At 74.1% G+C, this 57,128-nt stretch carries 49 protein-coding genes (1 of these 49 running past the window's edge); 16 read left to right on the top strand and 33 right to left on the bottom strand.

Annotated features, from left to right (window positions below; all coding sequences use genetic code 11):
- Positions 1–218: the final stretch of an alpha/beta hydrolase family protein gene (locus ABD361_RS17415; RefSeq protein WP_344436265.1), read on the top strand. It extends 526 nt beyond the left edge of the window; only the last 218 of its 744 coding nucleotides appear in the window; the start codon falls outside the window, past its left edge; the stop codon is at positions 216–218.
- A 28-nt stretch (positions 219–246) separates the two neighbouring features.
- Here the strand turns inward: ABD361_RS17415 and panD are convergent, their stop codons facing one another.
- The 4 genes from panD to ABD361_RS17395 form a co-directional block, all read right to left on the bottom strand.
- The gene (gene panD / locus ABD361_RS17410; protein WP_344436263.1) at positions 247–663 is read right to left on the bottom strand and encodes an aspartate 1-decarboxylase; all 417 of its coding nucleotides are present in this window, start codon (positions 661–663) and stop codon (positions 247–249) included.
- A gap of 100 nt (positions 664–763) precedes the next feature.
- Entirely contained in the window at positions 764–2,833 is a 2,070-nt protein-coding gene (locus ABD361_RS17405) for a SpoIIE family protein phosphatase (protein WP_344436262.1), read from the bottom strand.
- 147 nt (positions 2,834–2,980) lie between these two features.
- Entirely contained in the window at positions 2,981–3,487 is a 507-nt protein-coding gene (locus ABD361_RS17400; RefSeq protein WP_344436260.1) for an ATP-binding protein, read from the bottom strand.
- Positions 3,488–3,705: 218 nt separating this feature from the next.
- The gene (locus ABD361_RS17395; RefSeq protein WP_344436259.1) at positions 3,706–4,362 is read right to left on the bottom strand and encodes a DUF4360 domain-containing protein; all 657 of its coding nucleotides are present in this window, start codon (positions 4,360–4,362) and stop codon (positions 3,706–3,708) included.
- Between the two features lie 507 nt (positions 4,363–4,869).
- Here ABD361_RS17395 and ABD361_RS17390 point away from each other — a divergent pair.
- A complete protein-coding gene (locus ABD361_RS17390) occupies positions 4,870–5,289 on the top strand; it encodes a helix-turn-helix domain-containing protein (RefSeq protein WP_344436258.1) in 420 nt (139 codons plus the stop codon).
- A 90-nt stretch (positions 5,290–5,379) separates the two neighbouring features.
- Here ABD361_RS17390 and ABD361_RS17385 read toward each other — a convergent pair whose 3' ends face one another.
- Together ABD361_RS17385 and ABD361_RS17380 are read right to left on the bottom strand one after the other, a co-directional pair.
- The gene (locus tag ABD361_RS17385; protein ID WP_344436257.1) at positions 5,380–6,243 is read right to left on the bottom strand and encodes a hypothetical protein; all 864 of its coding nucleotides are present in this window, start codon (positions 6,241–6,243) and stop codon (positions 5,380–5,382) included.
- Positions 6,244–6,458: 215 nt separating this feature from the next.
- Positions 6,459–7,031, bottom strand: coding sequence for an NADPH-dependent FMN reductase (locus ABD361_RS17380; RefSeq protein ID WP_344436256.1), 573 nt, complete (start codon positions 7,029–7,031; stop codon positions 6,459–6,461).
- A gap of 152 nt (positions 7,032–7,183) precedes the next feature.
- Here ABD361_RS17380 and ABD361_RS17375 point away from each other — a divergent pair, with 152 nt between their 5' ends.
- Positions 7,184–8,071: an alpha/beta hydrolase family protein gene (locus tag ABD361_RS17375; protein WP_344436255.1), complete on the top strand. Its 888-nt coding sequence runs from the start codon at positions 7,184–7,186 to the stop codon at positions 8,069–8,071.
- Here ABD361_RS17375 and ABD361_RS17370 read toward each other — a convergent pair.
- Positions 8,057–9,013: a LysR family transcriptional regulator gene (locus ABD361_RS17370; RefSeq protein WP_344436253.1), complete on the bottom strand. Its 957-nt coding sequence runs from the start codon at positions 9,011–9,013 to the stop codon at positions 8,057–8,059. The genes ABD361_RS17375 and ABD361_RS17370 overlap by 15 nt on opposite strands.
- Positions 9,014–9,124: 111 nt before the next feature.
- Here ABD361_RS17370 and ABD361_RS17365 point away from each other — a divergent pair, with 111 nt between their 5' ends.
- Both ABD361_RS17365 and ABD361_RS17360 read left to right on the top strand, forming a co-directional pair.
- A complete protein-coding gene (locus ABD361_RS17365; RefSeq protein WP_344436252.1) occupies positions 9,125–10,096 on the top strand; it encodes an L-tyrosine/L-tryptophan isonitrile synthase family protein in 972 nt (323 codons plus the stop codon).
- Between the two features lie 37 nt (positions 10,097–10,133).
- Entirely contained in the window at positions 10,134–10,997 is an 864-nt protein-coding gene (locus ABD361_RS17360; RefSeq protein WP_344436251.1) for a TauD/TfdA dioxygenase family protein, read from the top strand.
- 21 nt (positions 10,998–11,018) lie between these two features.
- Here the strand turns inward: ABD361_RS17360 and ABD361_RS17355 are convergent, their stop codons facing one another.
- Complete coding sequence (locus tag ABD361_RS17355; RefSeq protein ID WP_425583238.1) at positions 11,019–13,733, bottom strand: SpoIIE family protein phosphatase; 2,715 nt, start codon at positions 13,731–13,733, stop codon at positions 11,019–11,021.
- Between the two features lie 622 nt (positions 13,734–14,355).
- A complete protein-coding gene (locus ABD361_RS17350) occupies positions 14,356–14,886 on the bottom strand; it encodes an SDR family oxidoreductase (protein ID WP_344436249.1) in 531 nt (176 codons plus the stop codon).
- A 60-nt stretch (positions 14,887–14,946) separates the two neighbouring features.
- On the opposite strand from ABD361_RS17350, the gene ABD361_RS17345 reads away from it, so the two are divergent.
- The gene (locus tag ABD361_RS17345; protein ID WP_344436248.1) at positions 14,947–15,588 is read left to right on the top strand and encodes a maleylpyruvate isomerase N-terminal domain-containing protein; all 642 of its coding nucleotides are present in this window, start codon (positions 14,947–14,949) and stop codon (positions 15,586–15,588) included.
- 99 nt (positions 15,589–15,687) lie between these two features.
- Here the strand turns inward: ABD361_RS17345 and ABD361_RS17340 are convergent, their stop codons facing one another.
- The 3 genes from ABD361_RS17340 to ABD361_RS17330 all read right to left on the bottom strand — a co-directional run bounded on the left by ABD361_RS17340 (position 15,688) and on the right by ABD361_RS17330 (position 21,740).
- On the bottom strand, positions 15,688–17,910 hold the full coding sequence (locus tag ABD361_RS17340) for an NADP-dependent isocitrate dehydrogenase (protein ID WP_344436247.1): 2,223 nt from the start codon (positions 17,908–17,910) through the stop codon (positions 15,688–15,690).
- A 122-nt stretch (positions 17,911–18,032) separates the two neighbouring features.
- Positions 18,033–19,691 (bottom strand): APC family permease, encoded by a 1,659-nt coding sequence (locus ABD361_RS17335; RefSeq protein WP_344436245.1) that lies wholly within the window; start codon positions 19,689–19,691, stop codon positions 18,033–18,035.
- Between the two features lie 195 nt (positions 19,692–19,886).
- The gene (locus ABD361_RS17330; protein WP_344436244.1) at positions 19,887–21,740 is read right to left on the bottom strand and encodes an ABC transporter ATP-binding protein; all 1,854 of its coding nucleotides are present in this window, start codon (positions 21,738–21,740) and stop codon (positions 19,887–19,889) included.
- Between the two features lie 266 nt (positions 21,741–22,006).
- On the opposite strand from ABD361_RS17330, the gene ABD361_RS17325 reads away from it, so the two are divergent.
- A complete protein-coding gene (locus tag ABD361_RS17325) occupies positions 22,007–22,426 on the top strand; it encodes a hypothetical protein (RefSeq protein WP_344436243.1) in 420 nt (139 codons plus the stop codon).
- Positions 22,423–24,186 carry a caspase family protein gene (locus ABD361_RS17320; RefSeq protein ID WP_344436242.1) on the top strand — a complete coding sequence of 588 codons (1,764 nt, stop codon included), beginning with the start codon at positions 22,423–22,425 and terminating at the stop codon, positions 24,184–24,186. The genes ABD361_RS17325 and ABD361_RS17320 overlap by 4 nt, the downstream gene beginning before the upstream one ends.
- Before the next feature lie 62 nt (positions 24,187–24,248).
- Here ABD361_RS17320 and ABD361_RS17315 read toward each other — a convergent pair whose 3' ends face one another.
- Genes ABD361_RS17315 through ABD361_RS17305 form a run of 3 tightly spaced genes read right to left on the bottom strand, consistent with a single transcriptional unit; the run spans position 24,249 to position 26,936 of the window.
- A complete protein-coding gene (locus ABD361_RS17315; RefSeq protein ID WP_344436241.1) occupies positions 24,249–24,683 on the bottom strand; it encodes an enediyne antibiotic chromoprotein in 435 nt (144 codons plus the stop codon).
- 45 nt (positions 24,684–24,728) lie between these two features.
- Positions 24,729–26,075 (bottom strand): cytochrome P450, encoded by a 1,347-nt coding sequence (locus tag ABD361_RS17310; protein WP_344436240.1) that lies wholly within the window; start codon positions 26,073–26,075, stop codon positions 24,729–24,731.
- A gap of 6 nt (positions 26,076–26,081) precedes the next feature.
- A complete protein-coding gene (locus ABD361_RS17305; RefSeq protein ID WP_344436239.1) occupies positions 26,082–26,936 on the bottom strand; it encodes a class I SAM-dependent methyltransferase in 855 nt (284 codons plus the stop codon).
- 204 nt (positions 26,937–27,140) lie between these two features.
- On the opposite strand from ABD361_RS17305, the gene ABD361_RS17300 reads away from it, so the two are divergent.
- On the top strand, positions 27,141–27,836 hold the full coding sequence (locus tag ABD361_RS17300; RefSeq protein ID WP_344436238.1) for a hypothetical protein: 696 nt from the start codon (positions 27,141–27,143) through the stop codon (positions 27,834–27,836).
- A gap of 102 nt (positions 27,837–27,938) precedes the next feature.
- On the top strand, positions 27,939–28,340 hold the full coding sequence (locus ABD361_RS17295; RefSeq protein ID WP_344436236.1) for a VOC family protein: 402 nt from the start codon (positions 27,939–27,941) through the stop codon (positions 28,338–28,340).
- Positions 28,341–28,401: 61 nt separating this feature from the next.
- On the opposite strand, the gene ABD361_RS17290 is transcribed toward ABD361_RS17295, so the two are convergent.
- The 17 genes from ABD361_RS17290 to ABD361_RS17210 all read right to left on the bottom strand — a co-directional run bounded on the left by ABD361_RS17290 (position 28,402) and on the right by ABD361_RS17210 (position 49,936).
- A complete protein-coding gene (locus ABD361_RS17290) occupies positions 28,402–29,715 on the bottom strand; it encodes an alkyl sulfatase dimerization domain-containing protein (RefSeq protein ID WP_344436235.1) in 1,314 nt (437 codons plus the stop codon).
- 62 nt (positions 29,716–29,777) lie between these two features.
- Positions 29,778–30,494: a sulfotransferase family protein gene (locus tag ABD361_RS17285; RefSeq protein ID WP_344436234.1), complete on the bottom strand. Its 717-nt coding sequence runs from the start codon at positions 30,492–30,494 to the stop codon at positions 29,778–29,780.
- A gap of 21 nt (positions 30,495–30,515) precedes the next feature.
- Entirely contained in the window at positions 30,516–31,316 is an 801-nt protein-coding gene (locus ABD361_RS17280) for an ABC transporter permease (RefSeq protein ID WP_344436232.1), read from the bottom strand.
- The gene (locus ABD361_RS17275; RefSeq protein WP_344436231.1) at positions 31,316–32,383 is read right to left on the bottom strand and encodes an ATP-binding cassette domain-containing protein; all 1,068 of its coding nucleotides are present in this window, start codon (positions 32,381–32,383) and stop codon (positions 31,316–31,318) included. Before ABD361_RS17275 ends, ABD361_RS17280 begins: the two co-directional genes overlap by 1 nt.
- Positions 32,384–32,399: 16 nt before the next feature.
- Complete coding sequence (locus ABD361_RS17270) at positions 32,400–33,674, bottom strand: cytochrome P450 (protein ID WP_344436230.1); 1,275 nt, start codon at positions 33,672–33,674, stop codon at positions 32,400–32,402.
- 5 nt (positions 33,675–33,679) lie between these two features.
- On the bottom strand, positions 33,680–34,720 hold the full coding sequence (locus ABD361_RS17265) for an SRPBCC family protein (RefSeq protein WP_344436229.1): 1,041 nt from the start codon (positions 34,718–34,720) through the stop codon (positions 33,680–33,682).
- 154 nt (positions 34,721–34,874) lie between these two features.
- Entirely contained in the window at positions 34,875–36,239 is a 1,365-nt protein-coding gene (locus ABD361_RS17260; RefSeq protein WP_344436228.1) for a glutamine synthetase family protein, read from the bottom strand.
- Positions 36,236–38,038: an IucA/IucC family protein gene (locus ABD361_RS17255; RefSeq protein WP_344436227.1), complete on the bottom strand. Its 1,803-nt coding sequence runs from the start codon at positions 38,036–38,038 to the stop codon at positions 36,236–36,238. The genes ABD361_RS17260 and ABD361_RS17255 overlap by 4 nt, the downstream gene beginning before the upstream one ends.
- Before the next feature lie 7 nt (positions 38,039–38,045).
- Positions 38,046–39,368 carry an MFS transporter gene (locus tag ABD361_RS17250; protein WP_344436226.1) on the bottom strand — a complete coding sequence of 441 codons (1,323 nt, stop codon included), beginning with the start codon at positions 39,366–39,368 and terminating at the stop codon, positions 38,046–38,048.
- On the bottom strand, positions 39,365–40,741 hold the full coding sequence (locus tag ABD361_RS17245; protein WP_344436225.1) for a lysine N(6)-hydroxylase/L-ornithine N(5)-oxygenase family protein: 1,377 nt from the start codon (positions 40,739–40,741) through the stop codon (positions 39,365–39,367). The genes ABD361_RS17250 and ABD361_RS17245 overlap by 4 nt, the downstream gene beginning before the upstream one ends.
- On the bottom strand, positions 40,738–42,537 hold the full coding sequence (locus ABD361_RS17240; RefSeq protein WP_344436224.1) for an IucA/IucC family protein: 1,800 nt from the start codon (positions 42,535–42,537) through the stop codon (positions 40,738–40,740). The genes ABD361_RS17245 and ABD361_RS17240 overlap by 4 nt, the downstream gene beginning before the upstream one ends.
- Before the next feature lie 27 nt (positions 42,538–42,564).
- Positions 42,565–43,821, bottom strand: coding sequence for an alanine racemase (locus ABD361_RS17235; protein WP_344436223.1), 1,257 nt, complete (start codon positions 43,819–43,821; stop codon positions 42,565–42,567).
- Positions 43,822–44,099: 278 nt separating this feature from the next.
- The gene (locus ABD361_RS17230) at positions 44,100–45,560 is read right to left on the bottom strand and encodes a pyridoxal phosphate-dependent decarboxylase family protein (protein WP_344436222.1); all 1,461 of its coding nucleotides are present in this window, start codon (positions 45,558–45,560) and stop codon (positions 44,100–44,102) included.
- The gene (locus ABD361_RS17225; protein WP_344436221.1) at positions 45,557–46,909 is read right to left on the bottom strand and encodes a diaminobutyrate--2-oxoglutarate transaminase family protein; all 1,353 of its coding nucleotides are present in this window, start codon (positions 46,907–46,909) and stop codon (positions 45,557–45,559) included. The genes ABD361_RS17230 and ABD361_RS17225 overlap by 4 nt, the downstream gene beginning before the upstream one ends.
- Before the next feature lie 134 nt (positions 46,910–47,043).
- Positions 47,044–47,907 carry an ABC transporter ATP-binding protein gene (locus tag ABD361_RS17220; protein WP_344436220.1) on the bottom strand — a complete coding sequence of 288 codons (864 nt, stop codon included), beginning with the start codon at positions 47,905–47,907 and terminating at the stop codon, positions 47,044–47,046.
- Positions 47,904–49,001, bottom strand: coding sequence for a FecCD family ABC transporter permease (locus ABD361_RS17215; RefSeq protein ID WP_344436219.1), 1,098 nt, complete (start codon positions 48,999–49,001; stop codon positions 47,904–47,906). Before ABD361_RS17215 ends, ABD361_RS17220 begins: the two co-directional genes overlap by 4 nt.
- Entirely contained in the window at positions 48,998–49,936 is a 939-nt protein-coding gene (locus ABD361_RS17210; RefSeq protein WP_344436218.1) for a FecCD family ABC transporter permease, read from the bottom strand. The genes ABD361_RS17215 and ABD361_RS17210 overlap by 4 nt, the downstream gene beginning before the upstream one ends.
- A gap of 199 nt (positions 49,937–50,135) precedes the next feature.
- Between ABD361_RS17210 and ABD361_RS17205 the strand changes: the two genes are divergently transcribed.
- Positions 50,136–51,149, top strand: coding sequence for an ABC transporter substrate-binding protein (locus tag ABD361_RS17205; protein WP_344436439.1), 1,014 nt, complete (start codon positions 50,136–50,138; stop codon positions 51,147–51,149).
- Positions 51,150–51,226: 77 nt separating this feature from the next.
- Here the strand turns inward: ABD361_RS17205 and ABD361_RS17200 are convergent, their stop codons facing one another.
- On the bottom strand, positions 51,227–52,060 hold the full coding sequence (locus tag ABD361_RS17200; protein WP_344436217.1) for a (2Fe-2S)-binding protein: 834 nt from the start codon (positions 52,058–52,060) through the stop codon (positions 51,227–51,229).
- A gap of 288 nt (positions 52,061–52,348) precedes the next feature.
- On the opposite strand from ABD361_RS17200, the gene ABD361_RS17195 reads away from it, so the two are divergent.
- The 5 genes from ABD361_RS17195 to ABD361_RS17175 all read left to right on the top strand — a co-directional run bounded on the left by ABD361_RS17195 (position 52,349) and on the right by ABD361_RS17175 (position 56,923).
- Positions 52,349–52,459, top strand: coding sequence for a keywimysin-related RiPP (locus tag ABD361_RS17195; protein ID WP_344436216.1), 111 nt, complete (start codon positions 52,349–52,351; stop codon positions 52,457–52,459).
- A gap of 23 nt (positions 52,460–52,482) precedes the next feature.
- Positions 52,483–54,366: a lasso peptide isopeptide bond-forming cyclase gene (locus tag ABD361_RS17190; RefSeq protein ID WP_344436215.1), complete on the top strand. Its 1,884-nt coding sequence runs from the start codon at positions 52,483–52,485 to the stop codon at positions 54,364–54,366.
- 36 nt (positions 54,367–54,402) lie between these two features.
- Positions 54,403–54,657, top strand: coding sequence for a lasso peptide biosynthesis PqqD family chaperone (locus ABD361_RS17185; RefSeq protein ID WP_344436214.1), 255 nt, complete (start codon positions 54,403–54,405; stop codon positions 54,655–54,657).
- Complete coding sequence (locus ABD361_RS17180) at positions 54,654–55,088, top strand: lasso peptide biosynthesis B2 protein (protein ID WP_344436213.1); 435 nt, start codon at positions 54,654–54,656, stop codon at positions 55,086–55,088. The genes ABD361_RS17185 and ABD361_RS17180 overlap by 4 nt, the downstream gene beginning before the upstream one ends.
- Before the next feature lie 107 nt (positions 55,089–55,195).
- Positions 55,196–56,923 carry an ABC transporter ATP-binding protein gene (locus ABD361_RS17175; protein WP_344436438.1) on the top strand — a complete coding sequence of 576 codons (1,728 nt, stop codon included), beginning with the start codon at positions 55,196–55,198 and terminating at the stop codon, positions 56,921–56,923.
- The last annotated feature ends 205 nt before the right edge of the window (positions 56,924–57,128 follow it).

The following is a 57,128-nucleotide window of genomic DNA, read 5'->3' as shown; positions in this document are numbered from 1 at the left end:
TGATGGACGTGGCCTGCTCCCGGCAGCTGCGCGACGCGCTGTCGGTGGGTCGCTGGCCGGCCTCGCTGGAGGAGGTGGACGCCGACCACGCGGGTCCGGTCATGGCCGCGTACGACCCGGCGACGGACCGCTGCCTGCCGAGCACGGACCCGCGGGTGCTGGCGGCCGGCGCGCTGACCGCCCGGGCGATCGCCCGGGCGGCGGGTGTGGCCGTCTGACGGGCGGCCGCGGCGGCGGGGCGGGCGGTCAGCCCGCCACGCGGTCGCCGCGCAGCAGCCCGGAGCCCTCGGGTACGGCGGCGGGGTCGCCGCCGAGGTCGGCGACGGCGTTGTGCTCGTCGACGAAGACGACCCGCGGGGTGAAGGTGCGGGCCTCGGCGTCGTCCATGGTGCCGTAGGCGATGAGGATGACCAGGTCGCCGGGGCTGATCAGGCGGGCGGCGGCGCCGTTGATGCCGATGACGCCGGAACCGCGCGGACCGGCGATGACGTAGGTCGACAGGCGCGCCCCGTTGTTGATGTCGACGATGTCGACCTTCTCGCCGGGCAGCAGGTCGGCGGCGTCCATCAGGTCGGCGTCGACGGTCACCGATCCCACGTAGTGCAGGTCGGCCTGCGTCACCGTGGCGCGGTGGATCTTGGACTTCATCATGGTGCGGTACATCGGCACTCCGGGATTCTCGGCTCCCTGCCTGCGTTGGTGCAGGTCAAGGGCGCTTCCCACTATACGGCCCGCCCACCGGACGGCCCGGACCGCGCGGAGCTCAGCTCTCCGCGGGGCGCACCCGGGCGACGAGGAGGGCGACGTCGTCCTGGGCGTCGTCCTCGCGGAGCTCGGTGAGCAGCAGGTCGCAGGTGGCCTCCAGGTCCCCGGGGGCGTCGGCGAGGAGGTCGGCCAGGACCTGCAGGCGGTCGTCGATGGCCTCGTCGCGGGTCTCCACCAGGCCGTCGGTGTAGAGGACCAGGCGGTCACCGGGGGCGAGGGGGACCTCGACGGTCTCGAAGGGCACGCCGCCCACGCCCAGCGGGGCGCCGGTGGGCAGCTCCAGCAGCTGGGGGTGCCGGCCGGGGCGGACGATCACCGGGGGCAGGTGGCCGGCGTTGGCGACGCGGAAGCAGGAGCGGCCGAGGTTGAAGACGGCGTAGACACAGGTGGCGATCGTCTGGTCGAGACCACTGGCGGTGCGGTCGAGGTGGTGCAGCACCTGGGCGGGGTCCAGGCCCAGCCCGGTGAGGGTGCGGGCCGCGGTGCGCAGCTGCCCCATGGCCGCGGCGGCGGTGATGCCGCTGCCCATGACGTCGCCCACGACCAGCGCGCTCTCGGTGCCGCCCTGGGCGATCACGTCGAACCAGTCGCCGCCGACCTGGCCGGCCGACCCGGCGGGCTGGTAGCGGTAGGCGACCTCCAGGCCCACCAGGTCCGTCGGCCGCTGGGGCAGCAGGCTGCGCTGGAGGGTCAGGGCGGTGGCGCGCTCGCGCTGGTACCAGCGGGCGTTGTCGATGCACACCGCCGCCCGGGCGGCGAGCTCGCCGGCGAGCACCACGTCGTCCTCGTCGAAGGGCTCGGGGTTGCTGGTGCGCTTGAGGTCCAGGGCGCCGAGCACCTCGCCGCGGGCGATGAGCGGCACGGCCATGTACGAGTGCAGCCCGGCGCGGCCCAGCAGCTCGGCGGCCTGCTCGTCGCGGGCGATGCGGGGCAGGTCCTCGGCGGTGACGCGGGGCAGGTGCACGGGCCGGGCGGTGCGCACGCACCGGGTGACCAGTCGGTCGGCGTCGTACTGGGCGATGTCCCCCGGCGGGTCGGCGGCGCGTACGGCGTCGTCCGAGTCGGCGGAGGCGACGGCCAGGGCCCGGAAGACGGCCGTGCCGGGGTCGTCGGCGTGTGCGGTGCCCAGGTGCAGGGCGGTGTCGAGGACGTCGACGGCGGCGACGTCGGCCAGGCTCGGCACGACGACCTCGGCGAGTTCGCGGGCGGTCTGGTCGAGGTCCAAGGTGGTGCCGATCAGGACGGAGGCGTCGGCGATCAGGGCGAGCCGGCGCCGCGCCTCGTCGGCGGCCCGCTGGCGGTCGGTGACGTCGACGACGGAGGCCGCGACGCCCAGCGGGCGGCCGGCGGGGTCGTCCAGCCGGTAGAAGGAGACCAGGCGGGTGCGGATGCCGAGGGCGGGGTCGGCGACGGGCCCCTGGTGGAACATGTCCAGCATCGGGGTGCCCGTCGCCAGGACCCTGCGCATGTTCGCCTCGACCTCCTGCGTGTTGAGGAAGGGCATGGCCTCGGTCACGGTCCGGCCGATGTGCGACCGGGCGGGCAGGCCCTGCATCTGTTCGAGGGCCGGGTTGACCAGGACGAAGCGCAGCTCGGTGTCGAGGACCGCCAGGCCGATCGGGGACTGGTCCACCAGCCGCAGCGACAGGGCCAGGTCGCGCTCGACGTCGCGCAGGACGGCGCGGTCGGTGGCGATGCCCAGGGCGTAGACGCCGCCGTCCTTGTCCTCCAGGCGCATGTTGCGGAACTCCAGCAGGCGCCTGCTGCCGTCCTTGCACCGCACGGGGAAGGTGCCCGCCCAGATGCCGCCGCCGCTCATCACCTTCACGAAGAGGTCGAGCACCTCGTCGACGTGCTCCTCGTCGACCATGAGCCGGGCCGCGTACTGCCCCAGCGCCTCGGCCGGCGTCCAGCCGAAGAGGTCTTCCGCCTGCGGGCTCCACAGGGTGATCCGGCCGTCCTGGTCGAGGACCACCGCGGCCACGCCGAGCACGTCGAGCAGGCCGCCGGGCTCGTACGGGCTGGCCGCCCGGCCCGTGTCCCGCCGGAATGCGTCGGTGGTGCCCATGCGAGGTCTTCCTTCCGCCCGCTCGGGGTGGTGCGGCGGCCTCGTGCCGGTCCGCCCGGCCGGCTCCTCGGATTCCCTTCCTCGCCGTCGTGCCGCAACGCCTTCCATGTTCTCTCCGAAACCGCCCGGCGCGCAGCCTGCGGGCGGCTAGCCGGTGGGTGCGGTGCCCGGGAGGGGAAGGGTGAACCAGACGGTCTTGCCGCCGGCGCTGGCGTGGTGGCCCCACGCGGCGGCGATCTGCTCGACGAGCCACATGCCGCGCCCGCCCTCGCTGTCGGGGCCGGCCTCGGAGCAGATCGGCAGGCAGCCGCCGGCGTCGGTGACCTGGGCGAGCAGGTGGCGGGGGGTGCGGCCGATGACCAGCCGGACGTCGCCGCAGCCGGGGGGCACGTGCACGATGGCGTTGGTGACCAGCTCGGACAGCAGCAGTGCGGCGTCGGCGGCCAGCTCGGCCAGGCCCCATTCGGCCAGCAGGCGGTTGCTGAAGCGGCGGGCGGCCGCCACGGAGCCGGGGACGGGGGGCAGGGCGAGGGCCGCGGAGGGCGGGGTGCGGTGGACGGGCCAGGAGGCGGCGGGGTCGTGCAGGCACCAGGGGGCTGCGCGGTCCGGCCGGCCGACGAGTCCCCGAGGGGCGGGCACCGGCTCGGGACTCACGGTGTCGCGGCTGAAAGCAGGCATCGGGCTCTGGGGCGGTCGAGGGGTGGAATCCCCCAACAGTCGCTCGGTTTCCGCCACAGGTCTATACCCTATGGGTGACATTATGGTCACAGAGAGCGATAGGGGCAGGTGGGGCGGGTGGTTTCCGCCACAAAGTCGCTGTGAGCGAGGCCACGTGCCCGGGCGCGGGGCCGGCCCCGCGCCCGGGCGGGCCCTCAGGAGGATCTGGGGCATTCCTTCCAGGCCAGGTGGTAGATCGTGTTGATGCTGCCGTCCGTGGAGTCCATGGTCATGAAGCTGGTGGTCTTCGAGGGGTCGGAGGTGCCGGCGTTGACCCGCAGCTCGGTGTTGATGTTGAAGTTGCGCAGCTCGCCGCAGGGCGCCCAGACCAGCGAGGCGATGGGCACGGAGTCGGTGGCCTGCCAGTTGTCGGAGTAGGAGCCGCGGAAGGTGTGGCTGCTCGGGGTCGTCACGGGAGACCCCTGGAAGTAGTACGAGGCCTTCTCCGTGCCGTAGGCGCCGCCCTGGAGCTGGGCGTAGCCGCGGTAGTCGGCGCTGGCGATGGCGTAGGTGAAGCCCTGGGGGACGTGCACGTTCAGGCTGAGCTGGCAGTTCTTGCGGAAGTCGGTGGGCTTGGAGCCCACGCCGACCTGGGCGAGGTAGTCGCTGTAGGTCACGGTGAAGGCCGTGTTGTCGGGCGAGACCGCGACGGCGGCGGTCCCGGCCGGGCAGCCCGAGCCGTTGACGGTGGCGACCTCGATGACGATCTTGTCCGGCGGCGGGTTGGTGATGACCGAGGAGGGGGCGTTCGTCGACAGCGGCGTCGCCAGTAACGCGGCGATCGCGCCGGCGGTGAGCAGGCCGGTGGGCATGGTGCTCCAATCGGTTGTCCACGGGGCCGCGCGGGACCCGTGGGAGGGACGAATTCCGGTCTGCCGCCCGTGAAGTGCGCACGGCGTCCCCCGAGCGGTGGGGGCGGGCGGCGGGACCTGGTGCGATGCGGGCGGCGGGAGGAAGCGGCGGCCGGTGGGCGCCCTGCGTGCGGCAGGCCCGGGCGGACGGCGCGTCACACCCAAACGAAGCCATGCGCATGACAATCCACCGGGCCCTCCCGGGCCCGTGGGACTCGGAGCGCTCCGCATGGTAGGGGCGGGGCCGGGGGTTGAGAAGACTCCTCGTCACCGGCGCGTGCGCCCCGGCGCGACGCCGCCGCCGGGGTGAATTCCCGGGATCTGGCCGAAAGTTGCCGTCAACCTCTTATGCCCAGGTCACCGGCCGAGGAAGGGGATCCTCCTCATGAGGAGGGCCGGTTCTTCGTCCCCCATCCGGCTTTTAGTCAGGGCTAAAGGTGGCATGCTGCACCCAGGGACATCCCAAGGGTGCGCGCCCACCGGCCCGTCAGGGGCGCGCACGACGGCAACGGCGGACGGGTGGGGGCGGTCATGGCCTGGCGGAAGAGCACCGAGAGCGGTCACGCGGCACAGGAGGCCGGAGCCCGGCTGGCCCGCCGCACCACGGCGTCGCTGGCCGGGCTGCTGGCCGAACGCGAGATGACCCGCAAGGACCTGGCCGACCGCATGGGCGTCTCGCCCGGCCGCGTCAGCCAGATCCTCTCCGGCGACGAGAACCTCACCCTGCGCTCGCTCGCCGCCGTCGCCGAATCCCTGGACGCGAGAGTCGAGATCACCTTCCTGGACGCCGCCCCGCGGCCGGCCGAGGGCCCGGCCGGGGAATCCCCGGCGCGGCATACTCCGCAGTCGTCCCCGGCACTCCCCTACGCCCGCTCCCCCCACCGCTGAGTGCCCCGCGGGTGCGCCCCGTAGGGGCGCGGGGAACTGCGCGACAAGCCACGACGCGCTCGCAGACGGGATCCAGGGGTGGCACCGCCTCTACGGGGCGCGCCCGCCGGCTCCCGGTGCCGGGGTCGCCTCCCGGGGAGCGCTTGCCGCTGCGGGCGGCTGCGGGCCGATCCGGCGCTCCGGCTCCTGCTCCCCCTCCGGCTCCGGCAGGTAGCGCTGCTTGAGCGCCTCCAGCCGGGCGGCTCCGTCGCGCTTGCCGTGCGCGTGCTCGAGCTCCAGCAGGTACCACAGGTACTGCTCGGCCTCGCCGAACGCCCGCCGCACCTGGCGCAGCTCCTCGCGGTGCGGCCCGCGCCCCTGCTGCTGGCAGGCCTTCTCCACCTTCGTCTCCAGGGTGATCCACTTCTGGGCCGCGCCCCGCACGTCCTGGTACCGCTGGTTGATCTCCCGCCTGAGGTGGGTGCGGCCACGACCGGTGCGTCCGGGCACGTCCACCCTCAGCAGCAGGTGCCGGCGGACGTCGCCGGCGAAGGCGTCGAGGTCCCAGCAGTCGCGGAAGCCGCCGGCCAGGCGCTCGCACCAGGCGGCGCGGTCGGCGCGCAGCCGCAGCGCGAGCTGGTGCAGCAGCAGGGAGTTGCCGAGGGTCAGCACGGCCAGGGCGGCGCGGCTGCCGTTCTGCTCGCCGCGGCCGCGCGGCAGGACGCCCCAGCCGGTGACGGCGCCGACGGCCAGCGGCGGCACGCTGGAGGCGTGCGGCAGCAGCAGGCCGCTGGCCAGGGCGGCCATGCCGGAGGTCCACAGCACCACGCACAGGGCCAGCGCGGACGAGCGGGCGGTGCCCAGCAGCCGTCCCTCCTCGCGGAAGCGGGAGACCAGACACACCCAGGTGACGGGGGCGCAGACGGCGGCGGGCAGCAGCCACTCGGAGATGACGGTCGCCCGGTCCAGTGTCACTTCGACTCCCCGTACACTCGCGCATGCCGCCGGATCGCGCCGCGCGCACGGCTCGTGCTCCGGCGCGACGACCGGACGATGGTCCCACCGCGCCGGTTACGGCGTGCGACGAACCGGTCAAGCTCTGGGGCCGACCGAAAGGATCGCGCCATCGCGCACGACGGCCGGCCCGCACCCCCGGGGCACGGACCGGCCGGTCACGGGTGGGTGCGGCGTCACGCGGCCCGGTCGGCGCGCACCTTCTCGACAAGGGCGGTGACGACGCCGGTGAGCGCGGCGCGCAGCTCCTCGTCCACGGGCAGGCCGTCCTCGCCGAGGGCCTCGTGGGCCCGGGCGACGCACAGCTCCTCGCCGACGACCTCGACACCGGAGTTGGTGAGGACCTTGCGCAGCTCGGCCTGGGACCACTTGGCACCGAAGGCGCTGGGGCTCGCGCCGATGACGGCCGCCGTGCGGCCGCCCAGGACGGAGGCGCCGTAGGGGCGGGAGGCCCAGTCGAGGGCGTTCTTCAGCTGGCCCGGCAGGGAGGAGTTGTATTCGGGGGTGGCGAACAGCAGGGCGTCGGCGGCCTCGACGGCCGCGCGCAGCTCCCGTACGCCGGAACCGGGTTCGGCCTCGTGGTCCTCGTTGAACGGCTGGACGGCGGCCAGGCCGTCCCAGATCTCCACCTTGGCGTCGGTGCCGGCCAGCGCGGCGGCGGCGCGCAGAACAGCGGTGTTCACGGACGCCGCACGCAGGCTCCCGGATATCGCGAGGATGCGGACGGGTTCGGTGGCAGGGGCGCTCATGCGGGCATGTCTCCTGAAAGGAAGAAGGAACAAGCGAACAAAAAGCCGTGCAACTCCGGAAGGTAGCACCTGGGCCACTCGCACCACTTCTCCAATTGCCCGCGGTTTCCTCCGGCTTGCGGGGCTTACCGTCGCGCCGGGCCGGTGCGACGATGGCCGGGTCGGTGCCGGACTCGCTGCCGTACGACGGGGGATGGTGCGCCATGGGCCGGGACGTGCTCACCAGGCCGGCACTGCCGCCGCCGTGCACCGAGCGCTACGGGAGGCACGGGGAACACGTGGTGGAGGTGTGGCCGGCGCCGCGGGCGCGCGCCCCGGTGGTCCTGGTGGTGCACGGCGGGTTCTGGCGGGCCGCGTACGACCGCCGGCACCTGCGGCCCATGGCGCACGCGCTGGCCTCGCGCGGCTACATGGTGGTGGTGCCGGAGTACCGCCGCACCGGCGCGGGCGGCGGCTGGCCCGGCACGTTCGACGACATCGCGGCCGCCACGGACGCGGTGGGGCCCCTGGCCCTGCGGTACGGCGCCGATCCCGCCCGGCAGGTGTGGGCCGGGCACTCGGCGGGCGGCCACCTGGTGCTGTGGGCCGCCGCCCGGCACCGGCTGCCCGTCCGCTCGCGCTGGCACCGGCCCCCGGCCGGCGCCGGCGTGCTGTGCCTGGCGGGCTGTACGTCGCTGGGGCTGGCCGCCCTGTGGGACCTCGACGGCGGCGCGGTGCGGGCCCTGCTGGGCGGTGCGCCCGCGCGGGTGCCGCAGCGCTACGCCCTGGCCGATCCCGGGTGGCTGCTGCCGGCCGGGGTGCGCGCGCGGCTGCTGCACGGCACCGCGGACGCGCAGGTGCCGCTGGCGATGAGCCGGGCGTACGCGGCCCGGGCGCGGCGGCTGGGCGACGCGGTGACGCTGGAGGAGCTGCCCGGCGCCGGCCACTTCGCGCCGATCGACCCGCGCTCGCCGGCCTGGCCGAGGGTGCTGGCCGCCGTGGCGGACCTCGCCGACACCGGGGCCCCGGCCGGGCCCGGCGTACGGTCAGCGGACCACTGAGGGGTTCTCGGCCAGCCAGTCGAGGTAGTGCGGGCTGCGCCGCACGGCGGCGGCGTAGACCCGGTCGGCCCGGGCGGCGACGGCGGGCGCGTGGTCGCCGAGGGCGCCGCGCCGGTGCCACAGCAGGAGGTGGCGGATGCGCAGGGGTGTGCCGGCGAGCGGCCGGGGCACGACGCCGGGCGTACCGCGGAAGGTGGCCTGTCCCAGGCCCACGGCCTGGCCGTCGGCGATGAGTTCGCGGGCGGCGCCGGCCTCGGCGTCGTGCCGGACGGCCGGGGTGAAGCCCGCCCGGGCGCAGGCCTCGCTGAAGACCTCGAAGAGCCCGTTGCCCTGGTTGGCGGGCAGCGTCCAGTCGGCGTCGGCGAGGTCGGCGAGGTCGACGACGGGGCGGGCGGCCAGCGGGTGGGTGGCGGGCAGCAGGACGAAGGCGGGTTCGACGGCGACGGTCACCCGGCCGAGGTCGGCGGGGAGTTCGGCGCCGGGGCGCAGGAACTCGGTGCCGGTGGCGAGGTCCTGCTGGCCGCTGGCGACCAGCGCGGCCGCGGTGGCCAGGCTCGCCTCGGTGCGCAGGGTGGGCCGGGAGCCGGGGAAGAGATCCTGCAACTCGCGCACCAGGCCGACCGCGAGCGGGCCGGGCGTGGCGACGTACCGCAGGGGCCGGCGGCCGCTGGTGGAACCGGCGTGCAGCGCGGACTCGCGCTGGATCGCCTCGATGCCGGGCAGCACCGAGCGGGCCCGGGCGAGCACGAACTCCCCCAGCGCGGTGGGGGCGGCGCCCTGCCGCGAGCGGACGAACAGCGCGCCGCCCAGGAGGCGTTCGATGCGCCGGATCTGTGCGGCCAGGCTCGGCTGGGAGACGCCCAGCGCGGCGGCCGCCCGGGTGATGCTGCCGGCCTCGGCTATCGCGCAGACCACTTTGAGATGGCGAACTTCCAGGTCCATAACCGCATCCTATGGATCGATGGGATTACTTGAAAGTTCCAGCTCTTGCCAGGATGGCAGGTCATTGCACCGAACCGGAAGACCGCACCGAACCGGAAGGACGACGACACGATGGACGACACCGACGTCAGACGCACCGCACAGCGCGTCATGGAGCTGGTGCTGCGGCACCAGCGCACGGCGTCGGCGCACGACGCCCGCCCGCCGGCCGGCGGCCCCTGCCCCGCCTGCCGCGACGCCCACCTGCCGCAGGTGGAGCGGTACGTGGCCGCCGGCGAGCCCGTACTCCTCGTGCTGCCCGCCTTCCCCGGCAAGTCCCCGAACACCGCCAAGGTGCTCGGCGTGCTGCCGGACACGGCCGAGCGCCTCGCCCTGGAGTTCCTCGCCGGGCTGACCCGCCGCATCCGCGAGGTGTACGCGCCGGGTGCACGGATCCTCATCTGCTCCGACGGCCGGGTCTTCGGCGACGTGGTCGGCATCCCCGACTCGGACATCACCGCCTACCAGCAGGAGATGCGCCACCTGATCGACGCCCTGCCGCAGCCCGCCGGGATCGACCTGTTCAACCTGGAGGACATCCCCGAGCTGGCCGGGCTCGGCCACGACCGGATGCGCGAGGTGCTGTGCGAGCAGTACGCCGAGCCGCTGGAGCAGCTGCGCGAGCGGGTGCGCGCCGGCGAGGAGGTCGCCCTGTACCGGGCGATGACCCGCTTCCTGTTCGAGGACGGCAACACCCCCGAGTACACCGGCAGCCGCGCCGCCCTCCAGCGCGACGCCCGCACCCGGGCGTACGCGGTCATGCAGCGCAGCAAGGCGTGGGGCGACCTGCTCGGCGACCGCTTCCCCGGCGCCGTGCGGCTGTCGATCCACCCGCAGCCGTGCGGCGCGGAGAAACTCGGCATCCACCTGGTGGACACCCCCGACAACTGGCTCACCCCTTGGCACAGCGTGGCGCTGCGCACGGCCGGCGGCGACTATGTCCTGATGAAGCGTCAGGAAGCCGAGGAGCTGGGCGCCGAACCGGTGCTCGTGGACGGCCGGCCCGCCCACTACGCGCTGCCCGCCGCCGTCGCCGCCGCCTGAGCGGACCGCACCCCCGCCCCCGACCCGAGGACATCCCATGACCACTGCCGCAGCCGGCGAACGGATCGCCGGCCACCCGCTCGTCCCCCTGGAGCCGTTCGGCGTCCGCATCGACGCCACGACGCCGGACGCCCGCGTCACCGACCTGCCCGTGGAGCGGCTGCGCGAACTGGCCCGCGCCCACCACCTGCTGCTCCTGCGCGGCTTCGCCGGCCCGCGCGACGCCGAGGAGCTCACCGAGTACTGCACCCGGTGGGGCGAGATCGGCATGTGGCCCTACGGGCCGGTGCTCGAACTGGTCGAGCACGAGCAGCCCGTCGACCACATATTCGACCACCGGTACGTACCGCTGCACTGGGACGGCATGTACCGCGAGGAGATCGCCGAGTTCCAGATCTTCCACTGCGTCGCCGCCCCCGGCGAGCACGAGGGCGGGCGCACCACCTTCTGCCAGACCGAGGCCGTCCTGCGCACGGCCGACCCGGCGCACCGCCGGCTGTGGGAGCAGGTCACCGGCCGCTACAGCCGGGACGCCTCGCAGTACGCCGGCGAGTGCCTCTCCCCCGTTGTCACCACCTCCCCCGCCGGCCACGCGGTCATCCGCTACAACGAGCCCGTGCCGCCGGGCGAGACGTTCCTGAACCGCCCCGAGCTGCAGTTCTCCGGCGTGCCCGAGGAGCAGCTGGCGGAGTTCCACCGCACCCTGCAGGCCGCCCTGCACGATGCGCGCCACCTGTACGCGCACGCCTGGCGCACCGGCGACGTCGTGGTCGCCGACAACTACACGCTGCTGCACGGCCGCGAGGCCTTCGCCAGCCGCTCGCCGCGCCACCTGCGGCGCGTGCACGTGCTCGGCGACCCGCCGCTGCGCAACGACGCCCTGGTGACCTCGCGGGGCTGAGCGCCCCCTCTCCCCCGCCGGTCAGAACACGTCCATCAGGTCGAGACCCGCCAGGCCGGCGCCGGTCAGGGACTGCTCCGACCAGATGACCTTGCCGCCCGGCACGTAACGGGTGCCCCACCTGTCGGCCAGCTGGGCGACCAGGAACAGGCCGCGGCCGCCCTCGTCCTCCTCGGCGGCGTAGCGCAGGTGGGGCGAGGTGCTGCTGGTGTCGGAGACCTCGCAGATCAGGGTGCGGTCGCGCAGCAGCCGCACCCTGATCGGCCCCGAGGCGTGCCGGATCGCGTTGGTGATCAGCTCGCTGAGGATCAGCTCGGTGGTGAAGGACAGCTCCTCCAGGTCCCACTGCGCCAACTGCCGGGTGACGTCGCCGCGGGCACGGCCGACGACCGCCGGGTCGGCCGGCAGCTCCCACTCGGCGATGTCCTCGGAGGGGATCAGGCACGTGCGGGCCACCAGCAGGGCGATGTCGTCGGTCTGCCGGTCCGGCAGCAGGGCCCCCAGGACGGCCTCGCAGGTGTCCTGCGGGCTGCGGTCCGCCACGGCCAGGGTGCTGGTGAGGATGCGCAGGCCCGTGTCGATGTCGCGGCGGCGGTCCTCGATCAGGCCGTCCGTGTACAGCACCAGGCTGCTGCCCGGCGGCAGCCGCATCTCGGCCGCCTCGAACGGCAGGCCGCCCAGTCCCAGCGGGGGCCCCGCCGGCATCTCGGGGAACTCCACCGTGCCGTCGGGGTGCACCAGCGCGGGCAGCGGGTGGCCGGCCCGGGCCAGGGAACACATGCCGGTCGAGGGGTCGTAGATGGCCACCAGGCAGGTGGCACCGGCCACCGCGGAGTCGCCGTCGCCCTCGTCGGCCTCCTGGTCCATCCGGGTGACCAGCTCGTCGAGGTGGCCCAGCAGCTCGTCCGGCGGGATGTCCAGGGCGGAGAAGTTCTGCACGGCCGTACGCAGCCGGCCCATCGTCGCCGCCGCGTGCAGGCCGTGGCCGACCACGTCCCCGACGACCAGGGCCACCCGGGCGCCCGGCAGGGGAATGACGTCGAACCAGTCGCCGCCCACCCCCGCCTGGGCCGGCAGGTAGCGGTAGGCGACGTCGAGGGCGTTCTGCTCGGGCAGGGCGCGCGGCAGCAGGCTGTGCTGCAAGGTGACGGCCATGGCGTGCTCGCGCGTGTAGCGGCGGGCGTTGTCGATGCACACGGCGGCCCGGGCCGCCAGCTCCTCCGCCAGCGACAGATCGTCCTCCTCGAAGGGCCCGCTGTCGCGGCCCCGCCAGAAATTGGCGATGCCCATCAGCACACCGCGGGCCTTGAGCGGCACGGTGATCAGCGACTGCAGACCGAAGTCCAGGACGGCCTGCGTACGCTCCTGGTCCTGCGTGCGCCAGCCCTCCGAGGACTGCAGATCCCCCACCAGGACGGGACTGCCGCTGACGAACCCCGTCGCCTGCGGGGTCGGCCCGGCGAAGGTGACGAGCTGGCCCGCCTTGTACAGCGGCGGGTTCCTGGTGACCCCGCCCAGCGCCACCCGACGCACCACCGCCTCCTCCCCGCGCACCGCCCCGCTCGGCTCCTCGCCCCGCAGGACCGGCTCGGCGAGATCGACGGTGACGTAATCGGCGAAGCCCGGCACGGACACCTCCGTCAGCTCCTCCGCCGTGCGCTGCACGTCCAGCGTGGTACCGATGCCCACACTCGCGTCGTACAGCAGCCGCAACCGGCTGCGCGCCACCTCCGCGCGCCCGGCCAGCGCCCGCAGCTCCGTGGAGTCCCGCAGGGTCGCCACACTGCCGGGCGGGCCGCCGCCGCGGTCCGTGGGCCGGTTGTTGACCGCCAGCAGCCGGTCCCCGACCGGCAGCACCTCGTCGCTGGCCACGCGGCGCGACTGCAGCAGTTCCGCCATCCGGGGGTCGAGCCCCAGCGAGGCCACGGCGCGGCCCTCGACGTCCTCGGGCAGGTCCAGCAGGCGCCGCGCCTCGTCATTGGCCAGCACCACCCGGCCGTCGCCGCCGACGATGACCACGCCCTCCCGCACGGCGTGCAGAACGGCGTCGTGGTGGTCGTACATCCGGGTCATCTCGGCCGGCCCCAGACCCCGCGTCTGACGCCGCAACCGCCGCGAGACCAGGGCCGTACCGGCCGTCGCCAGCACCAGGGCGGCGGCGCCCGCCCCGATGACGAGCGGCAACTGCTGATCGACGGCACTGCTGACGGAGGCGACCTTCAGCCCCGACGAGACCATGCCGACAACCCGGCCACTGTCCGTGACCGGGACCACGACCTGCAGCTCCTCGCCCAGCGGCCCGTTGACCTCCTCGATCGTCGTGTGGCCGCTCAGCGACGGGGCGATCGTGCCGACGAAATGCTTGCCGATCAGCTTGGGATCCGGATGGGTGTAGCGGATGCCCTGCCGGTTCATCACCACGATGAAGTCCACGCCACCCTGCCGGGCCGCGTCCAGCGACAACGGCTGCAGCACGGCACTCGGATCCGGCCCGCGCAACGTCTGCACCATGCCGGGGCCGTGGGCGAACGCCTCGGCAGCGGCGAGCGAGCGGTCGCGCGCCGCCTGGAATCTGTCGCTCCGCGCCTGGAGCAGCAAGGTGACCGCCGCGGCGACGACGAGCAGCAGCACGATCAGCACCTGCAGCACGAACATCTGACCAGCGACACTGCGGGTGCCCGCCACGGCGAACCAGCGGCCCGAGGGCCTCCAGGTGCGGCCCCGGATTCGGGCCATACCCCATGTCTACCCCGGCCACCGACGCCACGCGAACGATACGAGCCACGCCGGGGCCTCCGGCCCACCGGCAGCGACGGCGCCCCGGCCCGGGCGGGCGCCGGGCCGCCGGCCCGGCCGCCCTGGGGCCCGGACGGGCCCGGCAAGCCCGCGGGGTGCGGGGCCAGGGGCCTGTCGGGGCGCGGGCAGCACAGCCTCGGGCCGGGCAGGGCACGGGCCCCTGCGGGGGCGTCGAGGCGGGCGGCCCTGTCCCTGGTCGAGGCGGCTTGCCCCGACCTGGGCGGGCGCCCGGCCGCCCTCGGGGGCCCGGACAGGCCCCCGCAAGCCCGCCGGGCGCGGGACCAGGGCCCTGTCGGGGCGCCGGCAGCAGCCTCGGGCCGGGCAAGGCACGGGCCCCTGCGGGGGCGTCGAGGCGGCTCGGCCGCCGGGCCGGCGGCCAGGACGGTGCTGGGTCCGGGCCCACCCGGCCGGGGATCCGGGCCAGCAGGCCCGGTCAGGCGGCTGGGGGCGGCAGGTCCGGGCGGCGGGGGGATCCCCTCGGCGGAGGGGGGGACGGGCCGCCTCGGACGGGTGGGAGCCCCGGCCGGGAGGGCCTCCGCTCGGCCGGGGGCCGAGGCGGCGGTTACGCGTGCGGGTGGGCGCTCAGGGGGAGGGTTGCTCCTGTGGCCAGGTCGAATTCCGGGCCCGCCAGGGCGACGACGGCGCGGGCGATGTCGTCCATCGGCGCCGTCAGGGGGCCGAGGGCCGCCACTCGGGTGGTGATGTGCGCGGGCGCGTACTCCGTGGCGAAACGGCGGGCCAGGGCCTCCACGGCCGCCATGGCCCTGTCGTGGGCGGCGTCGCCACCCGCCGAGGTGAAGAAGGTCAGACAGGCCGGGACGCCCAGGGTGCGGGCGGTCTCCGCGAAGGCGTGCGCCGCCGCGTGGGTGACGGGCACGACGCGGCGGTCCGCGGCCGTGAAGCCCGCGGCGTGGTAGAGCTCCGCCCGGGTGGCGGTGGCCAGGAAGTGTTCGAGGCGCGCGCGGAACGCCTCCTCGCCGGCGTCCGCGTCCTCCACGTCCGTGCGCAGCAGGCGGCCCTCCGTCCGCCGCAGCCGGCGGCTGACGGCCGAGCCGAGGGGGCCTGCGGCGCCGGTCACCACACGGTGGATCACCCACCCAGGATCCCGGCCGGGGGTGGTGTCCGCCAGCCGGGTGGGCGGTAGCGTCCGCTCATGACAGGTGCCGGAGAGGAATTCCTGGCCGCGGCCCGTTCGGCCGTGGGGTTGTTGCGTGCGCCCGAGGTCGCCGCGGCGTGGCGGCGGCCGAGTGCCCTGGAGGAGTTCGGCGTCGGGGCTCTGGCGGGCCACTTGGCCTACCAGGTGCTGTGCGTCCCCGCGGCTCTGGAGGAGCCGGAGCCGGCGGAGGAGAAGGTGTCGCTGGCGGAGCACTACCGCAGGGTGGAGTGGATCGGCGCCGGGCCCGGGGCGGATGTGAACGTGCGCATCCGGCAGGGCGGCGAGCGTCTCGCGGCCGAGGGTGCGGTGGTGCTGGCGGAGCGGGTCGAGGCGGCTCTGGCCGGGTTGCCGGCCGCGCTGGGGGCGGCGGATGCGGGCCGGGCGGTGCGGCTGCCGTTGTGGGGGCCGTGGTCGCTCGGGCTGGCGGACCTGCTGGTCACGCGGACGATGGAGCTGGTGGTCCACTGCGACGACCTGGCGGTCGGGGTGGGCCTGGAGACGCCGGACTTCGCGCCGGAGGTCGTCGACGGCGTCGTGGCCCTCCTCGCCCGGCTGGCGGTGCACCGTCACGGCGCGGTTCCGGTTCTGCGCGCCCTGAGCCGCGCGGAACGCGCCCCGTCCACGATCGCAGCGTTCTGACAGCGCCCCGTCAGGGGCGCGCCGGTGGCCGCTGGCACGTACCGCACCGCCCCGGCCGGCCGGTGCCGGTCGGGGCGGTGGTCACGTCGTACGAAAACGTCAGGCCAGCGTGGCCAGGGCCTCGTTGAACGTGGTCGACGGGCGCATGACGGCGGACGCCTTGGCCGGGTCGGGCTGGTAGTAGCCGCCGATGTCGGCCGGCTTGCCCTGGACGGCGTTCAGCTCGTCGACGATCGTCGTCTCGTTGGCCGTCAGCGTCTCGGCGAGCGGGGCGAACGCCTTGGCGAGGTCGGCGTCGTCGGTCTGCTTGGCCAGCTCCTGGGCCCAGTACATGGCCAGGTAGAAGTGGCTGCCGCGGTTGTCGATGCCGCCGACGCGGCGGGTCGGGGACTTGTCCTCGTTGAGGAAGGTCGCCGTGGCACGGTCGAGGGCGTCGGCGAGGACCTGGGCGCGGGCGTTGCCGGTGGTCTTGGCGTACTGCTCCAGGGAGGGCACCAGGGCGAAGAACTCGCCGAGGGAGTCCCAGCGCAGGTAGTTCTCCTTGACCAGCTGCTGGACGTGCTTGGGGGCGGAGCCGCCGGCGCCGGTCTCGAAGAGGCCGCCGCCCGCCATGAGCGGGACGACCGAGAGCATCTTGGCGCTGGTGCCCAGCTCCAGGATGGGGAAGAGGTCGGTCAGGTAGTCGCGCAGCACGTTGCCGGTGACGGAGATGGTGTTCTCGCCGCGGCGGATGCGCTCGACGGACAGCTTGGTGGCCTCGACGGGGGCGAGGATGCGGATGTCCAGGCCCTCGGTGTCGTGCTCCTGCAGGTACGCCTCGACCTTCTTGATGAGCTGCGCGTCGTGGGCGCGGTTCTCGTCGAGCCAGAAGACGGCCGGGTCGCCGGTGGCGCGGGCGCGGGTGACGGCGAGCTTGACCCAGTCGCGGATCGGGGCGTCCTTGGTCTGGCAGGCGCGGAAGATGTCGCCGGCGGAGACGGGCTGCTCGATCAGGACGGTGCCGGAGGCGTCGACGAGGCGGACGGTGCCGGCGACCGGGATCTCGAAGGTCTTGTCGTGGCTGCCGTACTCCTCGGCCTTCTGCGCCATGAGGCCGACGTTGGGGACGGAGCCCATGGTGGCGGGGTCGTAGGCGCCGTGGGCGCGGCAGTCGTCGATGACGGCCTGGTAGACGCCGGCGTAGCTGCTGTCGGGGATGACGGCGAGGGTGTCGTGCTCCTGGCCGTCGGGGCCCCACATGTGGCCGGAGGTGCGGATCATGGCCGGCATGGAGGCGTCGACGATGACGTCCGAGGGGACGTGCAGGTTGGTGATGCCCTTGTCGGAGTCGACCATGGCCAGGGCCGGGCCCTCGGCGAGCTCGGCGTCGAAGGACGCCTTGATCTCCTCGCCCATGTGGGGCAGGGTCTGCAGGCCCTTGAAGATGCCGCCCAGGCCGTCGTTGGGGCTCAGGCCGGCGGCGACGAGGACCTCGCCGTACTTCGCGAAGGTCTTGGGGAAGAAGGCGCGCACGACGTGGCCGAAGACGATGGGGTCGGAGACCTTCATCATCGTGGCCTTCAGGTGCACGGAGAACAGGACGTCCTCCTGCTGCGCGCGGGCGACCTGCGCGGTGAGGAACTCGCGCAGCGCGGCGACGCGCATGACCGAGGCGTCCACGACCTCGTCCGTCTGGACCGGCACGGACTCGCGCAGGACGGTGGTGGTGCCGTCCTCGGCGACGAGCTCGATGCGCAGCGCGCCCGCCTCGGAGATCACCACGGACTTCTCGGTGGAGCGGAAGTCGTTCTCGCCCATGGTGGCGACGTTGGTCTTCGACTCCGGCGTCCAGGCGCCCATGCGGTGGGGGTGGGTCTTGGCGTAGTTCTTGACCGACGCGGGGGCGCGGCGGTCGGAGTTGCCCTCGCGCAGGACGGGGTTGACGGCGCTGCCCTTGACCTTGTCGTAGCGGGCGCGGATCTCGCGCTCCTCGTCGGTCTTCGGGTCGTCCGGGTAGTCCGGCAGGGCGTAACCCTGCTGCTGCAGCTCGGCGACGGCGGCCTTCAGCTGCGGGATGGAGGCCGAGATGTTCGGCAGCTTGATGATGTTCGCGGCCGGCGTCTTGGCCAGCTCGCCGAGCTCGGCGAGGGCGTCGTCGATGCGCTGGCCCTCTTCGAGGTACTCGGGGAAGTGGGCGATGATGCGCCCGGCCAGCGAGATGTCGCGGGTCTCCACAGTGACCCCGGCCGCCGCGGCGTAGGCCCGGACCACCGGCAGGAACGAATACGTCGCCAGGGCCGGGGCCTCGTCGGTGTGTGTGTAGATGATGGTCGAGTCAGTCACCGTGTGCTCCGCTTCACGTCTGTAACATTGCTCGACATCAAGATATCTCGTGTCGGGACCCCGTTCGACATGGGCCTGCCCTCCGCGGTGCGCAGGGCAGGGACCAGGAGGTCAGGGGGGCGTCAGGAGACGGTGGCGCCGGCGGGCTCGGGCTCGGCCTGCGGGGCGGCGGGGGCCGTGGCCGTGACGGGATCGGGGGCGGGCAGCCCGGCGCGGTGGGCGTCGACCCCGGCACGTACGGCCCAGAAGTAGAACCCGAGGGCGGACAGGCCGACGAGGGCGATGTCCACGCCGCCCGGGATCACCCCGTGGCCGCCGAAGCGGGTGCTGCCGAGGGCGGAGAGGCCGGCGAGCCACAGCAGGAAGGCGGCCATCCACCAGGCGGGGGCGAACTGCCGCAGCAGGCTCCGCTCGCCCCGGCGGCGCAGCACGACGGCGGCGATGGGCAGGGAGAGCAGGGTCAGCAGGGCGACCTTGCCGGTGTTGGGCCACTTGGACCAGTACAGGGCGCAGGCGGCGAAGGCGAAGGTGACCGGGCACAGCACCCGGGCGGCGGGCAGCCGGAAGGGCCGGGGCAGGTCGGGCCTGGTGCGCCGGAAGACGCCGACGGCGATGGGGCCCATGAGGTAGGAGACGACCATGGCGGCGGAGACGACGCCGGCCAGCGCCTCCCAGCTGTGGCCGACGGTGACCAGCAGCAGGACGGAGAAGCCGAGGTTGAGCCACATGGCCGGGCGGGCGACGCCGTAGCGGGGGTGGACCTCGGCGATCTTCTTGGGGAAGAAGCCGGTCTCGGCGAGGTTCTGGGCGAGGTACGCGGAGGAGGCGACGTTGCCGATGTTGGCGCCGTTGGGCGAGATGAACGCGCCGAACTGCAGCATGGTGACGACCCAGTGCAGCATCAGGAGCTTGGCGAGGTCGGCGAAGGGCGAGGCGAAGTTGATGCCGCTCCAGCCGCCGGCCTCGGCGAGCCGCTCGGGCGGCACGGCGCCGAGGAAGGCGACCTGCAGGGCGAGGTAGATGACCAGGCCGAGGCTGAGGGCGCCGACGAGGGCGAGGGGGATGGCGCGGCCGGGATTGCGGGCGGCGCCGCCGAGGTTGACCACGGCCTGGAAGCCGTTGAAGGCGAAGACCACGCCGGAGGCGCTGACGGCGGTCAGCACGGCGGACCAGCCGTTGGGCGCGAAGCCGCCCTGGGCGGTGAAGTTGCCGGTGTGGAAGCCGGAGGCGATCAGGGCGCCGACGGCGAGCACGGGGATGGCGAACTTCACCAGGGTCAGCAGGTTGTTGGCGCGGGCCAGCAGCGAGACCGACCAGTAGCAGGCGAGCCACAGGGCGAACGTCAGGGCCAGGGCGGTGAGCATGCCGGTGCCGCTGAGGCTGCCGTCGGTGACCAGGCCGCGGGCCCAGCCGAAGCTCCACGAGGACATGTACTGGGTGCCGGCGATGGCCTCGATGGGGATCAGCGAGGCGGTGGCGATCCACACGGCCCAGCCGGTGACGAAGCCGAGGACGGGGCCGTGGGAGAGGGAGCCGAAGCGGGCCATGGCGCCCGGCAGCGGGTAGGCGGCCCCGACCTCGGCGTACGTCATGGCGATCATGCCGATGAAGACGGCGCCGATGACCCAGGCGACCAGGGCGGCGGGGCCGGCGACCTGGGCCGCCTGTCCGGCTCCGAAGAGCCAGCCGGAGCCGAAGATGGAGCCCAGACCGATCATGATCAGGGCGAAGAGGCTCAGGCCTTGCTGACCGGCCGGCCGATTGGCCGCGCTGAGATCCACGTGGTGCTTTCCGTTCTGTACGACAGACGCGGGGCGCCCGTGCGTCTCCTCGCGAAAAGCAACACCCGCCGTGCGTGGCGTCCCGCCGGCACCGGCCGGGGACACGAAAACGACGCCGGACATATTACGTCAACCGCAGGAAACAACTCCAACCGGGCCCCGGCCGCGGGCGGGCCGCGACCGGGGCCCGCCGCCTCAGCGGTCCTGGCTGAGCCGGTACAGCTCCTGGAACAGCCCGCCGGCCCTGACCAAGGTCTCGAACGTACCCTGCTCGATGATCCGGCCCCGCTCCAGGACCACGATCCGGTCGGCGATGCGGGTGTTGTCCAGGCGGTGGGTGACCACGACGGTGACCCGCTCGGCCGCCGTCTTCTTCAGCTCGGTGAAGATCTGGTGCTCGCCGCGCGCGTCCATCTCCGAGGTCGGCTCGTCCAGCACCAGGACGGACGGGCGGCGGTAGAGCGCGCGGGCGCAGGCGATGCGCTGCCACTGCCCGCCGGAGAGGTCGACCCCGCCCCACAGCTCCCGGGCCAGCAGGGTGTCCAGGCCCTCGGGGAGCTCCTCGACGGCCTCGCGCATGCCGACCTGCTCCAGCGCCCGCCACACCGGGCCGTCGTCCAGGGTGTGGGGCTGGCCGAGGGTGACGTTCTCGCGCACCGACAGCGGCCAGTGCGCGAAGTTCTGCGGCACCAGGCCGGTGCGGGCCCACACGGTGTCGGGGTCGGCGCCGGCGAGGTCCACCCCGTCCCAGGTCACGCTGCCCTTGTCGGCGACGGTCAGCCCGGTGAGCAGCTGGACGAGGGTGGACTTGCCCGATCCGTTCTCGCCGACGACCGCGACCACCTCGCCCTGCCGCAGGGTCAGCGTCACCTCGTCGACGGCCGGGCGGGGACGGCCGGGGTAGGCGTAGGAGACCCGGTCGGCGCGGATCGTGCCCGGTGCGGGCGGCGCCTGGAGCTCCCCGCGGCGGGCCTCGAGGCCCCGGGCGTCGTCCACGAACCGCTTCCAGTCGCCGAGGAAGAGGGTGGAGTGGAACAGCGAAGTGCAGTAGTGCACCACGTTGGTGAGGTTGGCCAGGGCCGTGCGCACCGCCACGACGGCCGTCGCCGAGACGGCGAGGGAGACCCGCCCGGTCAGCGTCAGCCACAGCAGCACGCCCCACGCGCCGGTCAGGCACACCCCGCCGCCCGCGGCCGAGACCAGGTTCACGCGCAGTTGCCGGCCGGCGGCGCCCACGCTGCGCGCATCGAGCCGGTCGGAGAGGGTGCGGTACCAGAAGGCCAGGTACCAGCGCATGCGGTTGCCGCGCACCTCCGGGGCCAGCACGGAGGTGGTCACGTGCCAGCGCATCATGCCTTTGACGTTGCGGCCGGCGGCGTTCGCGTAGTGGGTGCGGTGCTCGATGCGCGCCTCCATCACCGCGCCGGTGCCGGAGGGGACGACGGCGAGGACGAGCACCGGCAGCATCAGCGGGTGCAGCACGGTGAGCACGCCGAAGGCGGCGACGAGGCGGATGAGGGCGGCCATGAACGCCTGCGCGTCGTAGAGCATGCGGTCGCAGCGCACCACGCCGGTCTCCGCGGCGTCCTGCTCGTCGGAGAAGCGCGGCTGGTTGAAGGCCACCAGCTCCACCGCCATCAGCGCCTCGACCATCTCCAGGTCCGCCGCGGTCAGCAGGCGGGGCTTGAGCCGGGCCACGGCCCACGAGGCCAGCCCGTAGGCCACCCGGCCCACCCCGGCCGCCACCGCCACCACGACCAGCGCCGGGACGGCCTCGCCCACCCGGTCGGCCACCGGGCCGGCGCCCAGCAGCGGCACCATGGCCTGCGCGGTGGCGGCGAGCACGACGGCCGCGGCGAAGCCGGAGGCGAGCTGGCAGCCGAACAGCACGACCACGTCGCGCCGGTCGATGCGCCAGGCCATGCGCCAGATCTGGGCGAGCAGTGCCGGGATCTTGGCGCACAGTCCGAAGAACGACGCGCCCTCGAACGCCGTTCTGCTCACCGAGGCCCGTGCGTTGCGGATCTCCTTGGGCTCGGGAAAGGGCACCCCCCCCCGCCCCGTGCGTCTGTTTGCTCTTGGTTCCGTCCGCCATCGACCGTTCCCTTCGTGTGTGCGGTTCGGTGTCCGTTTCAGGACACCCGGTGCTCAACAGGGCCGTACGGAGCGAGGACACGGGCATATGACCGCTGGAACGTTCAACCTCCGCCGGGCGCCGCACCGCCCGCCGCGCCTTGCACACCGACCGCACGGATCACAGACTGGAACGTGAGGAGGCGCGCGCCGGCCCCCAGGAGCGGGAAGGGGCGATTGCCGTGGAAGCCGAGACCGCGGGCAACCGGCTGCACATCCTGCTGTCCGAGGACAGCGCCGATGCCGAGCGCCTGGAGCAGCTCGCCCGCTACCTGCGCGACGATCTGCTGGAGCTCGACGTCGAGGACGTCACCGCCGTACCGGCCCAGGAGCAGGCGCCGCCCGGCGCCCGGGCCGTGGACGTCACGCAGGTGGGCGCCCTGCTGGTGAGCCTGGGCAGCTCGGCGGCGGCCCTGCGCCAGGTGGTCGCCACCGTGCAGGAGTGGTGGGGCCGCTGCCGGGAGGACCGCCCCTCGCTGCGGCTGTCCATGGACGACGACGTGCTGGAGCTCTCCGACGCCTCGCCGGAACACGTCACCCAGGCCTTCGACCTGTTCGTGCAGCGGCACACGCCGCAGGGCACCTCGGGGGCGCCGCCGTGACCGGGGACCGGCACGCACTGATCGTCGCCAACGACACCTACGCCGACGAGGGCCTGAGCCGGCTGCGGGCCCCGGCGCAGGACGCCGTGGCGCTCGCGGAGGTGCTCGCCGACCCCGCCATCGGCGGCTTCGACGTGCAGGTGGTGCGCAACGAGCCCGCGCACGTCGTCGCCCTGCGCATCGAGGACTTCTTCTGCGACCGCCGCCGCGACGACACGCTGCTGCTGCACCTGTCCTGCCACGGGCTCAAGAGCGTCTCCGGTGAGCTGTACTTCGCCGCCACCGACACCCGGCCCGAGCGGCTGACCTCCACGGCCGTGTCGGCCGGCGACGTGCGCCGCCTGATGTCCGGCACCCTGGCGCGCAGCATCGTCCTGTTCCTGGACTGCTGCTACGGCGGCGCCTTCCCCAAGGGGATGGCCGCGCGCGCCGCGGGCGACGTGGGCGTGCTCGACCGCTTCGAGGGCGGGCGGTCCGACGGGGGGCGCGGCTGGGCCGTGATCACCGCGGCGACCGGGATGCAGTTCGCGTTCGAGGACAACGAGCTGACCGAGGCCCGCACCCCGCGGCCCTCGCTGTTCACCGGCGCGCTGGTGCGCGGCCTGTCCACCGGCGAGGCGGACCGCGACGAGGACGGCCGGATCTCCCTGGACGAGCTGTACGACTACGTCTCCGCCCGGGTGCGGCGGGAGAACCCCCACCAGACGCCGACGCGCAGCGTGGACATGCAGGGCGACCTGTACATCGCCCGCAGCGGGCACCGCCGGGTGGTCCCCGCGCCGGTGCCGGACCCCGTGCGCGCCGCGATGACCAGCGACGACATCTTCACCCGCCGCGGGGCCATCGCCGAGCTGCGCTCCTGCTTGGAGAGCACCGACCTGCCCGTGGCCGCGGGCGCCCGCGACGCCCTGGCGGAGATGGCGCGCAAGGACATCCGCTCGGTGGCGACGGAGGCGGGCCGGGTGCTGGACGAGATGGCCCTGCGGGCCCGGCCGGACCGGCTGGAGTTCGCCGCGGTGCCCCGCGGCACCCCCGCGCCGCACGGGACGGTGCAGCTCCTGGGCCCGCCGCTGGCCCGCGCCGCCGTCGTCAGGCCGACGGAGGACTGGCTGCGGGTGATGGACTCCCCCGAGGGCCTGGACGTCAGCGTCGACACCTCGCGTACGGGGCGTTTCAGCGGTGACGTGGTGCTGAAGGGGGCCGGCGGCGAGGCGGTGGTGCACGTGGACGCGGAAGTGGTGGCGGCTCCCCCGCCGCCACCGGACGTACCACCGGGGCGGACCCCGCAGCCGAGCCCGCAGCCGGCGCCGGAGCGCCGGCGGGAGGCGGAGCACCCGCAAGGGCAGGAGCCACCGCGCGCACCCCGGCCGGCGCACCGCGCCCAGCGCGCGACCGGGCTCGCGGCGGCGGCCGCCGTGCTGGGCCTCACCTCGGTGATCACGTTCGTCGTGGCGGCCGTGGCCGCCTCCGACGCGGTCCGCAACCGCGTGGTGGAAGGCGGGACACAGTTGGAGGACCAGGTGGCCGCGGCCGGGATGTTGACGCCGCTCAACTGGAGCATCACCACCGCGATGCTCGCCCTGATCGCCGTCCCCCTGGCCCGCCGGGCCCTCACCCCGCCGGGTGGCACTGTCCCGTCCGGCCGCCCGGCGCGCCTGACCTCGTTCCTGTGCCGGACGGCCAAGGCGTTCGCGATCCCGGCCCTGGTGCTGGCGGTCACTGTCCTGGTCGCGTTCCTCGTCGCGGCCCACTACGCCTGACGGCGACCGCCCGGGCCGCCCCGGTCACCGGGACGACGCGCCGATCACCGGAAGGAAGCCGATCACCGGAAGGAAATGGGCACCGCGGCCGGGCCGTTGCCGGTCGCATCGCCCATGCCGACCAGGCACTGGGTCACCGCGCAGTCGATGACGCCCCAGCGAGCGCCTCCGTAGGAGACGCCGTTGAACTTCTTGTGCACCTTCACGGAAGTGTGCAGCGAGCCGTCGGCGCCTGCGGAAACATGGGTGAACACCGCCATGTTGCAGGCCAGCGCTCCGGACGCCACCCAGGCGCACTGGCCGACGTCGTAGCCGTTGCCGGCCTTGAGTCCCGTTGCGGCGACGCGCACGACGCCGCCGTCGCCCAGCCCGGACGACGGGGTGACGGTGGCCTTGGGCGGTTCCGCGGAAGCGGAGGTTCCCAGGCCCACGGCCAGCGTCAGTGCAGCGGCTCCGGCGGCCGCGACCGCAGCGGTCCGTTTCGTCCTCACGAACATGTCGAGCACTCCTTTCCTCTCCTCGTGCGGGCTCCCCCGTTTCTTTCAGCGGTGCCGGGCCCCGGCCGGGGCCCGGTATGCGATCGGGCAGGCCCCCGCCGGACGCGAGGGACCCACCCTGCGCTCGGGCGCGGGATGCGGGTCGACGAGCCGCATCTCGTACCGGCGCAGCAGGAGGGCGAGGACCAGGCGCATCTCGAGGTCGGCCAGGTGCCGGCCGAGACAGGCGTGGCCGCCGCCGCTGAAGTTGAGCAGTCCGGCCACCGCCCGCCCCTCGGGGTCCCGTGCGGACGAGAAGCGGTCCGGGTCGAAGGTGCCGGGGTCCGGGTACAGCTCGGGATCGCGGTGGGTGACCGGCGGGCACAGCAGGGTCTTCCAGCCGCTCGGCACGCTGTGGCCGCCCACCTCGTAGGTCTCCTCGACGGACCGGGTCAGCACGGTGGTGACCGGCCGCAGGCGCTGGACCTCCCACAGGCACCGGCCCAGCAGTTCCAGCTTCCGCAGCGCGCCGACGGGCACCGGGTCCTCGCCCGCGGGCAGGACGGCGCGGACCTCCTCGGCCACCGGTGCCAGCTGCCGTGGGTGCTGGAGCAGCAGGACCAGTGCCCAGGCGAGCTGGGCGGCCGTCGTCTCGTACGACGCGTAGCACAGGATGAGGGCGAGCCCCACGGCCGTGTCCTCGTCGAAGGGCGCACCGTCGCCGTCGTGGGCGGCGGCGATCGTGGCCAGGTAGCCCCGGCGGGCGGGGTCCTGGCCGGCGCGGGCGGCCCGCAGTTCGGGCAGGAGCATGGTGAACAGCCGCCGCCGGGCGCGGTTGCGGCGGACCAGCCGGGGCAGCGGGAAGTTCTCGGGCAGCAGGAACTCCATGCCGGCTGCCACGTCGAGGAAGAGCCTGCGGAACTCCGCGCCGTGCCGCGCGCGGAAGTCCTCGCCCAGCACCAGCCGTACGGCGATGTCCAGGGTGAGCCGCTGCATGGCGGGGTTGGCGTCGAAGCGGCCCGAGGTGCCGAGAGAGGCCACCCAGGCGTGGATGTCGCGGGCCACGGGAGCGGTCCTGTCCTCGACGTGCCGTCCGCGGAAGGCGGGCAGCAGTGCGGCGCGCTGCGCCAGGTAGTCCCGGTGGGCCGCGGCCTGCATCACGTCGCCGAACATGGGCCTGAGCCATTGGTAGACGGGTCGTACGGCGAGTGTGCTCTCGGGCAGCGCGAGCACCTGACGGCTCTCGTGGGGGCCGGTGACGACGGCGGCACGGTCGGGGCCCAGGCGCACCGAGAAGACCGGGCCGTGCGCCCGCCGTCCGGCGTCGATCAGGGCGACGGGGTCCTTGAAGAAGGACGGTGCGTGCCCGGCGAGGGGCAGTGCGCCCGGTGCGAGCGGCGGGGGTGTCGGCACGCCGGGTCACCTCGCCCGGCTGGTGGCACGGGTGAACCACACGTTCCACCGGACGGTGAGTTCTCCGTGCTCGTCGCGGACCTCTTCCATGCGGCGGTAGGCGGCGGCGCGGGCGTCCGGCAGGCGCTCCGGCGGCACGGCCTCCAGCACCACGCGCCCGCCGGTCTGCCAGAGCCAGTCCCACCACTGGCCGGGTCCCGAGAAGCGGAGGTCGAGGTTGACGTCCTGGATGTCGACGCCGGTGAATCCCGCACCGGCGACCAGCCGCGCCAGGGACTCCTTGCTGCCGAAGGGCGACTGCCCCCGGCCGGGGATGTCGGGCAGCCCGTCCGGAAGGAATGCCGGCAGGGCGTCCGTGACGTGCAGGAAGCGGGGGTCGACGGGACCGAAGGAACTCATGGCCAGCCGGCCGCCGGGGCGCAGCAGGTGCGCGTAGCGGCCGAGGGCGGCCGCCGGGTCGGGCAGCAGGAAGACCACGAGGCCGGCGAGCACGAGGTCGAAGGAGTGCGGCGGGAAGGCGGGCCGCATCGCGTCGCCGCTCTGCACGACGACGTGGTGCAGGCCGCGTGCGGCGGCGAGTTCCGCCGTCCGGCGGACCATCGCCGGTGCGGCGTCGATGGCGGTGACCCGGCCCTGCGGTCCCACCGCCTCGGCGGCGGGGAGCGTGCACGCGCCGTGACCGCAGCCGACGTCGAGCACGTGGTGTCCGGGGTCCGGCCGGGCGCTGTCCACGAGGCGGCGGCCGAGCGGGGCGAAGAACTCCACCCCGGTGCGGTCGTACGTGGCCGCGGCGCGTTCGTAGACCCCGGCGACCTCGGCCACGTCGTCGGGGGCGGTGCTGCGCGGGGATCCGGACTCCATGGAGCAGCACGTTCCTTTCGGGTCGGGAAGGCCTCTCGTCGCATCGTCCCGTACGGAAGGCGTCCGGTGTTCTCCTGCCTTGCTCGATCGCGCGGCCGGTCGGCACAGGGGCCGGACGGGCCGGGCAAGCTCGAAGTAGTGCGTCTGCGAGGGGCGTTCCTACGATCGAAGCGTCCTCGGCACGTCTGGCGACGGGAGAAGGCAGTGGGCGTACTGGGTCTGCACAACGAATGTCCTCCGACCAACTATGCGACCGGCGAGGCGGCTGAGATCTCCGAAGGGCTGGTCGCCGACGCCGTGGCGACCGCGGCGACCCTCAGGGCCGTACGGGACACGCTCGACGCCCTGGCCGCGCTCGACGACACGGTGCGGTACGTGGTGGAAGCCTCCGGCACGGCCGTCTCGCGGTCCGGTGAGGTGGACTCCGGCGCGGTGACGTCCGCCATGAAGCACGTCACCACGACGTACGACGCGTGCTTCCGCGCGCTCGACGGCACGGTGGCGCAGATCGACCTGGCGGTCGGCAAGTACCAGTTCCTGCAGTCCTACGCCGCGGCGGCGCTGGCCAAGGGGCGGGACGAGTGCTACGAGCAGACGCTGCGCACGCTGGGCGAGGGCGGGTTCACCGGCATGGCCCAGGGCCGTATCGCGCGGTTGCGCAAGCTGCGGGTCCGCGTGCAGCTGCTGCAGGACATGGAGGAGAACGGCCGGCGGATTCTGGCCGGGTACGACTTCAACGCCTTCTTCATGAAGTTCATGCAGCCGATGCGCGATCTGGCCCTGGCGTCGCAGGACCTGTACGACGAGGTGGTGCGCGGGGCCCTGGTCGCCTACGACACTCTGGTGCGGGTGTGCGACCTCAATCCGTCCGAGGCGGCCGCCGCGGGATACGCCGAATAAACGCGGCCGGTTCTTCCGGTACGGCCTCGTGGTCGGCGCATTTCGGCTAGCCTGGGTGGGCAACAGGAGATCGATCTTCCGAATGTCGTGGGGAGTTCAGGAATGGGCGTCACCCAGATCACCTTGCTTTCCGTTCCGGTGACCGATCAGGAGGCGGCGAAGAGTTTCTACGAAAAGCTCGGGTTCGAGGTCGTCAGCGACCACGAGATGCGGCCCGAGGAAATGCCGCCGGAGCCCGGTCTGCGGTGGCTGCAGCTCGGCACTCCGCAGGGCGGTTGTTCCATCGTGCTGGTCACCTGGGACGTGGGCGGGATGAAGCCCGGCATGCAGCAGTTCTCCCTGGCCGCCGACGACGTCGCGGCGCTGCACGCCGAGCTCGCCGGCCAGGGCGTGCAGTCCAACGGCGGTCTGATGGAGGCGCCGTGGGGTGCCTTCTTCTCCGTCAACGACCCTGACGGCAACCACCTGCTCGTCGTCGAGCACCCCGCGGAAGCCAAGGACTGACAAGGACTGACCGGGTCGCGGATCGCCGGAGGTGCGGGTGCACCTCCGGCGATCCGCCGCGTCAGGGGGCCCAGCCGCCGCCCATCTGCTGCCAGGGGTCCTCGCCCTCGGCGCGTGCCCGGGACTCCGCGGCCGCCCAGCCGTAGACGGAGCGCGCCATGAAGGAGCCGGCACCGGCCTCCAGCGCCGAGAAGACCTCCGCGCGGATGCGGTGCACCTCGGCGTGGTCCGGGTCGCCCTCGTCCGTGCACAGCGCGGCCAGTTCGGCGAGGTGCCCGGCGAGCCGGGTGCGCCCGCTGCCGGAGAGCTCCCGAGCCCTGCGGGCCAGGCGCACGGCACCGCCGGCCAGGGCGGCGACCTCGGCGGCCAGTTCCGTGCGGGGTGCGGGGCGCAGGGCCGACGGGTCGCCGTCGTACCACCCTCCGTACTGCCGCCACAGGTTGCGGACGATGAACTCCGGCTCGTCGTAGCTGGGGCGCAGATAGGGCCGTTCCAGCAGTCCGGGCGGCACCGTCACGGAGTGCAGCACCCGGTCCAGGGTGGCGCCCTCGTTCATCAGGGCCAGCACCTTGCGGTGCAGGTGTTCCAGGAGTTCCGCTGCCGACAGCAGCGTCTCGCTGATGCGGTCGGCGCCGGCGACGGGCACGCCGTGGCCGGGCAGCAGGAGCTCGGCGCCGAGTCCGGCCATCCAGCGCAGGGCCTCGGCCCATTCCGCGACGTAGCGCTGTACCTTCTGCGGGTTGCCGGCGTTGGGGGCGTTCCACGCGAAGAAGTCGCCGCAGCACAGGATGCGCGGTTCGGGGAACCAGGCCATGGTGGCGTCGTCGGTCTCGCCGCGGCCGTGTCGCAGATGGGCCTGCAGGCCGCCCCACCGCACCTCGAGCAGGTCGCTGTAGGTGCGGTCGGCACGCCGGAAGACCGTGGGCCAGGTCAGCCTCGGGGCCCGGAACTGCCTTCGGTTGACCATGGTGTTGTAGCCGGCCGTCAGTACGTAGCGGTCGAACCTGCGGTCGACGGCCTCGTGGGCGATCACCTGGGGCGGTGGTGTGCCGGTGCGGGCGGCCTCGCGGTCGAACGGGGTCACGCCGAGGACGTGGTCGACGTGGCCGTGGGAGTGGACGACGCCGAGGACGGGGCTCGCCGACCGGGCGCGTACGGCGGTGTGCAGGTCTCCGGCGGTGTGCCGGTCCCCGGAGTCGAAGAGCAGCAGGCCCTCGGAGGTCCGGAAGACGTAGACGTTGCCGGTGGCCGGCCACATCCACACGTCGTCGGCGACCCGGTGCAGGCCCTCCTTGCGGAAGGCTCCGCTGAAGTAGGCGGTGAGGTCGTCCTCGCCGTGCCACACCCGTGCTGCGTACTGCATGAGCTCGTCCACGACACCGTGCCCTTCGTGATGTCCTCGGTGCTCCGTCGGTGGTGCTCCACCGGTGTGCCCGGTCAGCGGTGCCGCAGTGCCCGGACCGGCCGCCCGAGGATCCGGCCCAGGCCCCGCAGGACCTGCTTGCGGGTGAAGCGCTGCCAGGCCCTGCGGTCGTTCTCGTGCGGGAAGGGGACGTCGGGGACGGGGACGCCGAGGAAGGCGCACAGCGGTTCCCAGCCTTGCGCCACCTCGTACTCCAGCAGCCGGTCGCCGGGCACGCCGGCCCTGACCTGCCGCAGGTGCTCCTGGAAAACCGCGACGGCGGTGGTCTCGTCGTCGATGGGCCGGTCGCCGAAATGCCGCCGGAAGACGCCGTCGAAGACGGGCCGGAAATTACGCAGCCGCTTGTCCGCGGCCAGCAGGGGAATGCGCATCAAGGGCAGGATGATGCGCCACGCGACGCCCTTCCGGTAGGAGATGAAGATGGTGTTGCGGCAACTGGCGTACCATGCGTGGGGATCGCGCGTGGTGAGGATGACACGGGCCTTCGGATAATGCTCGGCGAGCTCTTTCCAGAATGCGGCACCGGGCCAGTCGACGGTGGAGCGATAACCCGCGAAAACGGCGTCCCAGTCCACCGTTCGGCCGCTGACGGCGGCCTCCCAGTGGGCCAGTCGCGCGGGGTCGCGGAAGATTTCCCTGGTGTGGTAGGCCGGGCCGTATCCCAGGATTTCCAGCGCCCGTTTCAGCGAGGTCGTCCCGGTGCGGCCCAGGCCGGCTCCGATGATGTCCACGTGGCCGCCTTCCTGCCGCGTTCAGGCGGCGACGGCACGGCGGAAGAGCCGTGTCGCCAGCGGAACGAATACCACGAGCAGGCCCAGGGACCACAGCACCGACTGCCACGCCTGGTCACCGGGGCCGGTGCCGTTGAACCACGCCCGGGCGGCGTTGATCGTCAGCGTCACCGGGCTGTGGTCGGCGACCGCCTGCAGCCAGCCGGGCATGGCCGTGGTGGGGACGAAGGCCGAGCTGACGAAGCCGAGCAGGAACAGCCAGGGCATGGAGGTGGTCTGGGCGCCCTCGGCGCTGCTCGCGGTGATGCCCACGCAGGCCAGCACCCAGGCGAGGGCGAACCCGAACAGCAACAGGATGCCCGCTCCGGCCAGGGTGTCGGTGAACGAGCCGTGGAAGCGGAAGCCGAAGGCCAGTCCCACGAGGCTGGTGACGACCAGCGCGATCAGGTTGCGCACGGACTCGGCGAGGGTGCGGCCCACCAGCACCGAGGCGCTGTTCATCGGCAGGGAGCGGAAGCGGTCCATCATGCCGTTGCGCATGTCCTCGGCGATGCCCACGCACATGCCGGCCATGCCGCCGAAGACGATGACCTGGCCGAAGACGCCGGGCAGCAGGAACTGCTTGTAGTCGCCGCCCGGCACGGTGATGGCCCCGCCGAAGACGTAGGCGAACAGCACGAAGAACATGATGGGTTGGAGCACCGCGGCCATCAGCTGGTCCGGGCGGCGGCGGATGTGCCGCATGTTGCGGCCCGCCAGCAGCCAGGCGTCGCCGGCACCCGCCAGCGCTCCGGAGCGTCCCGCGGACGCAGTCGCACTCATCACCGCTCCCCTCCCGGCGCACGGCGGGCCCCGCGGCCCCGCCCGCCTCGACCGCCACGCTTGTCTCGCCCGCCTCGACCGCCTCGTCCGCCTGCCGCGGCGGCCTCGGCTCCTGTTGCTTCCCGCTCTTCCAGACCGCTGCCGGTCAGGGTGAGGAAGACGTCGTCCAGCGTGGGGCTGCGGACGGCGTGCGTGGCCACCTGGACGCCCGCCGCACGCAGGTCGCGCAGCGCGCCGCCCACCCCCTCCTCGCCCTCCTTCAGCCGCAGCGTGATCCGTGCCGCGGTCCGGTCGAGCTGCGGCTCCCCGAGCGCGCGGGGTGCGAGGACGCCCACCGCGGCGTCCAGCCGGGCCGGGTCCGCCAGCGCGAACTCCACCCGGTCGCCGCCGATCTGCTCCTTGAGCACGGCCGGTGTGCCCTGGGCGACGGCCCGCCCCTGGTCCAGCACCGTGACCGTGTCGGCGAGCCGGTCCGCCTCCTCCAGGTACTGCGTCGTCAGCAGCAGGGTCGTGCCGTCGCGGACCAGTTGTTCGATCTCCGCCCAGAGCCCGAGCCGGGAGCGCAGGTCGAGGCCCGTGGTGGGTTCGTCGAGGAAGAGCACCCTGGGCTTGATCAGCAGGCTGGCGGCGAGGTCCAGGCGCCGCCGCATGCCGCCGGAGTACGTGCCGACCCGGCGGTCGGCGGCCTCCGTCAGGCCGAAGCGCTCGAGGAGTTCCTGCGCCCGGTCCCGGGCGCCGGCCCTGCCCATCCGGTAGAGGCCGCCGACCAGTTCGAGGTTCTCCCGGCCGGTGAGGATGCCGTCCACCGCCGCGAACTGGCCGGTCAGGCCGATCAGGCCGCGCACCCGGCGCGGCTCGGCCACCACGTCGTGGCCGCAGATGGCCACGCGCCCGGCGTCCGGGCGCAGCAGCGTGGACAGCACCCTGACCATGGTCGTCTTGCCGGCGCCGTTGGGGCCCAGCAGGGCGATCACGGAGCCGGCCGGCGCCGACAGCGAGATGCCGTCCAGGACCTGTCGCTTGCCCAGCCGCTTGCTGAGCCCTTCCACCACGATCGAGTCGGCCACGGCCTCCCCTCCCAGTTCAGCGCCGGCGGATCTCGTCCGTCAGCGTCACGGTCAGGGACGAAAAGTCCCTCAGCGGTATGGAGCGGCGGCGCCCGGGCGGGCCGGCCAGGGCCAGCCCGGGCAGCTCGCGGTGCAGCCGGGGCAGCAGTGCCGTCATCTCCAGCCGGGACAGTCCGGCGCCCAGGCAGTAGTGGATGCCGGCGCCGAAGCTCAAGGGGGCGGCTCCGGCGCGCCCGGGCAGGAACCGGTCCGGCTCGGGGAAGGCGGCCTCGTCACGGCCGGCCGCGCCCAGCATGAGCCGGACCTGCGCGCCGGCGGGCACCTTCACCCCGCTGAGCACGACGGGTTCGGCGGCGAAGCGGATGCCGGGCGCGACCTGCACGGAGGGGTCGTACCGCAGGGTCTCCTCGGCGAAGGCGGCCGCCTGCCGCTCGGTGCCCTCGAGCCAGTGGCCGAGCTCCGGCCGGTCGATCAGCGCCAGCAGGGCGTTGTCGATGCCGGTGGCCGTGGTCTCGAAGCCGGCCGACCACAGCGTGAACAGCAGGGTGCGCAGTTCGTCGTCGCTCAGCCGGTCGCTGTCGTCGTCGTGCACCGAGACCAGTGCGGAGACGAGGTCGTCGCGCGGCGTGCGCCGCCGGTCGGCCACCAGCTGGCTCATGTAGGTGCCCAGTTCGCGGAAGGCCGCGTCGGCGGCGGCCACCGCCTCGGGCGTGGCCGCGGGGTCCACCACGTTCATCATGGCGGGCACCAGCACGGCGAGGCGGGACCGGTCGGCGTGGGGCACGCCCAGCAGGTCGGAGATCACGTGCAGCGGCATGGGCACGGAGACCGCGGCGTGCAGGTCCACGTTCTCGCCGGCGCGCAGCCGCTCGGCGGCCTCGGTCACCAGGCGGCCCGCGAGGTCCTCGATGCCGGCGCGCAGGGAGCCCACCCGGCGGGTGGTGAAGTCGCGGCCGATCAGGCCGCGCAGCCGGGTGTGCTTGGGCGGGTTGCTGCCGACCAGGGAGGTCACCAGCACCTCGTACGCCTCGTGTCCGACCGCCAGCGGGAACATCCGGGCGAGGGCGTCCTCGGGCACGCCCGGGAACAGTTCGGGGTGCTTGAGGACGTGCTCGACGTCGGCGTACCGGCTGATCAGGTGGGCGCCATAGGCGCTGGGGTGGACGGGCGCGTGCGTGCGCAGCCAGGCGTACAGGGGGTAGGGGTCGAGGTGGGCGGGCGGCGAGAGCAGCAGGTCCAGTACGTCGCGTCCGCTCTCCAGCGGGTTGGGGCCGGTGTCGTCGGCGGGCATGTTGATCACGCCCAGCCGTGCGGTCGGGCGGGGCTGGGCTGCGGCCCCACGAGTTGCTGCGCGCGCACCATGGCGTCGCGGAAGAAGCCCGCGACGACGCGGCGTTCCTCGCGCTGCACGGCGGCCGGGACGTTCTCCCAGTTGTCCACGAAGATCTGCAAGAGGCTGCGGTCGAGTCCGGCGGGCTCGATGTAGAGCTTGCCGCCGAGTTCCTGGGGCCACGAGGCGCGCCGCAGGCCGAACTCCAGCCACGGCAGGTAGGAGGGGAACTCCTGGTTGGGTTCGACGTGCCGGTGCACGGTCATCTCGGCGATGCCGCTCGCGTCCCCCATGACGAGTACGAGCGTGGAGCCGGGGGTGAGGTCGCCGCGGCGCCGCTGGAGCCAGTGCCGCAGGGCCCCGGGCGTGGTGAGCGCGTCCCAGGCGTCGTAGGGTGCGGCGGCGAGCTCTATCTGGACGTAGGGGCCCATGCGGCGCCAGGGCCAGCGCCAGGTGGTGCCGGTGCGCAGGTAGGCCGCGAGCTGGTCGAGGATGCCGGGCCAGCCGTTGCCGTTCCAGGACCGCCAGTCCGACGGCGGGTTGAGGGATTCCTCGGTCGCGGTCAGCTGAGTGCCGCCGGCGACGCCCGCCAGCTCCCAGGTCACCCTGGTGGCCGGGCCCACTCCGGCCCAGCGCCACAGGTGGCGGTAGAGCGCCCGGTCGGCGCCGAAGGGCGGCGTGACCTCCTCCGTGCGGCACTGGAAGAACTCGCCGTCCTCGAAGTCGAGCAGGTACTCCTGCTGTTTACGGGCCGGGGTGCCGCGGCACTCGGCGAGCCAGTGGCGGATGTGTTCGGGCTCGGTCAGGGCCTGCCAGACCCGCTCCAGGGGCTCCGGCAGCTCGGCGCGTGCGACGATGCGCTCCCACCGGTCCTGGGCGATGGAGCGTGCGGGCGCGGCGTTGAGCACGGGAAAGCGCTCGCGGGCCGCGTCCGGTTCGAGGTCGGAGAAGTCGGGCCAGGCTGACGGGCCGGGTACGGGCTCGTGTGGAGCCGATGGTGTGGACACGGCAACCCCCCGTTGGCACGCGTGGAAGCCAGAAGTGACGCGTGGACACGTTACGGGTTCGCCCCCGTGCCGACTTCTCGCAGATTGCGCAACAAGCGGGGCCACCGGGAAGGGGATTCCGGTGGCCCCGCGTCCGGGGGACGGGTCGCGGTGACTACAGCCGCTCGAAGCCGCGCACGCGCTCCCAGTCGGTGACCGCGCTCTCGAACTCCTCCAGTTCCGTGCGGGCCGCCCGGGCGAGGTGGGCGACGACATCGTCGCCGAACGCCGCGGCCGCGAGCGGGCTGTTCTCCCAGCGGTGCAGGGCCTCGGTGAGGGTGGCCGGCAGGCGGGGGACGGCGGGGTCGGCCAGGGCGTTGGAGGCGTGCGGGGCCGGCAGGGGCAGTTCGTTCTCGATGCCGTACAGGCCGGCCGCGACGGCGGCGGCCGTGGACAGGTAGGGGTTGGCGTCGCCGCCGGGGACGCGGTGCTCGATGCGCAGCCCGTGGCCGGTGCCCACGACGCGTACGGGGCAGGTGCGGTTGTCGCGGCCCCAGCCGATGCCGGTGGGGGCGAAGGCGCCGGGGCGCAGCCGCTTGTACGAGTTGATGTTGGGGGCCATCAGCAGCGTGAAGTCGGCGAGGCAGGCGAGCTGGCCGGCGATGAAGTGCCGCATGAGGTCGGACATGCCGTCCTCGGCCGCCGGGTCGGCGAGGACGGCGCTGCCGTCCGTACCGCGCAGGGAGAGGTGGATGTGGCAGGAGTTGCCCTCGCCCGCGTCGAACTTGGGCATGAAGGTGACGGCCCGGCCCTCCTGGGCGGCGATCTGCTTGACGCCGTTCTTGAAGAAGACGTGGTTGTCGCAGGTGCGCATCGCCTCGTCGTAGCGGAAGACGATCTCGTACTGCCCGGGGTGGACCTCGCCGCGGGCGGTCTCCATGCGCAGCCCCGCCGTGGTCATCTCGCGGCGTATGCGGCGCACGAGCGGTTCGACGCCGGCCAGGCCCTGCAGGGAGTAGTCGACGTTGTAGCGGGTGGCGGGCTTCAGGTCGTGGTAGCGGCGCTCCCAGGCCCGGTCGTAGGAGTCGTCGAAGACGAGGAACTCCAGTTCGGTGCCGGCGAAGGCGGCAAGGCCCCGGGCGGCGAGCCGGTCGAGCTGCTCGCGCAGCACGCGGCGCGGGGCGACGCGCACCGGCTCGCCGCCCGGCCAGGTGGCGTCGGCGAGCACGACGGCGGTGCCGGGGTCCCAGGGCGGCATCCGCACCGTGGTGGCGTCGGGGCGCAGGAGGAAGTCGCCGAAGCCGGACTGCCAGGCGTCGATGGCGTAGCCGGGGCCGGTGTTCATCTCGGCGTCGGTGGCGAGCAGGTAGACGCAGGCATGGAAGCCGCCGGCGGCCACCTCGTCGAGGAAGTACGGGGCGGCCAGGCGGCTGCCCTGGAGCCGGCCCTGCAGGTCGGGCACGGCGACGACGACCTCGTCCAGGCGCCCGGCCGTCACCTGCTCGCGCAGCTGATCGAAGGCGGGGGTGGGCACGCTCACTTGTCCTCCCCGGCGGTGGCGGCGGTGGCGAGCGGGTTGGCGACGCGGCCGTGGACGACGTCGAAGCCCTCGTCCTTCTCGGCGCGGTCGTGGAAGCCGCCGCCGAGCAGCTGCTCGCGGTTGAGGGCGACGCGGTCGAAGTCGGGGGCGAGCAGCCCGAAGTCGGCGGCGCGGCCGGCGAGTTCGGGGAAGCGGGCGTGGTAGCGCTCGATCTCGGCGCGGACCAGGGCCCAGAAGGTGTCCTCGGGTATGTGCAGGTGCTGCTCGACCAGCGGCGCGAAGAAGCGGAAGTGTCCGGCGAAGACGGCGCTGAGCAGGGAGTGGGCGAGCTCGTGGGCGGGCCAGCGCAGCAGGACCGCCTCGGCGCGCCGCGAGAGGGTGGCGTATTCGGGACGGTCCTCGGGCAGGAGGTTGACGTCCTCGGCGAAGTCCTTGACGGCGATGCCGATCGGGACGTTGCGGGCGTCGTAGAGGACGACGGTGTTCTCGCCGTGCGGGCAGAAGGCGGTGCCGTAGCGGTAGAGGTAGTGCAGCAGGCCGGGCAGCAGGGCGGCGAGGAACTTCTCCAGCCACGGGCGTGCCGCAAGGCCGGAGCGCTCGACCAGCTCGGCGACCAGGGCGCGGCCGTCGGAGCCGGTCGTGAGCAGGGCGGCCATGGTGCGGGCCTGCTCGCCCTCGCCGAGCAGGGCGCCCACCGGTTCGCGCCAGACGGCGCCGAGCAGTTCGTGGAAGCGGTACGGCGCGTCGGTGACCGCGTCGTACAGGGGGTGGGCGACACAGACCGCGGCGACCTCGCCGAGCGGGTGGAAGCGCAGCTCGTCGCTCAGGTAGGGGTCGTTGGCGCGGACGGCGTGCAGCCAGGCGCTGACGTCGGGCGCGGCGTGCGTGGGCTCGGTCTTCAGGCCGCGCCAGACCAGGGTGTTGCGGATGAGCAGGGGCACCTTGACGTTGCGGCGGTGCGGGTGGTCGAGGTTGGCGAGGGTGCGGATGGACTGCAGGGGGCGGTAGCGGTCCGGGCCCTCGCCGAGGCGGACGATGCGGCCTTCGGCCAGGTAGGGGGCGAAGAGGGTCTCGACGGCCTCGTCCCAGTGGAAGGGGTGCACCGGCAGCCACACGAAGTCGGAGGGTTCGTACGGTCCCTCGGCGCAGGCGGCCGCGAGCACGCCGGCGAAGCGCTCGCGGACGTCGTCGTCGAGCTCCTCCTTCAGCAGGGTGCCGGCGTCCAGGCCGGGCACGCCGGAGTAGGCGGCGAGCGAGGTGTGGACGGCGGCCCACGTCAGGTGGACGGCGTCGGCGGTCTCGGGGGCGTAGGCGACGAAGTCGGCGGCGGAGAAGCCGAGGCGGCCCTTGTTGAGCAGCATGCAGGGGTGGCCGTCCTGGTGGGCCTCCAGGTCGAGGTGGTCCAGGTCGGCGAGGGCGGCGGCGGGCAGGGCGCGGGCGAGGGAGGCGGCGTCGGCGCGCCGGGTGGCGGTCAGTTCGCGCAGCACCTCGGCGGTGGTGGGGCCGTCCCAGCCGAGCACGGGGCGGGCGTCGAGGAGCAGCAGTTCGGGGCCGGCCTCGCCGTCGGCGGGGGCGGGGTGGCGTACGGGCGTCCCGGTCAGACGCCAGGTGCCGAAGGTGCCGCGGGTGGCGTGGAAGGTCCAGTGGACGCCGCCGGGGAAGTCCAGGCGGTAGGCGTCCGCGCCGCGGGCGGGCTCGGGTGCGGGGGTGAGCAGTTCCTCGTAGGCGAACTCCTCGACGGCCTTGACCAGCAGTCGGCGTCCTGCCTCGGCCCAGGTGGTGCGGGAGGGGCGGTTCATGGGGTCGTTACTCCTTGGCGTGGACGGGCAGGCCGTCGGGGACGGTCACGGCGCGGTCGGCGAGGACGAGTTCGCGGTGCGCGACGGGGGCGGTGGCCGGGGCGGCGGCAGCGCGCCGGGCCGGGGCGAGGGAGGTCACCGCGACGCAGGCGAGGGCGGCGGCGGCCACCGTCAGGGGCAGGGCGAGGTCGTGGGAGACGACGGCCGCGGAGATCAGGGGTGCGGCGAGCAGCCCGGCGGAGCGCACGGTCTCCACGGCGGTGAAGGCGGGGCCGGCGGTGCCGGTGGAGTGGAACATGCGCATCTCCACGGCGACCTGGGCCAGGCCCAGGCCCAGCCCGGCCACCAGCCGGCCGCTCACCAGCGACGGCAGTGAGGTGGCGGCGTACTGCCACAGGAAGCCGCCCGCGCACACCAGGGCGGCGACCGGCAGCAGCCGGTGGCCGAACCGGTCGTGGCAGCGGCGGGCGAACGGCAGGGTGATCAGCGCGCCGACGCTGGGCAGGAAGAACAGCACGGCGCCGCCGGTGGAGCCGCTGCCCAGGTCCTCGGCGAACTCGGTGAAGAACGGCCGGGCCACGGCGAGCGCGAAGTCGAAGGCCACGCCGATCAGGGCGGCCCGGGCCAGCAGCGCCCACCGGCTGCGGCCGCCTGCGGCGGGGGCGGCAGGGGCGGCAGGGGCCTGGGCGGGCTTGTCCTCGCGGGCGGGCAGCCGGCGCAGCACCCGCAGGATGAGCACGGCGAGGACGACGTCGACCACCGCGAAGGCGGACACGCCCAGGCGCGGGTCGGGCAGGGCGAGCACGCCGGCGCCCACCAGGGTGGCCGCCACGGCGGCGACGTGGAAGACGACGACGATGGAGCGGACGGCGGCCAGTTCGGCGTGCTCGGCGTCGCTCTGCTCCCCGGCCGCCTTGCGGGTGTGCTCGGCGATGAAGGCCGGGTAGGCCAGCAGCAGCGCGGCGTTGGCGGCGACGGAGGCCGCCGACAGGGCGGTGAAGGCGGCGTAGCTGGGCGCGAAGCCGAGGACGAGGTCCACCGCGGCGGCGGCGCACAGTCCGGTGGCCACGAGCTGGTGCAGGGGCCGGCGGCGGGCCGCCAGCCCCCACAGCGGCAGGGCGACGAGCCCCACGATGCGGCAGATCCACAGGTACAGCCCCGTCGCCCCGGGGTCGTCGACGCCGTACAGGCGCTCGAAGAGCTGGGGCAGGAAGGGGGCCAGTGCGGTCTCGGCTATGAGGTAGAGGGCGATCACCGCGATCAGGACGGCCCGCAGCGGCAGGCCCGATCGCGCGGGGGCCGCTCCCCCGGCCTGCCGGGCCGCGCTCATCGCAGGGTCCCGACCGGGTCGGCGTGGTGCGGGGCCGTGGCGGGAGCCGCCGCGCCGGGGGCGCCGAAGGTGGTCCAGGCGGCGCGGTCGGGCACGGGCAGCACGGTGCGGCCGCACACGGCGTTGAGGATGGTGGCCGCGCGCCAGGCGCCGAGGGTCAGGTCGGGGGCGCCCACGCCGTGGGTGTGCATCTCGGCGTTCTGGACGTAGAGGGAGCCGCCGACGCGCGGGTCGAGGCCGACGCGGTAGTGGCCGTCGACGCGGTAGCGGCCCTTGGGGTCCCAGTCGACGAGGTCGGCGAGCGTGTCCAGGAAGGCGGGCCGGGTGGCGGCGTAGCCGGTGGCGGCGACGATCGCGGAGGTACGGAAGGTGAACTCGCGCTCCTGCGGGGCGTGGCGGCAGGTGAGCAGGTAGCCGTCGCCGTCCTCGTGGACGGCGGTGAGCTCGACGCCGGGGTGCAGGTCGGCGCGGGGGCGGCCGCCGCCGATGGTGCGCTCGTACAGCTCGTCGTGGATGGCGCCGAGGGTGTCGGCGCTGACGCCCTTGTACAGCTGCCACTGCTCGCGGACCATGTGCTCGCGGCGGTCCTCGGGCAGGTGGCGGAAGTAGCGGATGTAGTCGGGGGTGAAGTGCTCCAGGCCGATCTTGGAGTACTCCATGGGGGCGAAGGCGGGGGTGCGGGCCAGCCAGCGGGTGAACGGCCCGCCCAGGCCCTCGCCGTCCTGGTGGCGGATGAGGTCGAGGACGACCTCGGCGCCGGACTGGCCGGCCCCGATGACGGTGACGTCGTCGGCGGCGGCCAGGGCCGCGCGGTGGGTGCGGTAGTCGGCGCTGTGCAGGACGCGGCCGCGGTGGGCGTCGGTCAGCAGCGGCCGCAGCGGCTCGGGCACGACCGGGTCGGTGCCGACGCCGAGGACGACCTGGCGGGCCAGGACGCGGGTGGTGGTGCCGTCGGCGCGGGCGTAGGTGACGGCGAAGGCGTCGGCGCTCTCGTCCCAGGCGACGGCGTCGACGCGGGCGTCGAAGCGGCAGGAGGGCAGGCGTTCGGCGACCCAGCGGCAGTAGTGGTCGTACTCGCGGCGCGGGATGAGGAAGCGCTCGGAGAAGAAGAAGGGGAACATCCGCTCGTGGGAGCGCAGGTAGTTCAGGTACGACCAGGGGCTGGTGGGATCCGCCATGGTCACCAGGTCGGCGAGGAAGGGCACCTGCAGCGTGGTGCCCTCCATGAGCAGGCCGGGGTGCCAGGAGAAGGCCGGTTTGGCGTCGAGGAAGAGGGCGTTCAGGCCGGGCACGCCGTCCGCGAGGGCGGCCAGCGACAGGTTGAACGGACCGATGCCGACGCCGAGAAGGTCGTAAGGGGTGTTCTCGCTCACCGCAGGGCCTCCGCGAGGGGGTTGGGAAGGTCGATGTAGACGGACTGGGTGTGCACGTCGCCGACGAGTTCGTCGAGTCCGTCCACGCAGGTGAGGTAGTTGGCCTTGCAGCGCAGGACGGGCGCGTCCAGCAGCAGGCCGAGCAGGCCCTTCGCGCCGGGCTCGGTGGCGCGCAGCCGCTCCAGGCGGGCACGCAGCACGCGCAGCAGGTCCTCCTCGGCGGCCAGCTGCTGGGCGCCGAGGGAGCCGATGACGCCGAGGAGGTTGCTGATGTAGAGGTAGTAGCCGACGCGTTCGTCGACGAAGGCGTCGTCGAAGACGAGCTCGACGTCGTCGGTGGCGCCGGGCAGCAGCCGTTCGATCTCGGCGGCGCGCGAGCGGGCGAGGTAGTAGCCCTGGCTGTCGCGGTACCAGCCGGCGGTGGGCAGGCCGTCCTCGCCGAGGGCGACGAGGGTGTTCTGGTGGTGCGGTTCGAGGGCGATGCCGTAGCGGGCCTGGAGGCGGATCAGCGGGACGGCGAGCACATCGAGGTAGTACTCCAGCCAGCGCGCGGCCGCCTCGGCCACGGTGGTGCCGTGGGTGCGCGCGGCCCGCTCGACGGCCTCGGCGAGCAGGGTGCGGTGCCGGGGCGCGCTGCCGTCGCCGGGGCCGGTGCGCTCGGCGAGCAGGCCGGCGACGCACAGGCCCTCGCCGGCGGCGCCGCGGAAGGGGTTGTCGCGGATCGCGGTCTCCAGGCCGGTCTCGGCGCCGGAGGTGCCGGCGGAGACCCAGGCGAAGTCGCGCAGGATCGCGAAGTCGGGGTGCTCGGCGCGCAGCCAGTCGGCGGGGCCGGCGGCCAGCAGCCGGGCGGCGCCGACACCCAGGCGCATCTCGCCGCGCAGGTTGTTGCGGCGGGAGTTGGTGATGCGCATGCCGAGGGAGAGCTTGAGCATCACGTCGGCGTCCGGGCGGTGGACGGTGCGCACGGAGGACGTGGGGTGCCAGGGCGCGCCGCCGGGGCCGAGCGGGGTCAGCAGCCCGTCCTCGACCAGGGCCCGCACCTCCGGGCGGCGCAGCACCTCGCGGGCCTGCCAGGGGTGGGCGGGGACGGGCACGGTGCCCTCGGGCAGCGTGACGCCGGCGGCCAGCGGGCGCAGCAGGTCGGCGACGGGCCGGCCGTCCCAGGTGCCGCCGGCGACGACGTCGGGGTGGGCGGCGAACCAGTGCAGGGCGAAGGAGCCGCGCAGCTCGGGCGAGTACGCGGCCAGTTCGTCCTCGGACGCCTCCTCGCGGCTCTTGGGGGCCGGGTGGAAGGGGTGGCCGAGCAGGAGGGCCTGTTCGGCGTCGAGGAAGGGGGTGGGGCCGGTGGTACCGGCCGCTTCGGCGCGGCGGGCGGCGAGGTGGGCGGCGACGCGTCCGGCGGAGTTCAGGACCCGGCCGACGGCGTCGGCGCCCAGGTGGGCGGCGAGCCCGCGGCCGGTGGTCGACTCGCGGATCGCGGCGGCGGCGACCAGGGCGGCGTCGGCCGGGGCGGGTACGTCGCCGGTGCCGTCGACGACGGGCGCGCCGAAGCGGTGCCAGCCGGTGGCCGAGCGGTGCCGGACCGGCACGCGCAGCCGCAGGGCGCTGGCGGGGAAGTCGAGCAGCATCTCGGTGCCGGCGGCGGGCACGTCGGTGGCGCTCTCGCGGACGTAGGCGCGCAGCAGCGTCTCGGTGGCGGCGAAGTCGGCGGCCTGCCGGGCGTCGGGGTGGTCGAGCGGATCCGGTACCGGTGCCGGTGCCGTGGGCGGGTTCGGCGGGTTCGGCGGGAGGGTCATCGCGGGTGCTTTCGGGCGGCGTGGGCGTCAGAGCAGGATGCGGTCGGCGACGGGGTGGCCGAGGAAGGAGTGCATGGCGAACTCCCAGCCGTAGGAGCCGGCGCAGGGGAAGACGGCGATGTCGCCGGCGCGCACGCGCTCGACGCGCACGTCGCGCAGCAGGGTGTCCTCGGGAGTGCACAGCTCGCCGACGAACGTCACGGGCACCCCGGCGGCCTCGGGGCGCGGGCAGCCCTCGGGCCAGTCCTCGACGGGCAGGACGGCGACGTTGTGGACGATGTCCCAGGAGGTGGGCAGCTGGAAGTGGTTGATGCCGCCGCGCAGGGCGGCGAAGGAGGTGCCGTAGGAGTGCTTGACGTCGGTGACCTCGGCGGCGTACCAGCCGCAGTCGGCGACGAGGAAGCGGCCGGGCTCCAGGGCGACCTTGACGCCGCCGGGGGGCGGGGTGGCGGCCAGCAGTTCGCCGAAGCGGGCGACGTCGAAGGGCCGTTCGTCCTTGAAGTCGGCCTCGAAGGCGACGCCGATGCCGCCGCCGGCGTCGATGTGGCGCAGGTCGATGCCGTGCTCGACCGCGGTGGCCACGCTCCACTCGATGCACCAGCGCAGGTAGGCGGCGTGGGTGGTGGCGTCGAGGTTGTTGGAGGCGGCGTGGATGTGGAAGCCGACGAGGTCGATGCCGGGCAGCTTCATGGCCAGGCGCACGGCCTCGGCGACGTCGGGCTCGGGTATGCCGAACTGCGAGGCCTCGCCGCCCATGTGGAGGGAGCCGGTCACGGGTATCTCGGCGGGGTTGACGCGCAGGGCGACGCGGGCGGTGGTGCCGAGCTCGCCGGCGATGCGGCTGATGCGGTGCAGTTCGAGCGGGCTCTCGGCGTTGATGGCCTCGACGCCGGCCTCGACCAGACCGGTCAGGACGGGCACGGACTTGGCCGGGCCGGCGGCCACGACGGGGGCCGGGGTGCCGGGGGCGGCGGGCTTGGCGGCGGTGGCGAGGGCCAGTTCGGACAGCGAGGCGACCTCGAAGCCGTCGACGTGCGGGGCGAGGGCGCCGACGATGCCGGGGAAGGAGTTGGCCTTGACGGCGTAGTAGACCGAGGCCCACTCGGGCAGGGCCGCGCGCAGCTCGCGGGCGCGGGCGGCGGCGACGTCGCCGTCGTAGACGTAGGCCGCGACGGGGTCGCCGCTGCGGGCGAGGTCGAGCAGACGGCGCTGCACGCGTGCCGGGAGGACGTCCTGGGCGTGGGCGGTGCGGGGTGCGGCGGACGGCGGGAGTTCTATGGACACGGCGGCTGCCTTGCTGCTTCGGGTGACGGGCGTACGTGGACGCTGGGCGCTTGGCCTTCGGGGATGGCACGGGGTGTCCGGCGGCATCCGGACACCCCGGCCAAGTTAGGCGAGCCTAAGCTAATTCATACGGTGAGACTTTCCAAGCGGGGCGCCCCGTAAGGGGCGCGGGGAACTGCGCGATCAGCCACTGACGGCCCGCAGCCGGGCAAGGCGCGATACCCCCCTGCGGGCGCGTCGTGGCTGATCGCGCAGTTCCCCGCGCCCCTGCAGGGCGGCTACGCCGCCATGCTGGCTGGGGCCAGGCGTTCCGCCTGCTCGGCGATGAGGTCGAGCAGAGGGGCCAAGTCGTCCCCCGTCGTGCTCGGGTGAAGCAGCGTCACCTTCAGCCACAGCCGCTGCCTGCCGTCGCCGTCCGCCACCGTGGCGCGGCCGAGAACGGCGCGGCCCTCCGCGAGCAGGTCGCGTCGGACGGCGGCGACGAGTTCGTCGCCGTCCGCGTCGGGCAGCGCGTCCGCCGCGGCCGGGCGGAACAGCACGGTGCTGATGCCCACGTCGCCGGGCCGGCGGCGCAGCGCCGGGTGGGCGTCGACGGCACGGGCGACGTCGGCCGCCGTCCGCACGCAGTGCTCCACCGTGGCGCCCAACCCGCGGCGGCCCAGGGCGCGCAGGGTGGTGGCGATCTTCAGTACGTCGGGTCGGCGCGAGGTCCTGATGGAGCGGCCGAGCAGGTCGGGCAGGCCCGCCTCGGTGTCGTCGTCGGCGTTGAGGTAGTCGGCGGTCAGGGCCAGCGGCTCCAGCACCTGTGCGTCGGCGACGGCGAGGACGCCCGCGGCGACGGGTTGCCAGCCGAGCTTGTGCAGGTCGTAGGTCACGGACACCGCGTGTTCGATGCCGGCCAGGCGGGGTGCCAGCGTGTCGCTGAAGAGCAGCGGCCCGCCGTAGGCGGCGTCGACGTGCAGCTCGGCGCCGTGGAAGCGGGCCACTTCGGCGATCTCGGGCAGCGGGTCGATCAGGCCCTCGTCGGTGGTGCCGGCGGTGGCGACGACCAGGGCCGGGCCCGCGCATTCGACGAGCGCCCGGTCCAGGGCCGCGGGGCTCATGCGCCCGCCGGGGCAGTCGACGACGAGCGGCGTGGGCAGGCCCAGCATCCAGGCGGCGCGGCGCACGCTGTGGTGGGCGTTGGCGCCGACCAGTACCTGCACCGTACGGGCGCCGGTGGCGCGGGCGCGCTCCCGGCCCAGCAGCAGGGCGACGAGGTTGGACTCGGTGCCGCCGCTGGTGATGACGGCGTCGGGGGCCGGGTGGTGGGGGTAGACGAGGCGGGCGAGGGCGGCGGTGACCTCCGCTTCGATGACCGCGGCGGCCGGCGCCTGGTCCCAGGAGTCCATCGAGGGGTTGAGGGCGGAGGCGACGAGGTCGGCGGCCGCGGCGACGGCGAGCGGCGGGCAGTGCAGGTGGGCCACGCAATGCGGGTCGGAGGGGTCGGCCGCGCCCTCGGCGGCGGCGCGGGCGACGTCGTACAGCGCGTCGGCCGCGCCCACGCCCTCCTCGGGCAGGACGGGGGTGCACAGGGCGCGGGTGCGGGCGGCGACCTGCTCGGGGCCGCCGGCGGGCAGCGGGCCGCCGCGGGCGGCGGCGCCGTCGGCCAGCGCGTCGAGCGCGATGGAGGCGAGCTTGCGCAGGGCGTACGGGGAGGCGGGGTCGGCCACGGCGTCGGCGCGGGTGGGCTCGTTCACGCGGCACGCTCCGCGGTGACGGCGGCGAGCGATTCGGCGATGCGGCCGAGCACGGAGTCGGCCTGCTCGTCGGTGAGGACGAGCGGGGGCAGCAGGCGCAGCACGGCGTCGCCGCGGCCGCCGAGTTCGCAGATCAGGCCACGCTCCAGGCAGGCCTGCTGGACGGCGCGGGCGAAGGCGCCGTCGCCGGGCAGGGAGCCGAGGGCGTCGGGTGCGGCGGTGGGGTCGACGAGTTCGGCTCCGATCATCAGGCCGCGTCCGCGCACCTCGCCGATCTGCGGGTGTGCCGTGGCCAGTTCGCGCAGGCCGGCGCGCAGGCGCTCGCCGAGTTTGGCGGCGCGCTCGGCCAGCTGCTGCTCGGCGACGGTGCGCAGGGTGATCTCGCCGGCGACCATGGCCAGCGTGTTGCCGCGGAAGGTGCCGGTGTGGTCGCCGGGCTGCCAGGTGTCGAGGTCGGGGCGGTAGGCGATGAGGGCGAGCGGCAGGCCGCCGCCGACGGCCTTGGAGGTGACGAGGATGTCGGGGGTGATGCCGGCGCGTTCACAGGCCCAGAAGTCGCCGGTGCGGCCGATGCCGGTCTGGACCTCGTCGATGATGAGCAGGATGCCGTGTTCGGCGGTGATGCGGCGCACTTCGCGCAGCCAGGCATCGGGGCCGGGGACGACGCCGCCCTCGCCCTGGACGACTTCGAGGATGACGGCGGCGGGCCTGCCCACGCCGCTGGAGGGGTCGGTGACGAAGGATTCCATCAGGCGGGCGGAGAGTTCGCCGGCCTGTTCGGCGCCGACGCCGAAGGGGCAGCGGTAGCCGTAGGGGTAGGGCAGCCGGGTGACGGGCTGGGCCTCGGCCGGGCCGAACTCGGCCGCGCCGCGGCGCATCCGGCCGGGGCCGGAGACGGAGGAGGCGCCGAGGGTCATGCCGTGGTAGGCGCCGGTGAAGGCGAATATTCCCTGCCGTCCGGTGGCGTTGCGGGCCAGCTTGAGCGCGGCTTCGACGGCGTCGGTGCCGGCGGGGCTGCAGAAGTGCAGCTTGGCGTTGTTGTTCAGGGTGCCCGGCAGCCGCTTGAGGAGTTCCTCGGTGAAGGCGTCCTTCTGCGGGGTGATCATGTCGAGGGCGTGCAGGGGGGCGGCGGAGCCGATGACCTTCTGCAGGCCGACGATGACGTCCGGGTGGTTGTGGCCGAGGGCGAGGGTGCCGGCTCCGGAGAGGCAGTCGAGGTACGTGCGGCCGTCGGCACCGGTCACCTCGGCGCCGGCGGCGGCGACGGGCGCCACCGGGATGGACCGGGCGTAGGTGCGGGCAGCGGACTCACGTTGCGCCTGTCGGTCGAGGAGACGAGCACGCAGCATGGCGGGATCCTTCGGTCACGAGCGGGGTGGGCAGGCAGAGCGGCGCCGGTGGGTGGGAGCGGTTTCCCGCCACCCACCGACTTAGGTAAGGCTAACCTACCAAACCGTGGCCATGATTCCGCCCCGCCCGCGCCTCACGCCCCGTCAGCCGCCGTGCGGGCGTGCCGGCTCAGCGGGATGACCAGCGGGGCGCCGGTCTCCTCGTCGTGGCGCACCCGGGCGCTGAGCCCGAAGACCTCCTGCACCAGCTGCTCGGTGAGCACTTCGGCGGGCGCGCCCTGGGCCACCACGCGCCCGTCCTTCATCGCCACCAGCCGGTCGGCGTACCGGGCGGCCAGCGAGAGGTCGTGCAGCACCACGACGACCGTGCGGCCCGTGCTCAGATGCAGCTCCCGCACCAGGTCGAGCACCTCGATCTGGTGGGCGAGGTCGAGGTGGTTGGTGGGCTCGTCCAGCAGCAGCAGCTCGGTCTGCTGGGCGAGCGTCATGGCGATCCAGGCGCGCTGGCGCTGGCCGCCGGAGAGCTCGTCCAGCGTCCGCCCGGCCAGCTCGTACATGCCGGTGGCCCGCAGCGCCTCGGCGACCGCCGCCTCGTCGTCGGAGGACCAGCGCCGGTACCAGCTCTGGTGGGGGTGCCGCCCGCGCGCCACCAGGTCGGCGACGGTCAGCCCCTCGGGTGCGGCCGGGGACTGCGGGAGCAGGCCCACGCGCTCGGCCACCTCGCGGGTGGGGATGCGGTGGATGGGCGTGCCGTCCAGCAGGACGTGCCCGGCGGTGGGCTTCATCAGCCGGCCGAACGCCCGCAGGAGGGTGGACTTGCCGCAGCCGTTGGGCCCGATGACGGCGGTGATGCCGCCGTCGGGGACGTCGAGGTCCAGCTCCCGGACGACGGCCCGGTCCCCGTAGGCGAGCGTGAGGCCCTCGGCCCGCAGGCGCACCCGGCGCCCGGCGCCGTCGCGGACGGGGGACGCTGCGGGGGTGCGGGTGATCTCGGTCATGACGTGCGGGCCCTTCCGCTCCGAATGAGCAAGTACAGCAGGTACGGGGCGCCCAGTGCGGCGGTGAGGATGCCGACGGGCAGTTCGACGCTTCCGAAGGCGGTGCGTCCGAGCACGTCGGCCCACACCGTCACCGCGGCGCCGATCAGGGCCGAGGCGAGCAGCGGCGGGGTGCCGGTGCGCACGAGGCGGACCGCCAGCTGCGGGCAGGCCAGGGCGACGAAGGCGACGGGACCGGCGGCCGCGGTCGCGGCGGCGGTCAGCAGCACCGCCGTGAACAGCAGCGCGACGCGCGTCGCGGTCATCCGTACGCCCAGGCCGCGGGCGGTGTCCTCGTCGAAGACGAGCGCGCCGAACGGGAAGGACAGCATCAGCGCCACGGGGCCGAGGACCGCGAGCGTCCAGGCGGCCGGGCGCATCGACTCCCACGAGGCACCGTTGAGGCTGCCGTTGAGCCACAGCAGCGCCCGGCCGGCGTCGACGATGTCGGCCTTGAGCAGCAGCCACGACAGCACGCTGGTCAGGACGGCATTGACGCCCACGCCCACGAGCAGCACCCGGTAGCCGGACAGGCCGCGCCGCACGGCGAGCACGTAGACGGCGACGGCCGCCAGCAGGCCGCCGCCCATGGCCGCGGCGGGCAGGCCGGCCTCGGCCAGCGCGCCGCCGACACCACCGCCCGCGCCGCCGAGGACGATGACCGTCACCGCGCCCACGCCCGATCCGGCGGTGATGCCGAGGATGTCGGGGCTGGCCAGCGGGTTGCGGGCCAGCCCCTGGACGACGGCACCGGCCAGCGCGAGCGAGGCGCCGACCACGGCGCCGGTCACCGAGCGGGGCAAACGCAGGTCGAGGACCACCATGCGGCTGGTCTCGTCGCCGGCGCCCAGCAGGGCCTTCGCCACGTCCCCCAGGGGGATGCCGACGTCCCCGCGACCGCAGTTGACCAGCGTGCCGAGCAGCAGCACGGCCAGGGCCAGCAGCGGGACGGCGACGGTGCGCGGCCGCCAGACCGCGGAGAGGGGGCCCGCCCTCAGCGGGGAGCGCCCGGGGACGGCCGTCGATTCCTGCACGGATTCCTGCACGCTGCTCATATCCTCACCGCCTGGCGGCGGCGGACGAGATGGATGAAGACCGGCGCCCCAATGAGCGCGAGCATGATGCCCACCTGGAGCTCCCCCGGGCGCGCCACCAGCCGCCCGAGCGTGTCCGCGACCAGCATCAGGGCCGCGCCGATGAGCGCGGCCTGGGCGGTGATCCAGCGGTAGTCGGGGCCGGACAGGTGGCGGGCGATGTGGGTGCCCACCAGTCCGACGAAGCCGATCGGCCCGCACAGGGCCACCGCCGTACCCGTCAGCAGGGTGATGGCGGCCATGCCCACGGCCCGGTTGAGCCCGATGCGCACGCCGAGCATGCGGGCCACGTCCTCGCCGAGGGAGAGGGCGTTGAGGCCGGGGGTGTTGAGCGCGGCGAGGACGAGGCCGGCCGCGATGAAGGGCAGGGCGTCGGCCACCAGGCCCAGCGGCTGGCCGCTGACGGAGCCCACCGTCCAGAAGCGGTAGGTCTCCAGTGCCTGCCGGTCGAAGAGCACCATGCCGGCGGTCAGCGCCGTGAACAGCGCGTGCGCCGCCGCCCCGGCCAGGGCGAGGGTCACGGGCGTGGCGCCGCCGCGGGTGAGCGCGCCGACCGTGTACACGGCCGTGCCGGCGAGCGCGGCGCCGAGGAAGCCGAACCACACGTACCCGTACAGGCTGCTGACGCCGACGAGGAACAGCGAGGCCACCACGCCCGCGCCGGCGCCGGCACTGATGCCGAGCACCACCGGGTCGGCGATGGGGTTGCGGGTGTGGCCCTGCATCAGGGCCCCGGCCGCGCCGAGCGCGAGGCCGGCCACGAGGGCGGTCACGGTGCGCGGCATGCGCAGGGAGCGCACGATGACGTCGCCCTCGCGGCCCGAGGGGCTCCACAGTCCGTGCCACACCTGGCCGGGCCCGAGCGGTTCGGCGCCGAACGCGATGCTCAGGACCACCGCCAGGAGCAGCGCTCCGGCCAGTCCAACGGTCCACAGCCGGCGGCTTCTTGCCCTTTCGGACGCAACCTGCCTGATGTCCCTCTGTACGGGTCGCGCAGGTAGCGCTTCGGTCACGATCCCCTCCCCGCGTCTTTCGGTCACTTAGGTGAGCCTATCCTTAGGACCGCACAACGCGCACAGAGAAGGGACCCCCGTGATGAGAGCCCGTTGGCTCAGCCGCTTCGGCCGTACCGTCGGCGCCGTCGCCGTGACCGCAGGTCTGCTCGCCACCGCCGCCTGCGGCGGCGGCTCGGACAAGAATACGGACGATCAGGGCGGCAAGGGCACGGCCGCCTCGGGCACCGCCTTCCCGCGCACGATCGAACACGCCATGGGCAGGACGCAGCTCAAGCAGGCCCCCAAGCGGATCGTCGCCCTCGACATGACGTTCGTGGACGCCGCACTGGCCCTGCAGGGCAACATCGTCGGCTACACCACCCTCGCCTCCCCCGACGAGAAGCTGCCCGCGTACTTCGGCAAGGACGCGGCCACCTACGGCGGCAAGGCGAAGCCGGTCGGCATGCTGGAGGAGCCCAGCCTGGAGAAGATCAAGGTCCTCAAGCCCGACCTGATCCTGTCGGCGAAGGTCCGTCACGAGAAGCTCTACAACCAGCTGTCGGCCATCGCGCCCACCGTCTTCACCGAGGACACCGGCGCGACCTGGAAGGACAACCTCAAGCTGGTCGGCAAGGCGCTCGGCAAGGAGAAGCTCGCCGACGAGAAGATCGCCGCGTACGACAAGCGCGCCAAGGCGATCGGCGACGCGGTCCGCAAGAAGAAGGGGTCCAACCCCTCGGTCTCCGTGGTGCGTTTCCTCGACGGCCCGACGCGCCTGTACAAGGAGGACACCTACATCGGCGTCATCGTCAAGGACCTCGGCTTCGACAAGCCGCAGGACGCCAAGGGCACCGGCTTCAACGCCGACATCTCCGAGGAGCAGATCAAGAAGGTCGACGCGGACGACATCTTCGTCACCGCCTACCCCGACCCGTCGGGGGCCGGCACGAAGAACAAGGAGAAGTTCCAGGCGAACCCGCTGTGGAAGCAGCTCAAGGGCCAGGTCCACGAGGTCGACGACACCACGTGGATGCTCGCCGTGGGCCTCTACGGCGCCGAGTCCGTCCTCGACGACGTCGCCAAGACGTACGGGGTGGACGGCGCCCGCGCCTGACGCGGCGACAGCAGGCCACGCGGCATGCGAAGGCCGGGCCTCCCGAGGGAGGCCCGGCCTTCGCATGCCGGCCGCGTTCAGGGGCGCTTGCGGCGCGGGCAGGTGGGGCAGACCGTCTGCGGGGTGATGGTGTACCACATGCAGCAGTTCACGCGCGTACGGGTGGACTCGCCGACCGCCTCCGCCTCGGGGTCGCCGCACGACGGACGGAACCCGGCCGCGCCCACGAACGGCGCGGTGCTGCCCGGCAGCAGCCGCTCGGCCGCGGCCACCGCGCGGCCCTCCTGCCCGATGAGGCGGCCCAGGTACCAGATGCCCTCGGCCAGTTCGTCGGTGGCCAGCCCCCACACGGCGCGGGGGCCGCGGCGCAGCAGCGGGCGGAAGGCCTCCAGGACCGGCCCGAGGTGGTGGGCCACCGCGCCGCGCAGCTCCGTGCGCAGCGCCTCCTCGTCCGCGACGACGCGGAAGCCCGGCAGGCCGGCGGCGGGGTCGTCCGGCAGGCAGGAGAGGTAGGAGGGGGAGACGGTCAGCGTGGCGGAGGCCGGGTCGTACCCGACGCCGCCGGGCCCGACCCAGGGCACGCGCCGCTCCAGGAACCAGGGGCCGCTCATGGTGACGGCGGCGAAGAAGGCGTACTGGTGCAGCACGTCGAGGGCCGCGACGTCGCGCCGGGGCGCGGTGCCGTGGCCCTCCTCGATCCTGCGGGCGGACGCCTCGACCAGCCATTCGCGCAGCGCCTCGTCCTTGACGAGGCGTTCGGCGGTGACGGGGTCGCCGTCGGTGCCGGCGCCGGCCCGCACCCGGACGACCGGGCCGAGCGCCTCGGCCAGCCGGGCGTAGGTCTCCTGCAGCACACCGGCCCAGGCGGGCGCGCCGAGCGCACCGGCCGTCCGGGAAGGAGCGACTGCCACCGCCACGAGGACCCCCTGCGCACGATTCGACATGGGCTTCGAATAGGTAAGCCTTACCTTAACAGTAGCGATCTCCCGGCGCGCCAGCCTCCCCTTCCGAACTCCCTTCCTCCGAACACGGGCGCAGCGGATATCTATGCGATTGCCCTTATGTATACGCACATGAGCGTATTGTCTGACCGCCGGGGTGCGCTGCTACGTTCTCCGTAGCAGCGAACCCCCTTGCACCAGGCGGGAGTTACGTCTGATGCAGGGCTGGTTCTCCCTCCCAAAAAAGAGGAGAAGCTCATGAAGAAGGCGTACGAGACCCCTGCCCTCACCCGGCGCGGCGACTTCCGCACGAAGACCGGCCTGCTGGCGAAGAACGGGAACGACCGCCTCATCTTCAGCAAGAACTGAGGCCGGGCAGCTGATCGCACGCCATGGCGTCATCGCATGATCATGCGGCGGCGGGCCGGGGCGGCGCGTGCTTCGCGGTCCTTCCGGACTGCGAGGACGCGCTTGCCGCGGCCCGTCGTCTGCCCCGCCGCCCCGGAACGCGCACCCTCGACCACCCCTCCGGCAGGCCCTGGATCACCGGTCACTGGAGCGACGAGGAGTGCACCACCGCCGCCACCCGGCGAGCCGCGCTCGCCGTGCTGGGCTGCTGCCCCGTCACCGCCGACGTACTCCGGCGCCACGCCGACCGGCTCACCGACCTCGCCCGGCTCGACGACCTCGCCCGCACCCTGCCCGGCAGCTTCCATCTGGTGGCCTCGCTGGACGGGCGGACGCGGATCCACGGCCCGGCCTCCGGCCTGCGGCTGGTCTTCCACGCGTCCGTCGAGGGCGTCCGGGTGGCCGCGAGCGCGGCCGACCTGCTCGCACGGGCCGCAGGTCACGGCCCGGACCCGCGCGAACTGGCCCTCCGCCTGCTGTGGCCCCTCCCCCACCCGCTGTACGAGACCTCCGTCTGGCAGGGCGTGAGCGCCGTCCCGCCCGGAGAGGCCCTGCACCTGTCGGCCGACGGGCGCACGGCCCACACCTCGCGCTGGTGGACGCCGCCCGAGCCGGTGCGCCCGCTGTCCGCCGGCGCACCGGCCGTCCGTCAGGCGCTCACCGACGCCGTGGACGCCCGCACCCGGCAGGGCGGAGTGGTCAGCTGCGACCTCTCCGGCGGCCTGGACTCCACGTCGGTGTGCTTCCTGGCCGACCGCTCCCCCGCCCACGTGATCGCCAACACCTGGCCCGGCCGCGACCCCGCCGACGACGACCTCGCCTGGGCCAAGAGGGCGGCGGGCCACCTGCCCGGCGTCGAGCACGTCGTCTGGGACGCCCACGCCTCCCCCCTGGTCTACACCGACCTGCTGGACATCGACGACCCCATGGACGAGCCGACCATCGGCGTGATGGACCGGGCCCGCGTGCTGCACCACCTGCCCGCGCTCAAGGAGCGCGGCTCCCGGCTGCACCTGACCGGCATCGGCGGCGACCACGTCGCCTGGTGCTCGGAGGCGTACTACCACCGGCTGCTGCGCCGCCGGCCGCTGCTGGCCCTGGGCCGGCTGCGCGGCTTCAAGGCCCTGTTCACCTGGCCGCTGTCCGGCATGACACGCGCCCTGGCCGACTCGCGCCCCTACGGCAGGTGGCTCGCCGACGCCGCGGACCGGCTGTACGGCCCGCCGCCGGCCCCCGTGGCGGGCGCGCTCGGCTGGTCCTCGCCACCGCGGCTGTACGACTGGGTCACCCCCGACGCCACCGCCCTCGTGCGCGGGGCCATGACCCGGGCGGCGGCCACCGCCCGTCCGCTGCACCCCGACCGGGGGCTGCACGCGGACCTGGAGGCGATCCGCACCTGCACCCGGATCATCCGCCTGTGGGACGGCATGGCGGCCCGGGCGGGCCTGCCCATGGCCTCGCCCTTCTTCGACGACCGGGTGATCGAGGCCTCCCTCGCCGTCCGGCCCGAGGACCGGGTCACCCCCTGGGCGTACAAGCCCCTGCTCACCACCGCCATGCGCGGCATCGTGCCGGACGAGTGCCTGGCCCGCACCAGCAAGGCGCAGGCCTCCATGGACGCCGCCGACGGCCTGCGGCAGCACCGCGGCGACCTGCTCGCCCTGTGGGAGGACTCCCACCTGGCCCGGCTGGGCCTGGTCGACCCGGAGCCGCTGCGCGCCCTGGCCCGCCGCCCGACCGCTCCCGGACTGCAGGACGCGATCCTCTACACCACCATCGCCTGCGAGGTGTGGCTGCGCGCGCAGGCCCGCGACACCGACCGCGACACTCCGCCGGCCCCCGGCCCGGCGCAGCAGCCCACGGCGTAGCAGCCCACGGCGAAGCAGGAGAAAGGGGTACGGCACATGGCACTGCGGCTCAGCGCCGGCATCTGCACCGCCACCACCGCATACGGCACCGTCCTGCTCGACCAGCACAGCGGGGAGTACTGGGAGCTCAACCCCTCCGGCACCCTCGTCGTCCGCACCCTGCTCGACGGCGGCGACGAACGGGACGCGGTGGACGCGCTCGTCGCGGAGTTCGACATCGACCGCGCCCGGGCGACCCGGGACGTCCTCGCGCTCACCGAGCAGCTGCGCACCTGCGGACTGGCCTCGTGAGCACCCCCAGCGCCCTGACCCGGCCCACGGACGTACCGCTCGGCCGGCGCCTGGGCGCCCGGGCCGTGCTGCCGGCCGCCCTGCTGCTCGCCCGGCTGCGCCCCCACCGCATCCGGGCCGTCCTGACCCTCCTGCGCCGGGGGGCCACCCCGGCGACGGCCGACCGGGCACAGGCCGCCCGGGACGCGCTGTGCGCGGTCAGCCTCCACTGCGCCGGGCCCCAGGGCTGCCTGCCCCGCTCCCTGGGCGCGGCACTGCTGTGCCGCCTGTGGGGGGTCTGGCCCACCTGGTGCACCGGCGCGCGCGTCGTGCCGCCCTTCGCCGCCCACGCATGGATCGAGGCCGAGGGCCGGCCGGTGGGCGAGGGCGTGCCCGACGACTACTTCAGCCGCCTGCTGACCGTGCCACCCGCGGACGGGGGTGCCGGGTGACCGGAGGACTCGCCACCGACGCCGAGGCCCGCCCGGACCGGCCGGACGGGACGGCGCCCCCGCCCGACCGGGGCCGGGACAAGGCCGGCCCCGGGGCCCTGGCCACCATGGTGCGCCTGACCTCCGGCCACCGCCCGGCCGTCGCCGCCGCCACCGGGCTCACCCTGGCCGGCTCGGCACTGGGCCTGGCCCAGCCGCTGGTCGCCCGGCGCATCGTGGACGCCGCGGGACAGGGGGGCCTGCTGTGGCCCGTGCTGCTCCTCGTGGGCCTGTTCGCGGGCGAAGCCGTGACCGGCGCGGTGGGCCGCTTCCTGCTCGAACGGATGGGGGAAGGCGTGATCCGCACCCTGCGGCACGGCCTGGTCTCCCACCTGCTGCGCCTGGAGATGCGCACGTACGGCGAGCACCGCAGCGCCGACCTGATATCCCGGGTCACCACCGACACCACCGTCGTCCGGGAGGCCACCGCCCAGGCCGTCGTCGACATGGTGACGGGGTGCCTCGTCTCCGCGGGGGCCCTGGCCCTGATGGCCTGGCTCGACCCCGTCCTGCTCCTGCTGGTCGCCGTCACCCTCGCCGCCGCGGCCGCGGTGGTCGCCTGCCTGGTCTCGGGACTGCGCAGCGCCGCCGAGCACGCCCAGGGAGCCGTCGGCACCCTCGCCGCCGATCTGGAGCGGGCGCTCGGCGCCCTGCCCATGGTGCGGGCCCACTGCGCCGAGGCCCGCGAGGCCGAGCGGATCGGCACGCGCATCGACGCCGCGTACCGCACCGGCGTGCGCACCGCCAAGCTGTCCGCCGTCATGAACTCGGCGGCGGAACTCGCCATCCAGGGGTCCTTCCTGGTCGTCCTGGTCATCGGCGGGCTGCGCGTCGGCGACGCCGGCTCGCTCGGCAACCTGGTGGCCTTCCTGCTGTACGCCTCCTACCTGGTCGTCCCGCTCTCCTCCGTCTTCCACGCCGTCGGCCTCGTCCAGCGCGGCATGGGCGCCTACCGGCGCATCGACCAGGCACTGCGCCTGCCCCAGGAGCCCGCCGGCCGCACCCGCCCCCCGGCCCCGGCCCCCGTGCGCCGGCCCGCCGGGGCCCTCACCCTGCGCGACGTCCACTTCGGCTACCGCCCCGGCCGGCCCGTCCTGCGCGGGGTCTCCCTGTCCGTACCGCACCACGGCCAGATCGCACTGGTGGGCCGCTCGGGCGCCGGCAAGACCACGATCTTCTCCCTCGCCGCCCGCTTCTACGAGCCCCAGGAGGGCGTCCTGCTCTTCGACGGGCGGCCCGCCCCCGAGATGACCCGCCGGGAATGCCGCGAGCGCATCGCGCTGGTCGACCAGAACACCCACGTCGTGCACGGCACCCTCTGGGACAACATCACCTACGCGGTGCCCGGTGCCGACGCGGCCGAGGTCGACCGGGTGGTGCGGCTGACCAACCTCACCGACGTGGTCGAACGCCTCCCCGGGGGGCTGGCCTGCAACCTCGGCGAGCGCGGGGCCACCCTCTCCGGTGGCGAGCGCCAGCGCGTGGCCCTCGCCCGCGCCCTGCTGACCCGGCCCTCGCTGCTGCTGCTGGACGAGCCGACCTCCCACCTCGACGCGATCAACGAGGCGGCGCTGAGCAAGGTCATGCGGGACATCGCCGGGGAATGCGCGCTGCTGGTCATCGCCCACCGGCTCTCCACTGTCCAGAACGCCGACCGCATCTACGTGCTCGACGCGGGGCGCGTGATCGCCTGCGGTACGCACCTGGAACTGCTGCGGCGCAGCGCCGCGTACCGCGAACTGGCCCACGCCCAGACGCTGCGCGGTACCGGCCCGGATTCCGGCTCCGTCGAGTAGCGCCTTCTTCGGCCGAGGGTGAGGCGGAGGGTGCCGGGATGTGAGCCCGCCCATGAGACCTGGATCACCTATGAAAGAGGGCCGTTGGTATCGGCCGACGTCGTGGCCCTGACGTGTGCTCGGGCACGAAAGAAGGCCGTATTGGGGGGCTTTGCCAGGGGTTTCGAGCGCCGCTAACAATGGCTGAGTCGCACGGCGCCGTCCG

The organism is Streptomyces luteosporeus, from assembly GCF_039532865.1.
Taxonomy (GTDB): Bacteria; Actinomycetota; Actinomycetes; order Streptomycetales; family Streptomycetaceae; genus Streptomyces; species Streptomyces luteosporeus.
This window is presented reverse-complemented; position numbering and strand designations above follow the sequence as displayed.

Excerpts from the sequence above, each read along its gene's own strand:
- ABD361_RS17360 (WP_344436251.1), top strand. The coding sequence starts at position 10,134 with ATGACCACTGCCGCAGCCGGCGAACGGATCGCCGGCCACCCGCTCGTC.
- ABD361_RS17175 (WP_344436438.1), top strand. The coding sequence starts at position 55,196 with ATGGTGCGCCTGACCTCCGGCCACCGCCCGGCCGTCGCCGCCGCCACC.
- ABD361_RS17195 (WP_344436216.1), top strand. The coding sequence starts at position 52,349 with ATGAAGAAGGCGTACGAGACCCCTGCCCTCACCCGGCGCGGCGACTTC.
- ABD361_RS17280 (WP_344436232.1), bottom strand. The coding sequence starts at position 31,316 with ATGAGTGCGACTGCGTCCGCGGGACGCTCCGGAGCGCTGGCGGGTGCC.
- ABD361_RS17270 (WP_344436230.1), bottom strand. The coding sequence starts at position 33,674 with ATGCCCGCCGACGACACCGGCCCCAACCCGCTGGAGAGCGGACGCGAC.
- ABD361_RS17215 (WP_344436219.1), bottom strand. The coding sequence starts at position 49,001 with ATGAGCAGCGTGCAGGAATCCGTGCAGGAATCGACGGCCGTCCCCGGG.
- panD (WP_344436263.1), bottom strand. The coding sequence starts at position 663 with ATGTACCGCACCATGATGAAGTCCAAGATCCACCGCGCCACGGTGACG.
- ABD361_RS17405 (WP_344436262.1), bottom strand. The coding sequence starts at position 2,833 with ATGGGCACCACCGACGCATTCCGGCGGGACACGGGCCGGGCGGCCAGC.
- ABD361_RS17190 (WP_344436215.1), top strand. The coding sequence starts at position 52,483 with ATGGCGTCATCGCATGATCATGCGGCGGCGGGCCGGGGCGGCGCGTGC.
- ABD361_RS17220 (WP_344436220.1), bottom strand. The coding sequence starts at position 47,907 with ATGACCGAGATCACCCGCACCCCCGCAGCGTCCCCCGTCCGCGACGGC.
- ABD361_RS17375 (WP_344436255.1), top strand. The coding sequence starts at position 7,184 with ATGGCCGGGTCGGTGCCGGACTCGCTGCCGTACGACGGGGGATGGTGC.
- ABD361_RS17250 (WP_344436226.1), bottom strand. The coding sequence starts at position 39,368 with ATGAGCGCGGCCCGGCAGGCCGGGGGAGCGGCCCCCGCGCGATCGGGC.
- ABD361_RS17240 (WP_344436224.1), bottom strand. The coding sequence starts at position 42,537 with ATGACCCTCCCGCCGAACCCGCCGAACCCGCCCACGGCACCGGCACCG.
- ABD361_RS17205 (WP_344436439.1), top strand. The coding sequence starts at position 50,136 with ATGAGAGCCCGTTGGCTCAGCCGCTTCGGCCGTACCGTCGGCGCCGTC.
- ABD361_RS17305 (WP_344436239.1), bottom strand. The coding sequence starts at position 26,936 with ATGGAGTCCGGATCCCCGCGCAGCACCGCCCCCGACGACGTGGCCGAG.
- ABD361_RS17295 (WP_344436236.1), top strand. The coding sequence starts at position 27,939 with ATGGGCGTCACCCAGATCACCTTGCTTTCCGTTCCGGTGACCGATCAG.
- ABD361_RS17370 (WP_344436253.1), bottom strand. The coding sequence starts at position 9,013 with ATGGACCTGGAAGTTCGCCATCTCAAAGTGGTCTGCGCGATAGCCGAG.
- ABD361_RS17345 (WP_344436248.1), top strand. The coding sequence starts at position 14,947 with ATGACAGGTGCCGGAGAGGAATTCCTGGCCGCGGCCCGTTCGGCCGTG.
- ABD361_RS17225 (WP_344436221.1), bottom strand. The coding sequence starts at position 46,909 with ATGCTGCGTGCTCGTCTCCTCGACCGACAGGCGCAACGTGAGTCCGCT.
- ABD361_RS17365 (WP_344436252.1), top strand. The coding sequence starts at position 9,125 with ATGGACGACACCGACGTCAGACGCACCGCACAGCGCGTCATGGAGCTG.
- ABD361_RS17380 (WP_344436256.1), bottom strand. The coding sequence starts at position 7,031 with ATGAGCGCCCCTGCCACCGAACCCGTCCGCATCCTCGCGATATCCGGG.
- ABD361_RS17255 (WP_344436227.1), bottom strand. The coding sequence starts at position 38,038 with ATGAACCGCCCCTCCCGCACCACCTGGGCCGAGGCAGGACGCCGACTG.
- ABD361_RS17395 (WP_344436259.1), bottom strand. The coding sequence starts at position 4,362 with ATGCCCACCGGCCTGCTCACCGCCGGCGCGATCGCCGCGTTACTGGCG.
- ABD361_RS17355 (WP_425583238.1), bottom strand. The coding sequence starts at position 13,733 with ATGGCCCGAATCCGGGGCCGCACCTGGAGGCCCTCGGGCCGCTGGTTC.
- ABD361_RS17315 (WP_344436241.1), bottom strand. The coding sequence starts at position 24,683 with ATGTTCGTGAGGACGAAACGGACCGCTGCGGTCGCGGCCGCCGGAGCC.
- ABD361_RS17185 (WP_344436214.1), top strand. The coding sequence starts at position 54,403 with ATGGCACTGCGGCTCAGCGCCGGCATCTGCACCGCCACCACCGCATAC.